We start from the raw sequence: 54,112 nt of genomic DNA on the forward strand, positions 1-54,112 counted from the left end.
ATTAAAATATATCAATATATTGTGTTTTTGATAATTGAAAAGCCATAGATATTGTTTTATAGTCGCATCCATACGGTATGCAGAAGAGACTCTTCTTCTGCGTTTAATAGGGAACCTGGTGCGTGAAGCCGCGCAGGAGTCATTAAGCCAGGGCTGCCCCCGCAACTGTGATTAGCGAGTTGTTTGCTGCCATCTAAGCCACTGAAGAGATTCGGGAAGGCGAAAGCAAATAATGACGACCTGAGAGCCAGGAGACCTGCCGTGAAATTTTTTCTTGTTAACGTTTGAGGCGGGGTGTCCTCGGCAGATGCAGTTGGTCCATGTTCAACATTGATTGTTCAATACTAATTGCTAGTCTGGCCTTTGAGCGGGTACATTTTTCATCGTCATGATGGTCTGGGTATTGCCCGGTTAAATGTGTCTGTTTCGGGACCCCTCGCTTCCTGTACTGGGAGCCATCAATGTCAAAATACGAATCCATGCAGGCCACGAAAAGGGATGGCCGCAAGGAACCTATCAATCTCGATAAAATTCATCGGGTGATTGATTGGGCATCACAAGGCCTGAATAATGTGTCGGTCTCCCAGGTGGAGCTACGTTCGCATATTCAGTTTTATGATGGCATCCGTACTGACGACATTCATGAAACCATTATCAAATCCGCAGCCGACCTGATTTCTGAAGAAACACCGGATTATCAGTACCTGGCGGCGCGTTTGTCGATTTTTCACCTGCGCAAAATCGCCTATGGCCAGTTTGAGCCACCGCATTTGTTTGACCATGTGACCAACTTGACCGCGCTGGGTAAATATGATCAGCACCTGTTGCAGGATTACAGCCGCGAAGAGTTCGACGTACTGAATGCCACGATTGACCACTGGCGCGATATGAACTTCTCCTATGCCGCGGTCAAGCAGCTGGAAGGCAAATACCTGGTCCAGAACCGCGTGACCAAAAAGATCTATGAGAGCCCGCAGTTCTTGTACATCCTGGTCGCCATGTGCCTGTTTGCCAACTACAAAGGCCAGGCGCGTCTGGATTACATCAAGCGTTTTTACGATGCCGTATCTACCTTTAAGATCTCGCTGCCTACGCCTATTATGTCTGGCGTGCGCACTCCGACCCGCCAGTTCAGCTCTTGCGTGCTGATTGAGTGCGGCGACAGCCTGGACAGCATCAACGCGACTACCAGCGCGATTGTGAAATATGTGTCACAACGTGCCGGTATCGGTGTCAATGCGGGCCGTATCCGCGCCCTGGGCAGTGAAATCCGTGGCGGCGAAGCGCAGCATACTGGCTGCCTGCCATTCTATAAATTGTTCCAGTCTGCGGTGAAGTCTTGTTCACAGGGCGGCGTACGCGGCGGCGCAGCGACCTTGTTCTACCCGATCTGGCACCTCGAAGTTGAATCATTGCTGGTGCTCAAAAACAACCGTGGCGTCGAAGAAAACCGTGTGCGTCACCTCGACTACGGCGTGCAACTGAACCGCCTGATGTACCAGCGCCTGATCAAGAGCCAGAACATCACCCTGTTCTCACCGCACGACACACCAGGGCTGTACGATGCATTCTTTGCTGACCAGGATGAATTCGAGCGCCTGTATACGCAATATGAAGCCGATGACAGCATCCGCAAACGCACGATACCAGCGGTCGACCTGTTCTCACTCATGATGCAGGAGCGTGCCGGTACTGGCCGTATTTACATCCAGAACGTGGACCATTGCAACACGCATAGCCCGTTTGACCCAGCGGTGGCGCCAGTGCGCCAGTCTAACCTGTGCATGGAAATCGCACTGCCGACCAATCCACTCAATGACATCAATGACACTGAAGGCGAAATCGCCCTGTGTACCTTGTCTGCGTTTAACTTGGGCGCGCTGGAATCTCTGGACGAGTTGGAAGGCCTGGCTGACCTGGTGGTACGCGCACTGGATGCCTTGCTGGAATACCAGGATTACCCGGTGAAAGCGGCCTTGAATGCGACTAACAAGCGCCGTTCACTGGGCGTGGGCGTCATCAACTACGCCTATTACCTAGCCAAAAATGGCACGAACTACACCAGCGACACTGCGCTAGGCCTGACCCACCGTACTTTCGAGGCGATTCAGTTCTACCTGTTGAAAGCTTCTGTGCAGTTGGCGCGCGAATTTGGCCCATGTGGTGCGTTTAATGAAACCACCTACGCCAAAGGTATTTTACCGATTGATAGCTACAAGTCTGACCTCGATGCCGTATGCAGCGAGCCACTGTTGCTGGATTGGGAGAGCCTGCGTCAAGAGATTCAAAAAGATGGCCTGCGCAACTCAACACTGACAGCGTTGATGCCATCAGAAACCTCCAGTCAGATTGCCAACGCGACTAATGGCATTGAGCCACCGCGCGGCCTGGTGTCTGTGAAGCAATCCAAAGACGGCATTCTGCGCCAGGTGGTGCCAGAGATCGACCGCCTGCGTGACCAGTACCAGTTGTTGTGGAAAATGCCGAATAACGAGGGTTATCTCAAGCTGGTGGGCATCATGCAGAAGTTTGTTGACCAGTCTATTTCTGCCAACACCAACTACGACCCAACCCGTTTTGAAGGTGGCCGTGTGCCGATGAAGCAATTGTTGAAAGACTTGTTACAAGTCTACAAACTGGGCATCAAAACGCTGTACTACCATAATACGCGCGATGGTGCGACTGAAGGCGGCACAGAGGCAGAAGACGACGGTTGTGCGAGCGGTGCTTGTAAAATTTAAGAAGTACATCCCATGCGCATCGCGCGTATGGGCTTGGGGTTGATTGAACAAAAAACAGAATAAGTGGGCGAGCGGGATGAAGTGTTATTCGCCCGCGCAGCCACTTATCACTCAGGGAACACGGCCATGGCCTATAGCATCTTCACCAAAATCGACAACGAACAGTTAAAAGAACCCATGTTCTTTGGTCAGCCCGTTAACGTGGCGCGTTATGACCAGCAGAAATACCCGGTGTTCGAGCGGCTGATCGAGAAGCAACTGTCTTTCTTCTGGCGTCCGGAAGAGGTCGATGTGTCGCAGGATCGCGCCGATTACCAAGGTTTGCCTGAGCACGAAAAGCACATTTTTATCAGCAATCTCAAATACCAGACTTTGCTCGATTCGATTCAGGGCCGTAGCCCTAACGTCGCGCTGTTACCACTGGTGTCCTTGCCCGAGATTGAAACCTGGATTGAAACCTGGGCGTTTTCCGAGACCATCCACTCGCGTTCGTATACCCATATCATCCGTAACATTGTCAATGACCCTTCCGTGATGTTTGACGACATCGTGCGCAATGAAAACATCACCGCGCGCGCCACCGATATTGCCCACTATTACGATGAGCTGATCCATCAGACCATGCTGTATTCACAGCTGGGCGAGGGCGAGCACATCATCAATGGCGAGCTCAAGTCAGTCAAACGGCGTGAGCTGAAAAAGCTGCTCTACCGCTGCCTGATGAGCGTCAATATCCTTGAAGCGATTCGTTTTTATGTCAGCTTTGCCTGCTCATTCGCTTTCGCCGAGCGCAAGGTGATGGAGGGCAATGCCAAAATCATCCGCCTGATTGCCCGTGATGAAGCCTTGCACCTCACCGGCACCCAGCATATGCTCAACATCATGCGCTCCGGTCAGGACGATTCGGAATTCGCTGAGATTGCGACTGAATTGCATCAAGAATGCTTCGAGATGTTTAAAACTGCCGCCGAGCAGGAAAAACAATGGGCAGAATACCTGTTTAAAGATGGCTCCATGATTGGCCTCAATAAAGACATCCTGTGCCAATACGTGGAATACATCACCAACAGCCGCATGGCGTCGGTCGGTTTGCCGCCAGCATTCCCCAATGCCAAAAACAACCCGATTCCGTGGATCAACACCTGGCTGGCCTCAGATACGGTGCAGGTCGCGCCACAAGAGGTGGAATTAAGCTCCTACCTCATTGGTCAAATTGATTCTGAAGTCTCAGCAGACGACCTGAATGGTTTTGAACTTTAAATGAAACAATGATTAGCGTACGCAGCCAGCACAGTCGCTTTAGCCTGCTCCCGCAAGAAACCCTGCTCGAAGGCCTTGAACGTACCGGCCACGAAGTAGAGTACCAATGCCGGAGTGGTTATTGTGGCGCCTGCCGCGTACGCATGCTCGATGGCCAAGTCGATTACGTTGAGCTGCCATTGGCCTTTATCGCCGCTGATGAAATCCTGCCATGCTGCTGCGTGCCCAAGTCTGATTTGTGGCTAGACTGCGAACTCAGGTTCGATTTGCAAAGCTCGCAATTGCAAGATGATATGTTCCCGGCACAGCAATCCTTGTTTGACGAAATCTTACCGTTTGCCGATACACCAGTGAAAAAGCTGCTGAGAAGAAGAGTGGTGAGAAACAACGTGCAGGCCAGCAACCTGCCATTGTTCTAATAAAAAAGGCGCTTGAAACCAAGCGCCTTTTTTTCAAACATGTAATTTACGCCGCAGCGTTAGGCCGCAACCATTGCATTTTCAAGTTCGGTGCACGCGCACTCGAATCCGCCACCAGGCTGCAACTCAAAATCTCGCAGCGCCAATACATCTGCCTAATTTTGGCGTCAGCCTCGTTACGCGACTTGCCAAAAATCTGCAAATTTTCCACCAGCACCCCATTCGCACTGCGAATGGTATACAAATATTTTCCAGACATATCCATCATTTTCAATGTCACCCCGATGATTTTTGATGCAAACGCATCATATTTATTATGATATATCGGTAACATATCAAAGTTTTTTAGGGTTGTATACATTGTAAAGATAGTATTTATATCGTTAATTCAATAATTTAAGCGGTTTTTTGCATAAAACACGTCTGAATTCGGTGCTAACTAGTTACATAAATCTTGTGACCTGTTTCTAAGTTAGAAATATGTCAAGGATATATGGTGTATTTATGTTGACTTTTATGTAAGACAAGATTCATTATCCTACTCCAATAAAATTAACAACTCTCGAGCAAGAAATGTCAAAAATAGACGCAATCAGGCTTAAAAATCTTAGATGTTTTGAAGATACGGGGTTTCTTGATCTCAAACCAATAACAATATTAGTTGGTAGAAATAGTGCTGGTAAAAGTACATTCGCCAGGATGTTTCCTCTTCTAAGGCAAAGCGCAGAGGAGGATAAGAGATCACCAATCCTATGGTTTGGAAAGTTGGTCGATTTTGGTTCATTTTCAACTGCTATAAAAAAAGGAACTGAAAATAAAGAGATATCTATTTCTTTTCGTTTTCAAACAGTTATTTCTTTAAGAACTCAGCCAGAGCCTGACTTGTTTGATGAAAGATCAAAGCAAAAATTACGAAAAAAATATAGTCGAGAAGGAGATACATCCGTTGAGCTTGAGTTAGTGCTTAAACAAAATGAGAGAACTGGAGTCACTTACGCGGCATTAATCGAAGTCACAATCTTTGAGAATAAATGTAGATTGGAATGTGATGAGAATGGAGGAGTGTCAAAATTACTAATTAATGAGCAAGATTTAACACCCACAGACTCATTTGGATGTAGCTTAAATCAAAGAAATATTTTGCCATCATTGCAGTATTTTCAAACCAGAAAGTTAAAGTTTGAAGGCGTAGAGCGTACTTTACGTATGCGAATTTCTCCATTTCTTGCCGGTATCAGGAGTCGAATTGAGGAAGGTGTTCATGGCAAAACAAATGAGGATACTATTCAAAGTTTAATCAATAGTATTCTTATAGGTACAAAAAGCGATATTCGAGCCTCTTTATTAAACTCTAGATTTTGTACTGCTACATCAAGAGAGAATTTTACTAAATTATTTAGACGGAAATCGTATTCTGACTCTTTTAATAATTTATTGTTTGCTCATGTATTTCCGAAAATTATTGAGAATGTTGATGATACTTTGGCAGAGATTGCCTCAAGCGTTAGATATGTTGAACCACTAAGAGCAACAGCTCAACGATATTATCGAAGCCAGGATTTGGCGGTGGATGAGATTGACTCTAAGGGAACAAATGTAGCGATGTATATTGATAGTCTTAGTGCCTCCGAACGCGAGAGACTAAATGAGTGGATGTCTAAGTACTTCGGAGTAGAAGTTTCTTCAAGAAGCGAGGGAGGCCATGTAACTTTGCTTTTGCAAACTCAGGAATCTAAAGGCACTGGTACAAATATTGCTGATTTGGGTGTTGGTTTTTCACAAATGTTACCGATTGTTCTACAGCTATGGCAAGCAACTCTTCCTCCTGCGTTTAGGAAAAGAGTAAAGCGTAGTGAGGAAAATACTTGTATTGTTATTGAGCAGCCAGAATTGCATCTACATCCTGCTTACCAAGCTCGTATTGCAGATGTGATGCTTGCATCAATCGTTGATTCAGGAAGTATTGTTCGATCTACTCAAATTATTGCAGAAACACATAGTCCTCATTTGATCAACCGGCTTGGTGAATTAATCAGTGAAGGAAAACTATCGCACAAGGATGTAAAAATCATCATTTTTCAAGATAGTTTTGAATCTGGTTCAGCTGAGGCAAGAACATCAGATTTTGATGAGAAAGGAATATTAAAAAATTGGCCTTTTGGTTTTTTTGAGGCCTAATATGTTCTTTGAAATCGATGATAGTCTTTCGCAAGTTGATTTCGCTGACCGAGCGAATATTCATGTTTTAGAGAAGATATTAGATGCTGGAATTGATGGGAATCACTTAATCAATGCCAGTAGACGCTTATATAAGCATTTGCTTAACATAGCTGGTTTATCCGATAGATACAAAGGATATTTACTGAACTTGCAAGGCTCAGCATCATATACTGGAGTATATAGCCAGTTTGGTGTAAGAGGGATTATAAAAAATGTAACCTCTAAACCAATATATGACCAAACAACTGGCGTTATAACATTGCCCTTTCGTTATATTAAAGATTTTAAGACTTTATTATTACCAACAGTGCTCTTGTGTGAGAATTTAATCGATTGCGATGTGTTGGATTTAGCGGCTGCTCATTACAGATTAAAAAATGGATATAACGGTACTGGAGTAAATATTGATAAGCGCTTAGGTGGAGGAGGTACGACTGGTGCCGTATTAAAGAGAATTATTACAGAGGCGGCACAATTATCTATCTGTATAGTAGATAGTGATAGATATTGCCCGACCTCTGCTATGGGATCAACCTACAAAGCTTGTAATGCTGAATTAAAGGCGGGGGTTTGGAATGCTAGACTTTACTCTACAAGTGGCCGAGAGCTCGAAAATGATATCCCTTTTAAAATATTACAAAACTCATTAGCAGAGGTTGATGATCTAAATGCAAATATACAAAAACTTTTTGAAAATAAGTCGTCAGTGAGGTTATGGAAATATCTTGATCTGAAGGATGGGGTTCACTCTGAGTGGGTTTTTAAGTTAAATAATCCTAGTTCTGATTTTTGGATTGTTGATGATCTTATTAAGCATGATGAATGTAATCCAGATTGTGTTGGTCCTAAAGCTTGTAAGAAAAAATCCGTAGATTGCCACAATGGAGTGATTTTTAACGGGATAGGTAAAACAATTCTTGATCATGTTAGCGCTTGGGGAGAAAAAAACTCTGGGCAGAAGTCTTTGGAAAGTGCTACAGGAGATAATTCTGATGACTGGTTTACATTAGGACGTCATGTCTTCTATCATTGTGTAGCTTCGAAAAAATATAGGTTTTAAATCTGTCGACCTGACTAGTCCTGTTGTACCTCGCATTCTCGTAACACACATAGCACTGGAGATGGTTTTAATATGTTGTTGCAAACATATCCACCTCTCTCCATACGTGCGCGCAATTGCTTATGGTGTAGTGGTGTTGGATATTTCTATTTAATATTTGTGTCTGCTTATTCCGGCGATGGGCAGATTACATGAGCTAATCGGACGAGCTTATTGGCAGGTGCACATGTCTGCTACATTTAATCTACAGTCTTGTACAAACGATTCTGCTGTATATAACTAAGTACCTGCTGCGGTATTTCAGTGATAACGATCTCATTATTGTGACTTAACTGCTCACGAATGCGCGTAGAGGAAATGTTAGGCGGCGTGGTTGGCAGAAAACTGATCAGCCCATTCGCTTGTGCGGCAAAGGCTTCTGGTGCAGCCGCGATATCTATGAACTTACCCTCATGCTCTGGATGCAAGAATAAGGTTTTTTCGCGGTCTGCACGGTGTACGACCAGTAGGTGGCTGTAGTCTAATAACTCTAACCAGCGGCGCCAGGTGGGTAGTTTTTGGTAACTGTCTTGGCCCATGATCAGGCAGAGTGCCTGGCTTGGAAAGCGGTGGCGCAATAAGTGCAGGGTTTCTATGGTGTACGAAGTGCCCTGGCGGTCTAGCTCGCAGGTATCGAGCACGAATTGCGGGCGGTCTTGTATCGCCAATTGCACCATCGCGGCGCGGTGTTGTGCGGTGACGGCGGGTGTTTCTTTATGCGGTGGAACAGCTGCGGGAATAAAGCGGATTTGTGTGCAGTGCAGGGTGTCGAGCACGGTTTGCGTCAGCGCTAAATGCCCGTTGTGGATAGGATTGAAAGTCCCGCCAAAAATGCCTATGAGTTCCATTTCAGCCATTCTTTGGGAGCATCGCGGCGTTGCGCGGTGCTCGAAAACTCGCTGTACTCATGTGTACTATCTTGTTTCCTGCGCTCCGTGAGCCTTGCGCTGCATCCCAAATAATGGCTGAAAGCGACATTAAGCGCGTACGTGGCCGTCACCTAGTACAACATATTTCAACGACGTTAATCCCTCTAAACCAACCGGGCCGCGTGCATGCAGTTTGTCGGTGGAAATGCCGATTTCTGCGCCAAAGCCATATTCAAAACCATCGGCAAAACGGGTAGAGGCGTTGACCATGACGCTGCTGGAATCGACCTCGCGCAGGAATTGGCGCGCTTTGGTGTAGTTCTCGGTGACAATCGCTTCGGTGTGCTGGCTGGAGTATTTGTTGATGTGCTCAATCGCTTCGTCGACGCCACTGACCACCTTGCACGAAATAATCGAAGCCAGGTATTCGGTGTAGTAGTCTTCTTCAGTCGCGGCAATGGCTTGTGGCACGATGGCACGTGTTTCTTCACAGCCGCGGATTTCCACGCCTTTGCTAATCAGCATCTCGGCCAGTTTAGGCAGAGCGGTTTTTGCAATGCTGCGTGCGACCAGTAATGATTCGGCCGTATTGCAGGTGCCCAGGCGCTGCGTTTTGGAATTCTCCAGAATGCGCACGGCTTTGTCTAAGTCTGCTTCGTCGTCCACATAGACATGGCAGTTGCCATCCAGGTGTTTGATGACTGGAATGCGTGCATCGTTGCTGATGCGCTCGATGAGGCCTTTGCCACCGCGTGGCACGATGACATCGACATATTGTTTCATGGTGATGAGTTCACCCACGGCCGCGCGGTCTGTGGTTTCAACCACCAGCACGGCGGCTTGTGGCAAACCTGCCTGTTGCAGGCCTTGATGCACGAGCTTGGCCAGCGCCTGGTTGCAATGGATGGCCTCAGAGCCACCACGCAGAATGCAGGCGTTGCCGGATTTGATGCATAAGCCAGCGGCATCAACCGTGACGTTAGGACGCGCTTCGTAAATAATGCCAATGACGCCCAATGGCACGCGCATCTGGCCGATCTGGATGCCGGAAGGACGGTATTTGAAGTTGCTCATTTCGCCAATCGGGTCTGGCAAGCTGGCGATTTGTTCCAGGCCTTCGGCCATGGTCGCCACTGACTTTTCGCTCAAGGCCAGGCGGTCCAGCATGGCGGCTTCCATGCCGTTGGCTTTGGCTGCTTCCAGGTCTTGCTGGTTGGCGGCCAGTAGCGCTTTTTCGTGCTGGCGGATCAGGGCGGCGATATTGCGCAGGGCCTGATTCTTGGTGTTGGTATCGGCTTTTGCCATCAAACGGGAAGCGGCACGTGCCTGCTCACCCAGTTGTTTCATGTAATGTTGAATGTCCATAACCATCATTCTATCTTAAAACCTTAACGAGACCGTGCTGCGGTCGATCTGGCGGATTTATTCGCTGCCATACGCGCAATGCCACTACATAAGCGGGAAAGCTCCAGCCATGCATCGCCATCACCAACGCCTTTTGCCATGCGGTCTATGTCAGATAATTTCTGCAAAGCAGCTTCGATATGTTTTTGCGGTAAAAATTCCAATGCGCGTTTAACCAGTGTCTGGCGGTCACCAAATAACCTGGCCTGGCTTAAGGCAGCCTGCACGGCCTGGCCGTTTTGCATGGCGAGCCGCACTTGCAATAGGGGGCGGAATAACCACACCAGCGGGTTCATCACAGCGACGGCAGTTTCGCCTTCTTCACGCAGGCCTTCAATAATGCGTAACACGCGGCTTTGGTCGCCTTGCAACATGGCTTCACCGAGTTGCGAGACATCAAAGCGTGCCACATTCAGCACACATTGCCGGATGGCATCTTCAGAGAGTGGGCCGGGTGGGTAGAGCAAGCCCAGCTTCTGGATTTCCTGGTGCGCAGCCAGTAAATTACCTTCGACCTGCTCGGCAATAAACCGGCGTGATGTTTCATCCGCTGTTTGCTGCTGCATGGCCAGGCGTTGCGCAATCCACTCTGGCAGTTGTGGCAGTGGCACCTGGTTGAGCACCAGCAATACGCCGTGTTGTAATAAGGCTTCATACCAGGCGCTGCTGGTCATGTCGCGATCAGGCGCGGGCAGGGTGATGATAATTGTGGTATCAGCAGCAGGTAATTCAGCCACTTGCTGCAAGGCCTTGGCACCTTCGACACCGGGTTTGCCGGTGGGGATGTTGATTTCGAGAATACGTTGCTCGGCAAACAGCGAGAAACTTTGCAAAAACTGGCTGACTTGCGCCCAGTTGAAATAACGCTCTACGGTAAAGCTGGCACGTTCTTGCGCCCCGTGCTGGCGGGCGGCCGCACGAATCTGGTCGATGGCTTCAGTGATGGAGAGTGGTTCGTCGCCTGCCAGCACAAACAAATGCTGTTTTGGCGGCAGGTGTTGAGCCAGTTGCGCTGCCTGGATACGCATGTTTATTGCGCTTTTTTCAGGGCAGACAAGCGGCGCATAATGCCGTTAAGCACGTCTGTTTGCATGCTGTCACTGAGCAGCTTTTGTTCAGCTTGTTTTGCCAGCAAGTTGGCATCGTTATAGGTATAGTCGCGACGGCCTTCCATGATGATAGGCAAGGTCCAGGTAGCGTCGCTGGCGAGTTTTGTGCGGTATTGCACGCGGTAGTAGAGTTCATACTCTCGCACCACACCGGTACCGCTCAAGGACAGAATGCGCTGTTCGTTTTCTTCTTTGAGCAACTCCAGTTGCAATTCGGCATCCTCCGCATCGGTGACGATTTTAATACCTTGTTCTATCAGTGCTTTTTTGAGTGCCGTATTAATCTGGGTAGTACCTTTGATTTGCACGGTTTTAAACGCAATTGGCGAAGGCTGGCGCAAATGAAAACCGCAAGCAGTGAGCATGACCGACAGGGTCAGCATGCTAAACCAGTAAGCCAGATGTCTATGCTTGAGTATGTGCAGCAACGTTCGCTCCTTGCGCTAGGCAACCACAATATTAATCAGTTTGTTAGGCACGACAATGATTTTTTTCACGCTGCCTTCATTGAGGAATTTTTGTACAAAGTCCTGATTAACGGCAGTTGCTTCAATTTGCTCTTTGGCCATGCTTTTAGGGATGCTGATGCTGCCGCGCAGTTTGCCGTTCACTTGCACGACGTATTCGACCTCGTCTTGTACCAGCGCTGCATTGGCTGGCTCAGGCCATTTTGCTGTGAGGATATCTGCACCCAGTTTCAGGCTTTGCCACATGACTTGCGTCACGTGTGGCGCAATCGGCGATAGCACGCGCAACAAGATGCTATAGCCTTCAAACGCTACGGCTTGCCAGTCTTTCTCGGCTTCTTTTTGCACTTTTTCCAGCGTGTTGAGGATTTTCATGCAGGCAGATGCCACGGTGTTGAATTGCAGTTTTGCCAGGTCAACATTGGCTTGCTTCAACACAGTGTGGATTTCACGTCTGTGGTTGGCAAGTTCACCTGTCAGTTTGTTTGGCAAGTCGGCTGGCTGGATTTGCGCTAAGGCATAGCCAAAGTTCCACACACGCTTCAAGAAGCGATGTGAGCCTTCAACGCCGCTATCTGACCATTCCAGCGTTTGTTCCGGTGGCGCGGCAAACATCATAAAAAAGCGTGCAGTATCGGCGCCGTATTGTTCGATCAGCGATTGCGGGTCGACGCCGTTGCGCTTGGACTTGGACATAGTGCCTATGCCTTGATAGTCAATGGCAGAGCCATCTTTAATCAATTTGGCACCGGTCACTTTACCGTTGGCGTCTTGTACCAGTTCGACTTCTTCTGGTGCAAAGTACTCAATGCCGCCTTTGGCTGTGCGGCGTGAGAAAATATGGTTAAGTACCATGCCTTGCGTCAGCAGGTTGGCAAACGGCTCGTCATAGTTGACCAGGCCGAGGTCACGCATGACCTTGCTCCAGAAACGTGAATACAGCAGGTGCAGAATCGCATGCTCAATGCCGCCAATATATTGGTCGACTGGCATCCAGTGGTTAGTCTGCGCGTCCACCATGGCATCATTGCTAAAGCCTGACGCATAACGCGCGTAATACCAGCTGGAGTCGACAAAGGTATCCATGGTGTCGGTTTCGCGCTTGGCTGGCTGGCCGCATTTAGGGCAAGCGCAGTTCAGGAAGTCTTCGCGTTTATTGAGTGGATTGCCTGAGCCATCCGGCACACAGTCTTCCGGAAGTTTGACCGGTAGCTGGTCATCCGGCACTGGTACATCGCCACAACTGTCGCAGTGCACGATTGGAATAGGGCAACCCCAGTAGCGCTGACGGGAGACACCCCAGTCGCGCAGGCGCCAGTTGGTTTGTTTGCCGCCCAGGTTCTTCTCGGCCAGGTCAGCGGCCACAGCATCCACGGCTTGGGTGTAACCCAGGTCATTGTATTTGCCTGAATGGATGCATACGCCTTTGGCTTTGTCGCCGTACCATTCTTGCCAGGCACTCAAATCAAAACTTTGGTCGACCACACTGATCACTTGTTTGATCGGCAGGCTATATTTTTTGGCAAAACCAAAATCACGCTCGTCATGCGCTGGCACAGCCATCACGGCGCCTTCGCCGTAGGTCATCAGCACATAATTACCAACCCACACCGGCACCTGTTCGCCGGTAATCGGGTGCGCAACGGTCAGGCCGGTGTCCATGCCTTCTTTTTCCATGGTGGCCATGTCGGCTTCCATGACGGAGCCTTGCTTGCATTTTTCAATGAAAGCTTGCAGCGCTGGATTGTTTTGCGCGGCATGTGTTGCTAATGGATGCTCGGCAGCGACGGCGCAGAAAGTCACGCCCATAATGGTGTCGGCACGGGTGGTGAATACCCACAGTTTGCCGTCGTCAATCAGCTGGTCATCATTATTTTTGATGTTGTGCGTAAAGGCAAAACGCACGCCTACGCTCTTGCCTATCCAGTTGGCTTGCATGGTTTTGACACGCTCTGGCCAGCCTGGCAGCTTGTCCAGGTCATCGAGCAATTGCTGGGCATAACCCGTGATGTGCAGGTAATAGCCGGGGATTTCACGTTTTTCAACAAGCGCACCAGTGCGCCAGCCGCGGCCATCAATCACTTGCTCGTTAGCCAGTACCGTCTGGTCGACCGGGTCCCAGTTCACCACCTGGGTTTTTTTGTAGGCAATGCCTTTTTCCAGCATACGCAGGAACAGCCACTGGTTCCATTTGTAATAATCTGGCTGGCAAGTGGCTAGTTCACGCTGCCAGTCAATGGCAAATCCCAGCGATTTCAACTGCTTGCGCATATAGGCAATGTTGTCGTAGGTCCACTGCGCAGGCGGTACGTTATTTTGAATTGCCGCATTTTCTGCTGGCAGGCCAAACGCATCCCAACCCATAGGCTGCAATACGTTAAAGCCTTTCATGTGGTGATAACGGCTTAAGACGTCACCAATGGTGTAGTTGCGCACATGCCCCATATGCAATTTGCCACTGGGGTAGGGGAACATCGACAAGCAGTAATATTTGGGCTTATTGCTATCCGCCTTGGCCTGAAAGCTCAGGTTGGACTCCCAATGTTGTTGTGCCTGTTGTTCGACTTCTTTGAATGGATACTGCTGTTGCATGTGCGTGGCTTGAAAGTAACTAAACGAAGCGACAATTATACCCGAGAACTGATAGGCATGTTTTGCGTTGGCAGGTGTTGCCAGTAGGATGCGAACTCTATTTGGCTGATATCAGCCATGGTCGATTAAAGTGGGTTGATATAAACCGATTGTGTGCCTGGTGAATACCTTGTAAATGGCATTATTATTTATATAAATATAATTTACGCAATAAAAACATGGGGATAACTTTTATCGTCGTGATGCTGGTATCAATATTGCAGCCCTTTCACCTGTTTTTATAACAACAGAAACAGAAGAGGGTGTGACACATGAAGAAAAAAAGTTTGTTGATGGCCACGGTACTGGCGTTAAATCCTGCCATGGAAGTGCTTGCCGAGGAAAAAGAACGGCAGGATGAAACACTGAATATTTCACCGGTGGTGGTGAAAGGGATTTTGCCTGACCGCCTAGAATCGGTGCCAGGTTCTTATTTCCTGGTTGATGAAAAAGCCCTGCAAGAACGGCGACCATTCTCGGTTCAGGAGGCATTAAGCAATGTGCCTGGGGTACATGTTGTGGGGGAGAACAGTTTTGGCCTGGGCGTTAATATCGGCGTGCGAGGCTTGGATCCGAGAAGAACGGCGCGCACCCTGCTGATGGAAGACGGCATGCCTTTGTTTCTTGCGCCCTATGGTGATCCGGCTGCGCATTACACCACGCCATTGGAGCGTGTGCAGCGCATCGAGGTCGTTAAAGGCTCAGGCCAGATTCTATATGGCCCGCAAACAGTGGGTGGCATGATTAATTTTGTGACACGCCCGGTACCCAGTGACGGCCAGGTGCATGGCAATGTCACCGCCACCTTAGGTAACAATGACTTTACCAGCCTCTATGGCAACATCGGAGCCGGTGATGAGCGCGGTGGTTTGATGATTGATGCCTTGCACAAAAAAGGTGATGGTATTCGTGACAATCATGATTTCGAGATTCAGGAATACACGGCAAAAGGGCAGTTGAATTTATCTGACCGGCATACCTTGATTGCCAAGGCCAGTTATTTCCGTGAGAGCTCGCATGTGACAGAAACTGGGTTGGGACTGGTGGAATACCGTGAAGATAAATATCAGGCGCCTACTGGCAAAAATGATGTATTTGAGCACGAGCGTACCACGTTTCAACTACAGCACCTGTTCCAGATCAACCATCAGTTAAAGCTATCTACACAAGCCTACTATGCAAAATCTGAGCGGGCTTCGTTCCGGCAGATTAATGATCCAGGAGGCCTTGGCGGACGCTCTGTGATGGATCGTTGTACAGGACTGGGTGTTGCGACCGAAGCCAATGCCGAACTTTGTGGTGGACGCTGGCGTCCGCGCGAGTTTGAATATTGGGGCATTGAGCCACGGCTGGATGTGCAGCATAGCCTGTTCGGCGTGGAAAGTAATGCAGTCCTTGGTTTCCGTTACCACCGTGAAGATATCCAGCGCAACCAGTTCCGTGGAGGGGATCCCCGTATCCAGAACCAGGAATACGCAGAGGCGTTTGGCGACCATCGCGAGCAGATTCATACCAATGTCGAGGCCAAATCCTATTACGCACAAAATACTTTTTATGTGGGCGAGTGGACGTTTACGCCAGGTTTACGTATAGAAGATTTGCGTATCAGGACCGATATTCTGCGCGCGGAAGGTGCAGTGCAAAATAATGCTGAGTCAAAAGATACCAATCACCAGAGCAAAGTGTTGCCAGGATTTGGTTTAACCTGGAATGGCATTGCAAAAACCACTTTGTTTGCCGGTGTGCACAAAGGGTTTGCGCCGCCGCGCCCTGATCGTGATATCCATGCGCCAGGAGGCGCCAATACCGCCGTGGTGGTCAATACCAAGCCGGAGGAAAGCACCAATTGGGAGTTGGGCGCGCGCTCTAACTATATCAAAGGCGTCACCTTTGAAACCACATTGTTCCATACGATTTTTGACGATATTGTGGTGGCGGGCCCAACCTCTGGTTCATTTATCAATGGCGGACAATCGCAACAAACCGGGGTGGAGCTGGCTGGGCGTATTAACTTTGGTCACATATATGACTCGGCACATAATATCTACCTGGCCGGGTCTTATACCAATCTGATCACGGCCAAGTTTAAGAAAACCAATGCGGCAGCAGATGTGTTTAGTGGTGATCGTTTACCGTATGCGCCAAAACACTTGGCATCACTGAGCCTCGGCTATGAGCATCCGGTCGGATTCGATGCACGCATTGGTGTTGATTATGTCAGCGAGCAGCAAGAGGATGTTTCTTATCGCGCAGGCCGTTCTGAGGCCGATGTGTTATCAGGCCGTACCGGGCGCATTCCGGCCTATGCGTTGCTGAATGCAACGGCAAATTACCGGCCTGTAGGCAGTCGTGTCTCGTATTTTGTCAGTGCCTATAACCTGGCTGATAAAGAGTACCTGACCAGCCGTGTGGATGGCATGGTGGCGGGGCGTCAACGCCAGGTCTTTGGTGGCATCCGTTACGATTTTTAGTCTGTTGTACCGTCAATAAAAAAGCCCGCATCATGCGGGCTTTTTGCTTTAGCGCAGTTATTTCAATGCGCTAAAAATGTCTTCTTTAATCGCATTCAACTCGCCCAGACCGTTGACCTTGACGTATTGTGGCGCACCGCTGACACCGGATTTTGCCCAGTCAGAATAGTAACCAATCAGTTGCTCAGTCTGGTCATGATAGACCTGCAAACGCTTCAGTACCACCTCTTCTTTGTCGTCATCACGCTGCACCAGTTCTTCACCGGTAACGTCGTCTTTGCCTGCTACTTTTGGTGCGTTGAATTTTACATGGTAAGTGCGGCCAGAAGCTGGGTGGCTACGGCGGCCGCTCATGCGCTCAACAATCGCTTCATCCGGCACGTCAATTTCCACTACGTAATCAATGGCGACGCCTGCGTTTTTCATCGCCTCGGCTTGTGGAATGGTGCGAGGGAATCCGTCAAACAGGAAACCATTGGCACAATCTGCATCTTTAATACGTTCTTTGACCAGGCCGATAATCACTTCATCTGGCACCAGGCCGCCTGCGTCCATGAATTTTTTGGCTTCCAGACCCAATTGAGTGCCTGCTTTGACTGCTGCGCGCAACATATCGCCAGTGGAAATTTGCGGAATATTGAATTTTTCTTTAATAAAGGTGGCTTGTGTCCCTTTACCGGCACCGGGGGCGCCCAGCAGAATCAAACGCATAACATGCTCCAAAAGTTTGGGTTTTAGTAAAAACAGAATTATATCAGGCTAAACTTTAAATCAGGTTAAGCCAGTGCTGCTTTGTACAAGTTGGCTCAGGTATTGGCTGCCAGGTAATTGCTGATGGCGACAAACTCGGCCACGCTCAGGTTCTCGGCACGTAGCTGCGAATCGATATTCAATGCGGTAAATCCATCATCATCCAGCAAGCCTTTGAGTGTATTGCGCAAGGTTTTGCGGCGTTGACCAAACGCCGCCGTGACCACTTTAGCGAATAAGGCTTCGTCACTGGCAGGATAGGGCAAGGTGTCATAAGGAATGCAGCGCACAAAAGCAGATTCGACTTTAGGTGCCGGGTCAAAGGCCTCGGGCGGCACGGTGACCATGTATTCCATCTGTAAGCGGTATTGCAGCATGACAGACAAACGGCCATATTCTGAGTTTGAAGGTTCGGCCACCATGCGCTCAACCACTTCTTTTTGCAGCATAAAGTGCATATCGATGATTTGCGCGGTGTTTTCCAGCAGCTTGAACAGGATAGGGCTGGAGATGTTGTACGGCAGATTGCCAACCACCCGGATGCGCTCGCCTATGTTTGCGAAGTCAAACTTCAATACATCTGAATTATGGATGGTGATTTTCTTCGGCGGGTAGAAGCCTTGCATCCACTGAATAATGTCGCGGTCGATTTCAACCACGTGCAAGTGATTCAGGTGCTTGATCAGGGGCTGCGTCATCGCGCCCAGGCCGGGGCCAATTTCGACCATCAGGTCATCCGCCTGCGGATGGATGGCGTTAATCAGGCTTTGGATAATGGCTTGGTCAATTAAAAAATTCTGACCAAATTTCTTCTTGGCGATGTGTTTCATGTATTTGAGGAGTGACGTGTTTGTGACAGCGTGATGGCTAACTGTATGGCACTTAGCATACTGCCGAGATCGGCTTTGCCGCTGCCTGCAATATCCAGTGCGGTACCGTGATCGACAGAGGTACGGATAATGGGTAGCCCCAGGGTCACATTGACCCCTTCGCCAAAGCTGGCGTGTTTGAGTACAGTGAGGCCCTGGTCATGGTACATGGCCAAGAACGCATCGGCTTGCGACAGATTTTTTTGTGAAAACATGGTGTCAGCCGGTAAGGCGCCGATGAGTTGCATGCCTTCGGCACGCAAGCTATCCAGCACCGGGTTGATGGTGTCTATTTCTTCCATGCCCAGATAACCATCTTCGCCGGCATGCGGGTTTAGCCCGGCAACAAAGATGCGCGGTTGCGCAATGCCGAATTTATGCACCAGGTCATGATGCAGAATGCGGATGGTGGTAGTGAGTGCTTCGGTGGTAATGGCAGCGCTGACCTGGGTAAGTGGTAGATGTGTGGTGGCGAGTGCAACGCGCATGCCGCCACCGACCAGCATCATCACCACTTGGGCCGTGCCGGTTTTTTCCGCCAGGTATTCGGTATGGCCAGTAAATGCAATGCCTGCATCATTGATGACGCCTTTGTGTACGGGGGCGGTGACCATGGCATCAAATTCACCGGATTGGCAACCTGCCAGCGCGCGGTCCAGCATGCTTAACACCGCTACACTGTTGGTCGGGTCGAGTGCACCAGCAACCACGGGTGCAGCCGTTTGCACCGGCAGTACATACAGGCTGCCATCGCCCGCATGCGGCGGCAACGTTTCGGTATATGTATGCAATGTTAAGGGCGTCGCTAATTGCGCTGCTCTTGCCTGTAGTGCGACGGGGTCTGCCAACACCACCAGTGCGGCAGGCATGGCTGTGTGGGCGAGTTTGACGCAGATGTCCAGCCCGATTCCGGCGGGTTCGCCAGCGGTAATGGCAATGCGCGGCAAGTGGCTCATGCGTTTAGAATTTGTCTTCTAAGCGCATTTCAACAAAGGCTTTGTCACGCAGTTCGTGGATCCAGTCGTTATAAGACTCTTCCGCTTTGCGCGCGCGGATTTCCTGGCGTGCTTTTAAACGTTTGGATTCTTTGGACATATCCTGTTTGCGGCGTTCCAGTACCTGAATGATGTGCCAGCCAAACTGGCTGCGGATAGGTGAGCTGACTTCGTTCACTGCCAGTTCGGCCATGGTTTTTTCAAACACAGGCACGGTGTCACCCGGACTGATCCAGCCCAGGTCGCCGCCACTGGAAGCACTGCCATCGTCTGAGTATTGGCGTGCCATGTCCTGGAACGGTGTACCATGGTCTATGCGCTCCTTGATGCCGTCAATTTTTTGCTTGGCTTCTTTGTCAGACAAAACTTCATTGGGCTTTAGCAGAATGTGGCGCACATGGGTTTGCTCAACAATCAGGGTGCTGGCACCTGCGCGTCTGTCATTCAGTTTAAGGATATGTACGCCGGTACCGCTGCGGATTGGACGTGAGACGCCACCCGCTTGCAATGTTTTAACCAGTTCCAGAAACTGGGCTGGCATTTGCTGACCGCTGCGCCAGCCTAAACTACCGCCATCCAGCGCGTTAGGCGCATCTGAAAAATTGGCAGAGGCTTTTTCAAAACTCATGCCTTCAGCCAGCGCTTTGGTAATTTGTTCCGTGCGTGCTCTGGCTTTTTGAATGTCTTCTGGCGAACTGTCTTCCGGCAGGCGAACCAGGATTTGCGAGATGTTGAACTCATCCAGATCGCCTTCTTTCTCTTGTGTCGTTAAATAGTTGTCAATTTCGGCTTCGGAAATATTCACCTTGTTGTCTACATCGCGCTCGCGCAGGCGGGCAAGAATAATGTCATTGCGGATGTCTTCACGAAATTTGTAGAACTGGGTACCGTCTTCCTCCAGTGCTTTTTTAAAGGCAGGCAAGGTCAGGTTGTTTTGTTCGGCAATCCGCTCAATTGTTTTGTCCAGTTGTGCATCTTCAACTTTAATGCCGGTTTGGGCGGCCAGTTGCAGTTGCAGGCTATCGACGATCAGGCGTTCCAGAATCTGCTTTTGCAGTACCTCATCAGGCGGTACTTCAACGCCTTTTTTAATCATTTGTGTCTTGACTGACTCCATACGGTTCAGCATTTCCCGTTCCGTAATGACGGATTGGTCGACTACCGCAATGATGCGATCCATTTTTTCAATCGGACGTTTTTCTGCGGCAAATAGTGTTGTTGATTGCGATGCGTACAGCGCAAACACCATCGTGGAGATAAGGAAATTAGATAAACGTTTCATCATTGCGCGTTCTGGTCTCTGTAAATTGCCGGGATATCATAGGTGCGCATATAGCTTGGAATATTGCGCTTGATCACATTTAACGGGTTGGCACCAATCGAGGTCAACCCACCGAGTTCGAGTTGGAAAAACATGGCATAGTTCGCGTTGGCAGTCGCTGTTTGTACACGTTGCATGACTGCGCGGGCCTGCCAGCAACCAGCATCATATTCTAATCCACCCAGGAATTGCACCGCGTTGCCATCGCGGATCGAGTAGTTAAGGCGGCTGATACCGTACCAACCAGCGCCTAATGGCCATTGGGCTGAAGTGTCGAATTGTTCGAGTGTATTGGCGGTGTATCGATAACCAAAGCTGAATGACTTACCTGGCTCTGGATTGTAGCGTAGCAAGTAGTTATTACGCTCCATGTTGCCGCGGTCCGGGTCATACTGCCAGAACGTGTCCAGGTTTAAGCGGCTCGAAAGACGCGCTGTAAATCCGGCGAGAATGTCTGATGATTTGCGGGAACTTGGGGTCGTGCTTGGCAGCGAGACTTGCAGATCATCAAAATAAAAACGCTGCCCCAACGTGGCGCTTAAACGTTCAATCCCGGTTTCGCTATCAATCAGGCGACTGGTCAGGGCCACTGTCATTTGATTGGCATTATTGATGCGGTCATCACCACTAAACTGGTTTTCATAGAAAATCGAGTTCTGGTTGAGGGTGTTGAGTGAAGTATCAAAAATCGGGATTTTGCTCTGGTCGCGATATGGAATGTACACATAGTAAGCGCGTGGCTCGAGGGTATGCGTATAGTTCGTGTCAAATAAACTGGTTTCACGGTCAAAATACAAACCTGAGTCCAGGCTGACGATAGGCAATGTGCGGTTCAACTGGTTGTATTCTTGCGAATATCCCAAGGGCACATTGTTACTCAGGCTGTATTGCGTTGTTTGAATCCCGACTTTAGGCGTGATGAAGCCATAAGCATTTTTCATCGGGTAAGAAATGGATGGGTAGAGGCTCAAACGACTACCTGAAGGCTTGTCAATCATGCCATCCATGGTCTGGAAATTGACGTATTGTGCGCCAGTTTGGGTTTTGAAACCTTTCCATTCATCGTTGTATGAAAATGTCAGCTGCGGCAACCGTTGGTAAACATAGGAGACGTCATCCAGGTTTTGATAACGCTGCACCGTGCCATTAAACGTCACATGCTCACTGTTATAGTTAACAAATGCACTTTGTTGCAAATTCACGCGTGAAGTGACCTGAATTCTGGTTGCCATCTCGGAGAAATAGGTGTTGTCTGAGACCTTTTCCAGGTTATAACCACCTGACCAATGGTCGCTGAAGCGTTGCAAGTGCGATAGCCTGGCGTAAAAACGCGTTTGATCCGTCAGGCTGTCTTTATCCAGGTACTCAAGGTTGTTGATGCCTGAGTAATCTTCATCCAGATAGCGAAATTCGCCCTGTAGTTGCACACCACGTTTACTGAGGAAGCGGGTGGCGATCGTCGCATCCATATCTGGCCGGATATTAATATAGTAGGGGGTGAGCAACTCGAAGCCGCTTCTGGAAGTGGTTCCCCACAGTGGTGCCAGTAAGCCACTTTTACGCTGGTTGTTATACGAGAAGCTCATCCACGGTGTATAAAGAATAGGCACGCCTTTGAACTCAACATATGCATTGGTGGCTTCGCCAGTCCGTGTGTAGTCATTGAGTTCAAGATTGTTGGTTTTGATATACCAGTCATCTACGTCAGCGGCACACGAGGTGTAGCTGGCTTTTTTCAGGCGTTTGATATTCTGGCCTTCAAACAATACTTGTTTTGCGGTGGCGCGAATATTATCAAAAGAGCTGGTTGTTTTTTGGGTGCTGTAAGACTGATTGTCTTCCAGGTATCTTTTAGGGTCACTGAGCAAAATCGCCTGGTCGCTCAATAGTGGACTGCTATCCTGGTTGCTAGGTGGCGGTTGGCTGCTTTTAAACTCAATAGTGACATCTCGCATTTCACCAATATTTTCGCTCATGCGCATACGCAACATCGGGCCCGTAATTTTGGTTTGCCCGGCTGTAATCACCGCGTTACCGTCCACTTGCAGTTCGTCATTCTGGATGTCGTAGCGGATATCATCCCCGGTGACTTGCTGGCCTTCTTTGCGGATCACCGCGTTGCCTATGGCGCGCATTTGGCGGTCCATGCGCAGTTGCAAGGTGTCGCCTTCAATTTCAATCGCACCGGGCAAGGTGGTGTTTTCCGCCACTACTATAAGTGGTGCTTCAGCCTGATCATCCGCGCGCGCATGCACAGGCGCCAGCGTGCCGATGGCGGTGAGCGCCAAAATCAGACGGATGCCGCGTTCCTGAAAAGTGGATGAGTGAGCTTGCAAATTATTCAAAGAGTGATCGTTTCGGTAAGGCCTGCTAATGGCCGACGTTTGTATGCACGCATCCCGGACCATACGGCCAGATGTCCCGTTTCAATTGGGCTATATTATTCATGAAAATGCTTAAAAAGTCATTTTTCACTTAAAATGACAGCCGCATTTTAACAGTAATGCCCGGTAGTATGGGCCGATTCATTATTTGGGAACATTTGTGGATAGAACACAGCAACTACAACAATGGCTACAGCAGGTGCTCGATCAGCCTTTTACACTCACTACGGCTTCGGCAGACGCCAGTTTCAGGCGTTATTTCCGCGTGCATTTGCCGACGCAAACCCTGATTGCCATGGATGCGCCACCGCCGCAGGAAGACTGTCGCCCGTTTGTGCGCGTGGCTGAGCAACTGTTGGCCGCCGGGCTCAATGTGCCCAAGATCGTGGCGCAAGACGTTACGCAAGGCTTTTTGTTGCTAAGCGATCTCGGTAACGACACCTATCTGTCGCAACTGAATCGTGACAACGCCAAGGCTTTATATGGCGATGCTTGCCAGGCCCTGATCAAGATGCAACTGGCAACACAGCCAGACGCGTTGCCAGCATATGATGCAGCCTTGCTGATGCGCGAATTGCAATTGTTCCCGGAGTGGTATGTGAGCAAGCATTTAGGTAAAACGCTGACGGCAGAGCAGCAGGCCGTGATGGATAAGACGTTTGGCTTGCTGATCGACAATATTTTGCAGCAACCGCAAGTGACGGTGCACAGGGATTATCACTCGCGCAACCTAATGGTGACCACGGATAATAACCCGGGAGTGCTGGACTTTCAGGATGCCGTCATCGGGGCCATTACCTACGACCTGGCGTCTTTGTTCAAAGATGCCTATATCCGCTGGGACGAAGAAGACCTGATGGACTGGGTAGTACGTTACTGGCAGTCTGCTAAAAAAGCTGGCTTACCAGTCATTGCCGATTTTGGCGAGTTTTATAAAGATTTTGAGTGGATGGGCGTGCAGCGCCATATCAAGGTGCTGGGTATTTTTGCCCGTTTGTATCATCGTGATGGTAAAGATGGCTATCTTAAGGATATGCCGCTAGTGATGCAGTATTTGCAGGCAGCGTGCGAACGCTATGTCGAACTGCGGCCATTTTTAAGGTTACTGTTGGCCCTGGAAAAGGCAGCGTAAATCATGCGGGCAATGATCCTGGCGGCAGGGCGTGGCGAACGGATGCGGCCACTGACCGACCATACGCCCAAACCGTTGCTGCTGGTCGGTGGCAAACCACTGATTGTGTGGCATATCGAGCGATTGGCGCGGGCCGGTTTTACCGAGTTAGTGATTAATCATGCACATTTGGGGCAGCAGATTGAAGCCGCATTGCGCGATGGTGCGCAATGGCAGGTGCATATCCGTTATAGCGCCGAGCCGCAGGCTCTGGAGACGGCAGGCGGCATTGCGAATGCCTTGCCTTTGTTGGGTGACGAGCCGTTCCTGGTGGTGAATGGAGACGTGTTTACCGATATTGATTATGCCAGCCTGCATTTGCCAGCTGGTAAATTGGCGCACCTGGTTATGGTGGATAATCCACCGCAGCATGCGAGTGGTGACTTTGGCCTGGAAAACGGACTGGTGATTGAGTCCGCCGGGCATCGTCTCACTTTTTCGGGCGTAGGTGTCTATCATCCTGAGCTATTCGATAGTGTGCCCCCTGGGCAGGCAGCCAAATTGGCGCCGTTGTTAAAAGCTGCGATGCAACAGCAACGCGTGACTGGACAACATCACCTGGGTTTGTGGCATGATATCGGCACAGCGGAGCGTTTAGAGCAGCTCGATCATTGGCTACAAATCAGGGGGAATAATGAAGCCACCTTATGAACATCGTACCGATAAAATTGCCCATCAGGCATTAATGTGGATAGAGCGATTGGGGCTAGGATTAGTGACCATCGCTACTTTTTTCTCGCTGGCGCACGAATTGGCGCGCATGTGGGACGCAGGTATGGTCGGTCTCGGTGATTTGCTGCAGCTGTTTTTATATCTGGAAGTGTTCTCCATGATTAACAGCTATTTTGGCACCGGTAAATTGCCCATGCGTTATCCGATTTATATCGCCATGGTGGCTTTGGCTCGCTATTTATTGCTGGATATGAAGGAAATGACAGAGACACATATGTTAGCGGTGTCTGCTGCCATTCTGATATTGGCGATTTCCGTATTGGTGATGCGCTTTGGGCATTCGCGTTATCCCTATGAGGATATTCCTGAGCAGAAACGCGACTTGCTTTAAAGCCATCAGGCGGCTGCAAGTTCCCCGTTTAACAGGGTGACCTGATTACGGCCTTGTGCTTTTGAGGTATATAAAGCCTGGTCAGCCCGTGTAATAAAGCTGTCAGCAGATTCCCCCGGATGGTAAGCGGTGACACCCATGGAAATGGTAATGTTGGAAATCAGCCGCTGGGTGACATTGTTTTTAATGGTGATGGCGGCGACCTGGCGACGAATATTCTCTGCAATTTCGTGTGCAATATCCATACTGGTGTGCGGCAGCAACAGCACAAATTCTTCACCACCGTAGCGGGCAGCGGTATATAAATTGCCAGACACGGTTTTTAATATCCTGGCCACGGCCTGAATGACTTTGTCGCCGAATAAATGTCCGTAGCTGTCATTTACTTTTTTAAAGAAATCAATATCGGCAATCATCAGGCATGTTTCTTCAGCGGGCCCGGTGTCCAGGCATTGATGCAATGCGCTATCAAATCCTTTACGGTTCATCAGTCCGGTCAGACCATCCGAGATCGCCTCTTGCTTGGCTTTCATAATCTCGTTTTTCAGGTCAGCGATTTCCTCCAGACTAGAGGTTAGTTGATGCTGTAAACCATGCATGGAGGTTTGCATTTGTTGGGTGTCAGACAGCAAAGAGCCTAATTGCGCCCCTAGCTGTGGATCCAGTTGTTGAATCTCATCAGACCAGGCGTCGAGTGATTTTCTAAACTGTGAGGTCTCTTGCCCGGCTTTTTCTGTGGAAGAGGTGATACTGGTCACCACCTGGTTGAAGCGCTCCACCAGCACCTTGGCACTATCGGCATCGGCACCGGCAATATGTTTGTTAAACAGGTGGGTAGTGCTCTTTTCGTTAAGTCTTTTCTCTTTCTCAATCAAGTCATTCACTTCTTCAATCAGGCGCACATGTTCGCCCGAGGAATATTCATACCAGACCGCGTAGCTGACCGGATGAAAAGCCGCATCCTGCATCGACATATGATGGATGGCTTGTCGCAGATATTCTGCACTTTTTTCTTTAGTAATTTCGTATTGCATCATGGCCTCTCGCGATGTTAAATTCAACGCAAAGAATCTTCTTATTGTTAAGTATTCAAACGTACTCAAGGGGAATAACGGCTGGCGGCGGGATTTTTTTAGGGCCGTTGTGAAATAAAGCTTAAAAATAGTGGATTGTGCTTAAAATAATGTATTGCTCATCCCTATTGTTCCCATGAAAAAAGAAGATCTGATGCAGTTGGTTACCCTCAAAATGCCTTATGGCAAATATCAGGGCAGGCTGATCGCCGACTTGCCTGGCCATTATCTGCACTGGTTTGCACGTGAGGGTTTTCCGCCAGGCGAACTAGGTCGCTTGTTGCACCTCATGCGTGAAATTGACCACAATGGCTTGTCATCGCTATTAACGCCGCTACGTGCCGAGGTGGCGAAACCTCATGATTAAGCATTGGCTGATGGTTTTTCTGTTGCCGTGCCTCATGCTGGCAGCATCGGCATTCGCGGAAGAATCCTGGCAATCCCCAGAGTATTTGCAGCAGGCATTCAATGAGGTGGCGCTGCATAGTGAATATGTTGCGGGCGAGCAAGTCGTGCGCAAATGGCAGCAGCCGGTCAAGGTATGGTTGGTGCATCATGCAGACCAGGCTGACAAACATACGAAACTTACGCGCTATCATTTACGCCATTTATCGCAAATTACCGGTCACCCGATCAGTTTTGCAGCTAGCGCAGCAGAAGCTAATATGACAGTGGTGTTTAGCCAGTCTGCCCTGTGGCATCAAGAAGTTGCACAAGTAAGTGGCAATAAAAGCAGGCCACCACCCGCCGATGCCATATGTATGTTCGGCCTCACCCTCGATGCACAAAATGCCATCAAGCGCGCCTGGGTGGTGATTCCTGTCGACCATGCGAATGAGCGTGGTTCGCTGGTATCTTGTATTGTGGAAGAGATCACGCAGGCCATGGGCTTGCCGAATGATTCCGACAAAGTGTATCCCTCGGTATTTAACGATAAAACGCCTGAGTCATTGCTCACTGGCCTCGATGCTTTATTGCTGAAGATGCTGTATTTGCCTGCGATCAAACCCGGCATGCGTGCCGGGCAGGTGCAGCCTATCCTTGCGCGGCAACTGCAGCAATGGCAGGATGATGGCACGCTGCAAAATGCCGAAAAAAATGTCAGGCAATCTGAGTTATATGAAATGATGGGCTTCTGACCGTATTTGGCCGGAACCATTCCAGCAATTGCCACCCAAATACGCTACAATTCCTCACTATTCAGAATGTGCCTTGAGTGTTCCCATGCAAGAATTTTCCCGTCGTCGCCAGCAACTGATCACCAGCATGCAAGCGGGTATCGCAGTAATTCCAACCGCACCCGAAGTGACGCGCAATCGCGACAGTCACTACCCTTACCGTTTTGACAGTTATTTTTATTACCTGACTGGTTTTAAAGAACCTGAAGCCGTGTTGGTGCTGATTGCCGGGCCATCGCCAAAAACGATTCTGTTTTGCCGTGATAAAGACATTGATCGCGAAATTTGGGACGGTTTTCGCTATGGCCCAGACGCGGCTAAAACCGAGTTTGGTTTTGATGAGGCGTATTCCATCACGCAATTAGATGAGCAGTTGCCTAAATTGATGGCAAATCAGCCAGAGTTGTTTTTCAGCCTGGGCAGTGATGCGGGCTGGGATGCGAAAGTCAGCGCTTGGCTGAATGCCGTCAAGGCGCAAGCCCGCACGGGCGTACAAGCGCCATCCAAGCTGGTTGACGTACGTCAAACGCTGGATGCCATGCGTCTGCTTAAATCGCCTTACGAAATTAATCTCATGCGTCGCTCTGCCAGTATTGCCGCCAGCGCACACAATCGCGCCATGCGGGCAGTGATCCCTGGCAAGTGGGAATATGAAATTGAAGCGGAATTTTTACATGCGTTTTATAGCCAGGGTGCACAGGCGCCAGCCTATACCAGCATTGTGGCAGGCGGGGCCAATGCCTGTACCTTGCATTACAACGCTAATAATGCCCAGCTAAACGTGGGCGATTTGCTGCTGATCGATGCCGGTTGCGAGCTGGATGGTTATGCCTCTGATATTACGCGTACTTTTCCGGTGAGCGGCCGTTTCAGTGGCCCACAAAAAGATTTGTATGAACTGGTACTGGCGTCACAAGCGGCGGCTATTGCCAGCGTGAGTCCGCAGCATCACTGGAATGCGCCGCATGAGGCGGCGCTGGATGTGCTGGTGGATGGCTTTATCCATTATGGTTTGTGCCAGGGCAGCCGTGATGCCGTGCTGGAAACTGGCAGTTACCGCCAGTTCTACATGCATCGTACCGGCCACTGGTTGGGGCTGGATGTACATGATGCCGGTGAATATAAAACAGCCAATGGTGACTGGGTCATGCTACAGCCCGGCAATATGCTGACGGTAGAGCCAGGCTGTTATGTGCGGCCGGCAGACAATGTACCTGAACATTTCTGGAATATCGGTATCCGCATTGAAGATGATGTGCTGGTGACCGACAAGGGGCATGACGTGATTACCTCAGCGGCAGTAAAGACGGTTGCCGACATTGAGGTGCTGATGCGTCAGCGCGCTGCAGCTGTTTAAAAAGTCATTGTTTAAGCTATTGAGTATATATTGAGATTGAGTCAAAGGCAGTCAGTGTGATGCAAACCATAGACCATCCGGTAGTGATAGGCGGCGGCCCGGTCGGGCTGGTGCTGGCGCTATCGTTGCAACAATCTGGTGTGCCGGTGACGGTGCTGGAGGCGCAGTCGCCAGGTGCCATGTATGGCGATGGCCGCGCGTTGGCATTGTCTTACGGCACGCGCCAGGTATTGGCGCAACTAGGCGTGTGGCCTTTACTGGAAACTGCTGTTACCGCGATTGAAACCATCCATGTTTCGCAACAGAAGGGTTTTGGCCGCACCGTGCTTAAGGCGCAAGAGCATGATTTGCCTGCCTTGGGGTATGTGGTTTCTTATGGCGCCTTGATGCAGGCGCTGGATGCGCGACTTGAGCAATCACCTGCCGGCATCACCATGCAATACCAGGTGCCGGTAACCGGCCTGAATGTTCATGCCAGCGCGACGGAAATTGAGTATCAGCCTGTTGATGGTGGCATACAGGTATTAGCGACGCCCTTGGCAGTGATTGCCGATGGTGGCCGCAGCCTGGAGGCCATTCCTGGCCTGGTGCGCGAAACCAAGCATTATGGACACGATGCGCTGGTTGGTCTGGTGCAAACCGAGCAGCCGCACCACAATATTGCCTACGAGCGGTTTACGCCACGCGGGCCAATGGCATTATTACCGAACGGGCAACAATTTTCGCTGGTGTGGACGGGCGAGCAGGCCTATCTGGATGAGATCGCCGCGCTGGATGACGCTGCTTTTCTACAAGCTCTGCATGAGGCATTTGGTGACCGCGTTGGAAGATTTTTGCATGCGGGTAAACGATTCAGGTTCCCACTCAAATTGAGTAAACTGGGTCAGACGTTCGCCGCGCATTGCGTGGTCATCGGTAACGCGGCACAAACCATGCACCCGGTGGCGGGGCAGGGGTTTAATGTCGGCATCCGCGATGCCGTGGCACTGGCTAAGAATGTGGCAGCGACGCAAGCCAATGAATGGGGCGCCGCACACCGCCTAGCGGAGTATCACCAGTCTCGCCAGCGCGATACTGGTCGTGGCTTGCAGTTCACCGATTTTCTGGTCAATGTATTTTCCAATGACCTGGTCGGGGTCGGTCTGTTAAGGGGGGCTGGACTTGGCGCACTCAGCTTGTTGCCGATGGCGCGGCGTTTCCTGGTCAACAAGATGAGTTATGGCAGCTGAACATCCTTTGATTAAAACCGATGTTGTGATTGTGGGTGCAGGCCTGGTTGGCCTGACCGCCGCGATTGCTCTGTCGCGTCTGGGTAAACAGGTGGTGTTGACCGATGCCAAACCGGCACAATCACTGCCTGAGGACTGGATTGCAGATATGGCGCATTGGGATGCCCGTATCTATGCACTCACCAATCAAACCGTAGACTGGTTGCGCGAGCTTGGCGTGTGGTCACGTCTGCCAGGCAGTCGTATTAATCCGATTGCAGCCATGCATTTATGGTCACCCACCCATAGTCATGCCACGCCTAGCTTGTGCCTGAATGCTGACGAAGCGCACTTGTCTGAGATGGGGTACATCGTTGAAAGCCAGGCCTTGATGCATGCTTGCTGGCAGGCATTAGCTGAGTCTGAGGTGACTGTGATCACCGACGCCCCGGCGCAGTCATTGCAACATTGCGGTCATATCGTGCGCTTATCCTTACCGCAGCATGAGATTGAGGCGTCATTGTTATTAGGCGCTGATGGTGCACGTTCATGGGTGCGGTCGCAATGTGACGTGGGTGTGCAGCAAGTGGATTTTGCACAAACGGCGTTGGTGACCAACTTTAAAGCCGAGCGGCCACATGGCAATATTGCCAGGCAGTGGTTCGGCGAACACGAGACCTTGGCTTTGTTGCCCATGCCGCAACAACAGGTATCACTGGTGTGGGCTTTGCCTCATGCGCTTGCCACGCAAAAACAGGTGTTGTCCGCAGAAGCATTAGCCGTGGAAGTGGCAGAGCGCAGTGGCAAAGTGCTTGGGCAGTTAACGCCTAGTGGCCCTGTGCTCGCTTTCCCGCTGATGCAGAACACCGCTGATACCATGGCGTTGCCGCAAGTCATGCTGTTAGGTGATGCCGCGCATCAGGTGCATCCGATGGCTGGGCAAGGCGTCAACCTGGGTTTTCAGGATGTACAAGCACTTTGTGCGCAGGTTGCCCAATTGCCAGCGATCCGGCCATTAGGCGACGCACGTTTTTTACGGCATGTCATGCGTACACGGCAGCCGGATATTTTGAAGATGCATGCACTGACACGCGGCCTGGATGGCTTGTTTGCACGTCCGCAAGCCGTGTGGACACACGCCGCCCTGCTAGGCTTACGTGGGGTGGAAAACAGTGCTATGCTTAAACGTTTTTTAATTCGCGCAGCGACTCAGGGCTGATATGGCAGTGAGCCATTGCGCATGTTTGAGAAAGAGTATGTCATGAAAAAATCTATCGGCCAGTGTGTGATGGGTGGCTTGATTGCCTTGGCCACACTATGGTCTTTTAACGGCGTTGCAGACGAAGCCAGCCTGAAGAAACTGGTAGAGGGTGCTTATCCAAAATTCAAGGTCGACAGTGTAACCAAAACGCCATACCCAGGTCTGTATGAAGTATTTATGGGGGGGCAAATTATTTATACCGATGACAAATTCAGTTTCCTGATTGCCGAAGGTCGCCTGGTTGATCCAAAAACCAAAAAAGACATTACCGGTGAGCGCATGGATGAATTGACTAAAATTGACTTCAACAGCTTGCCGCTGGATCAGGCGATTAAAGTGGTTAAAGGCAATGGTAGCCGCAAACTGGTGGTGTTTTCAGATGTGGACTGCCCATTCTGTAAACGTCTGGAGCAGAAAGAGCTCAGCAATATTAACGACGTGACCATTTACACTTTCTTGTATCCGATTGAGCAATTGCACCCGGATGCGGCTAATAAATCACGCAGTATCTGGTGTGCCAGCAATCGGGTGAAAGCCTGGCAGGACTGGATTTTCAATAACAAATTGCCAACTTCTACAGCTAAATGTGACGTGCCGCTGGAAAAAGTCGGCGAATTGGCGCATAAAGTGGGGGTTAACAGCACGCCGACCCTGTTCTTTGAAAATGGCAAGCGCATGTTAGGTGCGCAGCCTGCTGATGAAATTGAGAAGTCGTTACAGGCAGCAAAAAAGTAGTGTGGATGCGTGAATAAAAAAGGGGCTATTGAATAGCCCCTTTTTTTGAGCGCTGGATTTATCCAGCGCCGCTGACCACCTTGCCCATTTTGAAAATAGGCATATACATGGCGACGACCAGGCCACCGATCAATACACCAAGCACTACCATAATCACGGGTTCCATCAGGCTGGAAATGGCTGCCACGGCGTCATCCACTTCACCTTCGTAAAAGTCAGCGACTTTGGTCAGCATGCCATCTAAAGAGCCGGATTCCTCACCAATGGCGGTCATCTGAATGACCATATTAGGGAATACATTGGCATTCTGCATCGATACAGTGAGGCTGGTGCCGGTACTGACTTCGCTTTGGATCTTCTTGGTGGCATCAAAATACACTTTGTTGCCAGAAGCCCCAGCAACGGAGTCCAGCGCCTCTACCAATGGCACACCCGCCGCAAACATGGTCGATAGTGTACGGGCAAAGCGCGCAATAGTGGCTTTACGGATCAACTCACCGAAAATGGGCAACCGCAGCATGAGACGGTCCATGGTCGCTTGCAGTTTCTCGGAGCGCTTCCATGTGTAGAAGAAGAACCATAAGCCGCCGCCAATCGAGCCAAAGACTGCCCACCACCATTTAACAAAGAAGTCGGATAAGTTGATCACTACGACCGTTGGGCCCGGTAAATCTGCCCCAAAACTGCTGAACAGGTCTTTAAATGCAGGCACTACGAAAATCATAATCACGGCGGTGATCACAAACGCGACGACGATAATCGACGCTGGATACACCAATGCGGATTTGATTTTGCTTTTAATGGCGAGAATTTTTTCTTTATAGGTCGCCAATCGCTCAAGTAAAGAGTCCAGAATACCTGCCTGCTCACCGGCGCCTACCAGGTTACAGAACAGTTGATCAAAATGCAGCGGGTATTTGCGGAAAGCCGCGCTCAAACTGCTGCCGGTTTCAACATCGGACTTAATATCGCCTAGCAATTTTGACACAGCCGGATTATGGTGCCCCTTGCCGACAATATCAAAAGCTTGCAGCAAAGGCACACCGGCTTTCATCATGGTGGCGAGCTGGCGGGTAAACAAGGTGACATCTTTGTCTGTGACCTTGCCTTTGGTGGCCAGGGCGCTTTGCTTTTTGACCTTGATGATCGTAATGCCCTGGCGACGCAACGTGGCATTGACCACGGCTTCACCATTGGCGCGCATCTCGCCTTTAACCAGCTTGCCTTTGCGGTCTTTGCCTTCCCATTGATATACGGATTGTTTGATATTGCCAGTCGCCATAGTGTTTTCTTAAAATTGGTTGATTGACTCACCGGAGTTATTCATTGGTGACCGCTTCCACTTCTTCAATCGAGGTTAGGCCCTGTTTTACTTTAAGTAAGCCTGATTCGCGTAAATCTTTCACACCGTCCTTTTTCGCTTGCGCGGCAATATCCAGCGCATTGCCGTTGGACATAATGATCTGCGCCATGGCTTCAGTGATAGGCATTACCTGGTAAATGCCGACACGGCCTTTGTAGCCATTATTGCAGTGTTCACAGCCGCCTTCTTTCGCGCCATATAATTGCCAGTCACCTTCCAGCATGGCTTCGGTAAAGCCCACTTTGAGCAGTGCCTCTTGTGGCACGCTTAAGGGTACTTTGCAGTGCTTGCATAAACGCCTGGCCAGGCGCTGTGCTGTAATTAACGTCACGGCAGAAGCAATATTGAAGGGGGCGACGCCCATATTCAATAATCGAGATAAAGTGGTTGGCGCATCATTGGTATGCAGGGTAGACAATACCATATGGCCGGTAGACGCTGCCTTGATTGCCATGTCTGCAGTTTCCAGGTCACGAATTTCACCAATCATGATGATGTCCGGGTCCTGACGTAAAAAGGATTTTAGTGCCGCAGCAAAGGTCAGGCCTTGTTTATCATTCACGTTGACTTGGTTAATGCCCGCTAAAGGAATTTCTGCCGGGTCTTCAGCGGTAGAAATATTGACGCCAGGGTCATTCAGTAGGTTTAAACACGTATACAGTGAGACGGTTTTACCCGAGCCGGTCGGCCCGGTGACCAATACCAGGCCATAGGGGCGGTGAATAGCCTTGAGTAGCGAGGCTTGCTGTTCTGCTTCATAGCCCAGGGCTTCAATGCCTAGTGTCGCGCTGGTTGGGTCCAGGATCCGCATCACAATCTTTTCACCGTGAATCAATGGCAAGGTGCTGACGCGGAAATCAATGGCACGGGTTTTGGTGATAATTAACTTCATGCGCCCATCTTGCGGGACTCTCTTTTCGGAAATATCCAGATTGGAGATGACCTTGATGCGCGAGGCCAGTTTTTCCTTGATTGCCAATGGCGGCTGCGACATATCCCTTAACACACCGTCCACCCTGAAGCGGATACGGTAAAACTTTTCATAAGGCTCAAAGTGCAAGTCGGATGCCCCCATGTTAATGGCATCCAGCAATATTTTTTGCAAGAACTTGACCACAGGCGCATCGTCGACTTCTTGTATGACTTCTGCTTCCTGTTCTTCGCCAGCTTCCTCCATCCCCAGGTCAAAATCGTCACTGCCGGCATTGAGGTTAGACATGCTGGTGTCTTTGGATTCGACAATTTTATCGATCCATTTGCCCAGCTTGTCATCTTCCACCACGATAGGGAACAGCGTAGCGCCCATCTGAAACTGGATAGTATCCAGCGAGTGCAGATTGGTCGGGTCGGAGATCGCAATATAGGCAACATTGCTTTTTTGTTGCAGCAGCAATACCCGATGCGACTGCATGAGTTTGATGTCTATGGTTTTGTCTGGCAGTGAATCCTGGTCCAGTGCATCCAGGTCTAGAAAGGGAAAGCCAAAAGCATTCGAGGCTGTTTGCGCAATATCTTTAGCCGAAATCTTTTTTTGCGCCAAGGTTGCCGCCAGAAAACTGACTTTTTGTGCAGAGGACTTTTCTTGCAATGCGGCGGCATCATCTTCGTTCATCAGCGAAGATTGCACCAGCATGCGCGCCATGCCTCCCAGTTTTCTTGAACTTTCCAGTGTTGCCATAGATGTCTTTAAACGTGTCTTCTAAACAGTGAAATAGGGCTGTTAATGTACTGATACCACTATACTTTTTACTTTAGTATACGTGGAGGATCACAGATTCAAATCGTAGAAAAGACGGGCTCTCATGCAGCATTTATACAAATTTTAATTGTATTTTTTAGCTTTCGTTAAAAGATACNNAACTTATAAATCCTTAAGGCGTTTGGGTTCAGGTTTTTTGTAGCCGTCTTTAAGTAAAGCAAAGCTTGTTAATTGCGACTGGAGTACTTGAGACAAACTTTTGGGGCGCCTCCCTGTTAAGTAAAAAAGTAAGGAAGTAAAATGGCAACAGGTACCGTAAAGTGGTTTAACGACTCTAAGGGCTTTGGATTCATTACTCCCGATGACGGCGGTGACGATTTGTTCGCGCACTTCTCCGCAATCGTTGAATCTGGTTATAAAAGCTTGAAAGAAGGTCAACGTGTATCCTTTGATGTGACTGAAGGTCCCAAAGGGAAACAGGCCTCAAACATACAAAAAGCATAATTTTGTTTTAGGGGTAAAAAATACAAAACGGCTCGCAATTGCGAGCCGTTTTTTTATATTCAAATCGAGGCCAGTGGCCAGGACTTATGCCATCTGTTTGATGATTTCGTCACCAAATTCAGCGCTACCGACCTGGGTTGCACCTTCCATCTGGCTACTGAAGTCGCCAGTCACGCGTTTGCTGGCAATCGCTTTGGCCACGCCATTCAATACCAGGTCTGCAGCTTCTACCCAGCCCATATGGCGTAACATCATTTCGGCTGACAAAATCAGTGAGCTTGGATTGGCCAGGTTTTTACCGGCGATTTTAGGCGCCGTACCATGCGTAGCTTCAAACATGGCAATAGTGTCGCTCAGGTTGGCGCCAGGCGCGATGCCGATGCCGCCGACTTGTGCTGCCAGCGCATCACTCATATAGTCGCCATTGAGGTTCAAGGCTGCCACGACATCGTAATCTTCAGGATGCAACAGGATTTCCTGCAGGAATGCATCGGCGATACAGTCTTTAATGATGATGCCGTTTGGCAGTTTGCACCATGGACCACCGTCAATCAGTTCTGCACCAAACTCTTCTTTGGCCAATTGATAACCCCAGTCACGGAAGCCACCTTCGGTGAACTTCATGATGTTGCCTTTGTGGGTAATCGTGACTGATTTACGGTTGTTATCAATCGCGTATTGAATCGCCTTGCGGATTAGGCGTTTGCTGCCGTCGATGGATACTGGTTTGATGCCGATGGAAGAGGCTTCAGGGAAGCGGATTTTCTTGCGCACACCCATATCACTCAAGAAGTTGATGACTTTTTTCACTTCTTCGGTGCCTGCTGCCCACTCGATGCCAGCGTAAATGTCTTCAGTGTTTTCGCGGAAAATCACCATGTCGGTTTTTTCCGGGTGTTTGACCGGGCTAGGAACGCCTGTGAAGTATTGAATCGGGCGCAGGCAGACGTATAAGTCCAGTTCCTGACGCAAAGTCACGTTCAATGAGCGAATGCCGCCGCCAACTGGTGTAGTCAATGGGCCCTTAATTGAGATGACGTACTCTTTTAATGCTGCCATGGTTTCGTCAGATAACCAGGTGTCTTTGTCGTATATGGTCGTGGATTTTTCACCGGCATAGACTTCCATCCAGGAGATCTTGCGCTTACCGCCGTAGGCTTTTTCAACCGCGCTATCTACCACTTTGATCATGGGTGGTGTGATGTCGATACCAATGCCATCGCCTTCGATAAACGGGATAATAGGTTGGTCGGGAACATTTAGGGTATTATCGGCATTGACAATGATTTTGCTGCCAGTGGCTGGCACCTTGAATTTAGACATAGCGCTTTCCATGTTATTACTGTTTAACAAACCTTTTAACGTCGTGTGTCAGTTCACTGCGCATGAAAAACACGCGACGCTCAAAGACTATATTCCGATTCCCAACGTATATGCAGCCGGGCGGTTAGATACTGACTCCGAAGGATTGCTTATTTTAACCGATGATGGTGGATTGCAACATCGTTTAAGTCATCCAAAACACAAACAGATCAAAACCTATTGGGCACAAGTAGAAGGTGCTCCTACACAAGCAGATTTGATGCCATTGCAACAGGGTGTTGATCTTGGTGATTTTGTCACGCAGCCTGCGCAGGTGAAAATCATCGCTGAACCTGACCATTTATGGCAGCGCGAGCCGCCGATTCGCGAGCGGAAAAACATTCCCACCACCTGGCTGGAGCTTAAAATCAGTGAAGGCAAGAACCGCCAGGTGCGACGAATGACCGCGCACGTAGGGTTTCCGACCTTGCGCTTGATTCGTTATGCGATTGGACCGTACACCTTGGACGGAATCTTGCTTGGGCAATATCAGGAAGTTAGTTTAGTAAGGTAAATCATGAAACCGGTGGTGATATTCAGGCACGCTTGCTGCGAGGGTGCTGGTTATTTGGGCACTTTTTTGGCGCAACATGCTATTCCGTGGTGCGAAGTACGGATTGATAAAGGCGAGGCCGTGCCTGCCTCTGTCGATGATTACAGTGGCATTGTACTCATGGGTGGCCCCATGAGCGTGAACGATGATTTGCCGTGGATTCCGCCATTGTTGCAACTCATTCAACAGGCCGTGCAGGCCGATGTGCCCTTACTCGGCCATTGCCTGGGCGGCCAGCTTATCAGCAAGGCACTGGGTGGTGTGGTCAGCAAAAATCCGGTCAAGGAGATTGGCTGGGGAGATGTGCAAGTGGCAGATCATACCGTGGCGCGCGATTGGTTTGGTGACTTGCAAGGCTTTAACAGTTTTCACTGGCATGGTGAAACCTTCACAGTGCCTGAGGGGGCTACGCATGTATTGTCCAGTGCTTATTGCGCTAACCAGGCTTACGTGATGGGTAAGCATATCGGTTTGCAATGTCATATCGAAATGACACCGAGCATGGTTAAGATATGGACCGAGCAATGGAAAAGCGATATTGCCAGCGCGGCAAGCAGCCCCGCTGTGCAGTCTGCCGATACCATGCTGGCCGGGGTGGAAGCTGATTGCGAAGTATTGCATCGCGTGGCGGATAAGGTGTACAGCCGCTGGATCCAGGGTCTAGCAGCCTAATAAGCTAGTTGTTTGACGGGATTCGATTAAGGCTCAGCCTGTCCTGGCTGGGCCTTTTCTAATTTGTGCATGGCGTAACGCCGCTGTTTAAAGCGGTTGTACTGCCATAAGTACTGTTCGGGGCATTGTGCCACCTGGCGCTCAATTGCCTGGTTGAGCAGGGCAGGCGTGCTGATATCCTCTACCTGTGTCAGGTGAATATTAAATCCTTTTCCGTCGGGCAGTCGCTCACCAAACGCCATGATAATGACAGCGTCTGCCTTGCTGGCCAGTTTGCTGGCTAGCCCCATGGTGTAGGCTGGTTTACCAAAAAAATCTGCCCATTCGCCTTCGCCCTGCCTGGGGATCTGATCCGGCAAAATGCCGATGGCCTGGCCAGATTTCAATGCCTGTAGCAGCTTTTTCACGCCGCTGGCATTGGCCGGGGCCATCTCCACTTTGCCTTTTTGCCTGCCTTTTACAACCAACTCACTCAACCATTGCAATTTTGGAGGCCGGTAAAGCACGGTGATGGGCGCACGCTCGCCATAATAAATGGACGTGATTTCAAAACAGCCCAGGTGCGGTGTGAGGAAAATCAGGCCTTTGCCTTGTGCTTGCGCCTCAGTGATATGTTGCCAGCCATGCACTTGCTGTATCAGTGGCAACAGCTTTGCCGTGGGGTTGCCCCAGATAAAGAATGTTTCCAGAATCGCCTTGCCTGCTTCGATGCGACTGGTTTTGACTAATTGTTTTGCATGCGCTTCGCTAGCAGCCAAACCGCTTTGCTTAATATTTTCCAGCGCAATACGATTGCTTTTGTGGTCAGAAAGATAAGATACCCAGCCGAAGAATGCCCCCAGTCTATGTACCCAGGACAGTGGCAGGCGGGCGATGGTTTTGCAGAAAAACAGCAACATGAGGCTAATTTATAAACGCATTCTGTTAAAATTTGAGATTAGCTCTTATGTTAACAAAATGTGGTTTAAAAACCCGCATTGGCGTCAATTATTTCAGCACAATTAATTTTGGAACATTCCCTGAATCATTATCAAGATCCTGTCTACGAAGCGGCCCTGCAGCGTCATGGGCTGGATACGTTTGAAGCCTGGTGGACACGTGATATCGCCTGGTTTGAGGCGCCTAATCAGCGGCGTGGTGGCTGGAGTGGTGTCGGCAAGCTGGTATTGCCGCAGGAAAATCTGCCTGCACTGACCTTGTTTGTGAAAAAGCAGCAGAATCATGGTCGCCGCACCTTATGCCATCCGTTTGCTGGTGAGCCGACTTTCCGCCGTGAATACCATCGCTTGCAGTCGCTGGCAAAGGCGGGCATTCCTGCGCCCAAAGTGCTGATGTATGCCGAATCGCCGCAGGCTGGCAATCAGCGCGCCATTCTGGTCACAGAGAACCTGCATGGTTTTGTCGATCTGGAGCAATTGTTACCAAGCATGCTGAATCAACCCCAGCATGCGCGTAGGCAGCTGTTACGCGCAGTTGCCAGGCAGATTCGCCGCTTTCACGACCTGGGCTGGGTGCATCGCGCTTTGTATCCCAAGCATATTTTTGTACGGCCAGATGACGTCGCGCCTGATGTGGCACTGATTGACCTGGAAAAAGCCAGGCAAAGCCTAGGCGCCTGGCGTCGTGCGCGTTTCGACCTGGCGGCATTACACCGGCATACCGCAGAGCTGAGTGATCGCGATCGCCTCTATTTTTTAAAGCATTATTTGTATGGCGAGACATATACGCGGCCGTTAGGCTGGTGTGATCGCCAGTTACTCAAATGGATAACCAAGCGTAGCAAGCGTTAACGGATAAGCATGTCTATGGCACACACATTACCAAGATTCAGCATCGGGCTGGTGAATTACAAAACGCTGGATTTGACCCGTACCTGTTTGAATTTTATCAAAAGCCATTTCGATAGCGGGGCGCTGGATGCCAATGCCGTCGACGTCTGGGTGGTGGATAATGATTCTGCGGATGAAAGTACAGCATACTTGCGCAGCCTGGACTGGATCCATTTAATTGAGCGCCCATCACCAGGCAAAGAGCAAGGGTTTGCTGCGCACGGTGAAGGCCTGGATTTGATTCTGGCTGCGATCAATACGGATTACCTGTTTTTGATGCATACCGATACCTTTATTTACGAGCCGAAAATTTTTCTTGACTGTTTGCAGCGCATGCAGCGACAGCCTAATATTGCCGCGATTGGCTGTTTGCATCAGTTAAACCGCGGCCATGTACGTTTGTTCTGGCGTGCATTCACTGGCTTTTTCAAGTACCACAGCCGTCGTATCAAGCAGCAGCTAGGCCTGCCTGCACGCCAGGCCCGGCCTTACATTGAGCCGTATATCAAGAGCTTTTTTGCCTTGTGGAATGTGGGTTTGATGAAAAAGCTAGGATACCGTTTTTATATGGAGCAACAGATTCCTGGCTATGTATTGCAGGATAAGCTGGTTGCGCAAGGCTATGTCATTGAGCGCATGTCAGCGGCACGTTTGTTTCGTTACCTTGACCATGTCGAGGCAGGAACGGTTGGGCTTGTGAGCGGGTATACTGCGCAAAACCGCCGTTTGCAGCGCAAACAAGCCATGCTTAAACAATTACAGTCACAGCAGGAAACAACAAAATGACCATGACTGATGGGCTATTACCAATTGAAATGGGAAATGGATTTTCCCTGGATATGCAGCAAGCCAAAGATATTGGCAGTTTGCTGGCTGAGGAGTATGCGCAAGCGCAGCCGTTTCCGCATGCGGTAATCGACAATATTTTTCCTGCCGCATTTACACAGTTATTGCTGGATCACTTTCCGCAAGACCCCAAGGCGCATGACAAGGTGTATGAAAAAGGCTATGGCGGTACACATAAACGTCAAATTTCACCCTATGACTGCGATGAAACCTTGCGCGCGGCGTTTGCCTTATTTAACTCTGCCGCCATGTTGCAGTTTATTGAAACCCTGACCGGTTTTAAAGGTCTGTTGCCAGACCCCTATTTCGCGGGCGGTGGCTTGCACGAAACGTCTGCTGGCGGCTTGCTCGGCATCCATGCTGACTTTCAGGTCAATGAAGGCCTGCAACTGTATCGTCGCGTCAATATGCTGGTGTATTTAAACCAGGACTGGAAGCCGGAGTATGGTGGCAACCTGGAACTGTGGGACCGGCAAATGCAGGCCAGGCAGCAAACGGTGGCACCTTTATTTAACCGTTGCGTGATTTTTAATACCGATGCTGACAGTTTTCATGGGCATCCTGATCCATTGACGACGCCGGAAGGTATTACGCGTCGGTCGATCGCACTGTATTACTACCAGGCTTTGCCTATCCCGAATGAACAGGGAGATTCTCGCCATACCTTGTATGTGGCCAGGCCGCATGATGATGCAGAGACAAAATCGCAAGTGAAAAAAATGATGAAAAAACGCGATAAACGGGCGAAAAAGTTATTCGCCGGGCAAGCTAGCTGGCTGCAGCAAATTGCGCAATGGTGGAAATCCCGCTAATGGTGGCAATGCATGACGCGATCATCGCGCCTGCCATGTGTGATGTTGTTGATAGCGCCACGGGCGCTATCCTGCTGTCTGACCAGTCTGCATTGACCGGGCTGGTCGCTGTGCGTGTTTTGCCGCAGCGGCGCTGGGTATTTCGCGCGCAATGGTCTGGCAAGGCGGTGTTCGCCAAAGTATTCCTCGGTGCGCAGGCAGAAAAATATGCCTCACGCGATGCGCAAGGCGTGCGTTGGCTCACGCAAGCAGGGTTGGCAACGCCTGCCTTGTTGTGGCAAGGACATTCCGCAGACCAGCGTGCCAGTATCTTGATCTACGCCGCTATCGCGCCCGCAGATAATGCCGATGTGTTATACCAGACGTTGCCCCCTGAACAAGGCTTGCTGTTACTCAACAAATTGGTACAAACCCTGGCCGCACAGCATGCGGCTGGTTTGGTGCAAACGGATTTGCATCTTAAAAATTTTCTACTGTCGGATAATAAAGTATGGTCGCTGGACGGTGATGGCATTCAGAAACATACCTTGAATCAGCGCCAGGCTTATCGGCAACTGGCTGAGTTGATCTCAAAGGTGCAGGTGCTGGATCAGCATGCCTGGGTGGCGCCCTTGCTGGCAGCGTATGATCAGGCGCGCGGGTGGCAAGCTACTTTGTTGTCTTCCACATTACTGACCTTGGCCAAGCAAATGAAGGCGCAAGAGGTTGAGCGCTATGTCACGCGTAAAATTTTCCGTACTTGCAGCGATGTCGCCTGGCAGCAAACCAGCCAGAGTGCGCAGGCGGTGAGTACGGCAGGCGGCTTGCATGCAACAGATTTGCCTGCACTTGAGGTGGCCATGCATGTTGGAAAAGTGCTGAAGCCAGGCAATACCTGTACGGTGGTGCATACGCATTTGCAAGACCAGGCGGTGGTGATCAAACGGTATAACATCAAGGACTGGCTACATGGCCTGAGCCGCGCCTGGCGACCCAGTCGTGCGGCAGCATCGTGGCGTAACGCGCATCGTCTGCAATATTATGGCATGCTGACGCCACAGCCATTGTTGATGTATGAGCAGCGCTACTGCGGCATGCGTGGCCGCGCTTATTTTGTGTCTGCTTACAGCCCGTGGCCGGATGCACTTACCTTTTTCCAGCGGTCTACCGATTGCGATATGCGTGAGCGGGTTATTCGCCAGCTAGTGACGCTGTGTTATCAATGGTATTTGCTCAAGGTTTCTCATGGCGATCTGAAAGCCAGTAACCTGAAAGTCACCGATCAAGGCGAGATTGTGGTCATCGACCTCGATAGCATGCAGCAACATCGCCGTACGCAGATGGCTTTACGTGCACATGTCAAAGATATCCGCCGTCTGCTGCAAAATTGGAAACAGGATACTTCCCTGTATAATGCACTGCTTAAGTCGTTTAGCCTGATTTATCAGGACCATACGCCACTCAGGCTGGCGGGCATTTCCCTTTAGTTATTTCCATTAAATCATTACGCGAGTTTCTGCATGATTGTTTTAGGTTTATCCGGTGCCTTGGGGCATGACGCTTCTGCTGCCATTCTGGTGGACGGCAAGATTGTCGCTGCGGCGGAAGAAGAACGTTTTATCCGTGACAAGCACGCTAAAAATCACTGGCCTTACGAGGCGACACAATTTTGCCTGAAACAGGCAGGTATTACGCCGGATCAGGTGGATATTGTCGCTTTCCCTTACGGTGAAATTCCATTGACCTCGGCTGCGCGCTGGCATTATGCCAAGCGTTACTGGTATGCGCCTGATCGTGCGCTGGATGCGATTTTTAACGGTAACCGTCGTTTCCGTCGCAACCGTGACAAATCGCTCAAGCTGATGGCCGAACTGGGCCTGACTAAAGCCAAATATGTGCCGGTGGAGCACCATTTGGCACATGCTTCCAGTGCTTATCACCTGAGTGGGTTTAAAGAAAAAACGGCGATTGTCGGCATTGATGGCAAAGGCGAGTATGCGACTACCTTTTTCGGCTATGGCGAAAACGGCAAGATCCATAAAATTAAAGAATTCTATGACCCGGATTCACTGGGTGGCCTGTATGGCGCCATTACTGAATTTTTGGGCTTTGAAATGCTGGATGGCGAATTTAAAGTCATGGGCATGGCGCCGTATGGCGATCCGACGAAGTATGATTTGAGTCGCCTGGCCAAATTTGAAAACGGTGAACTCATCATTAACACCGAATATGTTAATGTGGTGGGCTTGCGCCGTTATAAAGAGACCGATGCCGATGGTAAATCCAAAGGCTATTACTTTACGCCCAAGCTCATCGAATGGCTGGGCCCCAAGCGTAAAGGCGACGAGATCGATGATCCGTATATCCATTACGCGGCCAGCGTGCAGAAGCTGCTGGAAGACTTGGCATTGCAGATGATTGAGTATTATCTGGGCGATATCATCCGCGAAACCGGCAAGATTGTGATGGCTGGTGGTGTGGCGCTGAACGTAAAACTGAATCAACGTATTATTGCCTTGCCGCACGTGAAAGAGTTGTTTGTGCAACCGGCTTCTGGCGATAATGGCACTAGCCTGGGCGCAGCAACTTATGCTGCACATTTAGCAGGTGAAACCATCCATAAAATGGAGCATGCCTACCTGGGCCCGGCGTTCACCAACGAAGAGTGTATCGCCGCCTGTGAGGCGCACCCGGCCAAGCCTGTTTTTACCCGTGTAGAAGATGGCCCGCGCAAGGCGGCTGAATTGCTGGCAGCAGGTAATCCACTGGCGTGGTTCCAGGGCCGTATGGAGTTTGGCCCGCGCTCATTAGGCTGTCGCAGTATCCTGGGTGACCCGAGTTTTCCGGGTGTGGCTGACCGTATCAATGCGCAGATCAAATACCGTGAGCGCTGGCGGCCATTCTGCCCCAGTATGCTGGATCGTATTGCAGTCGATATTCTGCAAACAGAGCATCCAGCGCCATACATGACATTCACTTTTGATGTGAATCCAGCCTGGAAAGCACGTATTCCGGAAGTGGTGCATGAAGATGGTACGGCGCGTGCGCAGATTGTGACCAAGGAAACCAACCCGCGCTATTACGCGTTGATTGAGCACCTGGAGCAATTGCGTGGGAATGGCGTTGTGCTTAATACTTCGCTTAATCGCCGTGGCGAACCCATGATTTGCAGTCCGACCGATGCCTTGAATATGTTCTATGGCTGCGATCTTGAGTATTTGATGCTGGAAGATATTCTGGTCACCAAATCTATCTGAAGGCTGGTTTGAAGCGCGTGCGCTTCAAACTGGTTCTCCCAAACGGTTTATATTGTTTTAAGTCATTGAATCGTCTAAAAAAACAATCAAATTTGGTAATTCAGTTTGACGTCTTGCACCAGTTTGGCGATAATCGCAGGTAGGGAACCTGTTTGGATTCATATATATTACGACCCTAAACTGTGACTAAATAGCAAGTTCAAAGCAGTTCATCAGGATAGTTCATCAGGTAGTTAAAACACAGTTGAGCGATAGTCAATGAAACAATCTCACATTGAAGTAACAGAACGCATCATCGAGCGCAGCCGTCCGACCCGCAAGGCGTATTTGCAGCGTATTGATGATTACCTGAACCGTGAAAAAGGCCCGGATCGTCTGGGCTGTGCCAACGTGGCGCACGCGTTTGCGGCGATGCCACAAAACGACAAGTTCAAGATTTATGCCGAGAAACCAACGCATATTGGTATCGTCACGGCTTACAACGAAATGCTGTCTGCGCATCAGCCTTACGTGGACTATCCGGATATTATCCGTGATGAAGCCCGTAAATTGGGTGCAACCGTGCAGGTGGCAGGTGGTGTGCCAGCCATGTGTGATGGCATTACCCAGGGCGAACCAGGCATGGAACTGAGCCTGTTCAGCCGCGACACCATTGCCATGAGTACTGCGGTTGCTTTGTCTCATGATGTATTTGATGCTTCTTTGTTGCTCGGTGTCTGTGACAAGATTGTGCCTGGCCTGTTGATCGGCGCGCTGCATTTTGGCCATTTGCCATGTGTGTTCGTGCCCGCTGGCCCGATGAGCACCGGTATCGATAACACCTCAAAATCCAAAGTCCGCGAGAAATACGCACAAGGCTTGTGTGACCGCGAAGAGTTGCTGGCGAGCGAGTCTGCGGCGTATCACGGTGCAGGTACCTGTACGTTCTACGGCACCGCCAACAGTAACCAGATGTTGCTGGAAGCGATGGGCTTGCACGTGCCTGGCGCGGCTTTTATCCATCCACACGATGGTATGCGCGAAGATTTGACGCGCGAAGCGGTACGCCTGGTAATACAAAATACCAAAAAAGAAAAATTCGTGCCGATTGGCCGCCTGGTTGACGAACATGTGATTGTGAATGCCATGGTGGCCTTGCTGGCAACTGGTGGTTCAACTAACCATTTGATCCACTGGGTAGCCGTTGCACGTGCCGCCGGGATTATCATTGACTGGACCGACTTCCACTACCTGGCCAAGGCCACGCCTTTGCTGGCCAGTGTTTACCCGAACGGCAAAGCCGATGTCAACGAATTCCAGACCGCTGGTGGCCCTGGTTTCGTGATTCGCGAGCTGATCGAAGGTGGTTACATGTATCCTGATGTGTACACCGTCAGCGGTGGTGGCATGCGTGACTACGGTAAAAAACCGGAGAAAACAGCGGATAAACTGGTGTGGACCGACTACCCGGCTGAAAGCGGCGATGAAACCATTGTGCGTACCGCTGCACACCCATTTAATGAGTCTGGCGGCTTGCGCTTGCTCAAGGGTAACCTGGGCCGCAGCGTGATTAAAATTTCTGCAGTGCCTGAAGACCGTCATATTATTGAAGCGCCAGCCATTGTATTTGATGCACAGGAAGAGTTGCTGTCAGCGTTTGACCGTGGTGAGCTGGAAAGAGACTTTATTGCGGTGGTTCGCTTCCAGGGCCCTAAAGCGAATGGGATGCCAGAACTGCATAAACTGACACCGCCACTGGCTGTGCTGCAAAACAAAGGCTTCCGTGTCGCGATTGTGACTGACGGCCGTATGAGTGGCGCGTCTGGCAAGATTCCAGCGGCGATTCACCTGAGCCCAGAGGCGAGTGCCGGTGGTGCGATTTCCAAAATTCGCAATGGCGACATTATTCGCCTCAACGGAACGGTTGGCCAGTTGAACGTGCTGGTGGATGAAGACACTTGGGCCGAGCGCGAAGCTGAAGAGTTGAGCGATGCCAAGCGTCATCACAATGCGCACGGTTTGGGTCGTGAGTTGTTTGGTGGTATGCGTAGAAATGTGCTGTCAGCCGAAGAGGGCGCGGTCACCTGGTTGTAAATTAAAATTGCGTTGCAGTTCGCTTGCCGTACTATTCGTACTGTCTGCGCTTCTGCGCCTAGTCTTACTTAGCACTTTTAATTCACTGTTAAGCAGGCAATTGAAAAAAGTTTATTTATTTAGATAAAGATTGAGAACATGAGCACATTAGAGTTAGCTAATCATGGCCCGGTGATTCCGGTCATTGTCATCAACAAAGTGGAAGATGCCGTACCAATGGCAGAAGCTTTGTTGGAGGGCGGCGTTAAAGTATTGGAAGTGACTTTGCGTTCACCTGTCGCCCTGCAAGCCATGGAACAAATCGCCAAACACGTGCCTGACGCGATTTTGGGTTCCGGTACCGTGCGTAACCTGAAAGATGCACAAGCTTCTAAAGATGTCGGTTGCCAATTTGCAGTAAGCCCAGGCTATACCACTGAGTTAGGCCAATTTGCCCGTAAAATTGGCTTGCCATTACTGCCAGGCGTGTCTACAGGCTCTGAAATCATGATGGCGAATGCCGATGATTACTACTTCCTGAAGCTGTTCCCAGCCGTGGCTGTGGGCGGTATCAACCTGCTCAAAGGCTTTGCTGGCCCATTTGCTGACGTGAAATTCTGCCCAACGGGTGGCGTGAGCGTTGAAAGCGCACCTAACTTTCTGGCGTTGCCTAACGTGGTTGTGTGTGGCGGTACCTGGTTGACACCAGCGGATGCGGTGGCGAACAAGGACTGGGCGCACATCACCAAACTGGCGAAAGAAGCTGCAGCGATTGTGGCGGCTAAATAAGCAAGTCACCGACGCAAATCGTCTATAATGAAGGCTTGTAGCAATACAAGCCTTTTTTATTATCCAGCCTATGTCCCAACGCCCAGACCTTTCCATCTATAAAACCATCGTGCTTGACTGCGATGGCGTTGTTCTCAACAGCAACCAGACCAAAGTTGATGCTTATTACAATACGGCCAAACGCATGGGCGGTAGCGATGAGCAAGCGCAAGCCTTTGTCGATTACCATATCAAACTGGGCAGTATCCCGCGCAATGACAAGATCCGTTATTACATTACCGAGATCATTAAGCAAGCGCTGACACCTGAGTTGTTCCAGGCGTTTATGGATACCTTTACCGAGATTCTTGATGAGACCTTAATGCAGTGCGAAGTCGCGCCAGCGTTAATGGATTTAAAGCAAAAGACGGCACAGGCCAAGTGGATGCTGATGTCAGGCGGGGATCAGGAAGAGCTCAGAAGTATTTTCCCGCGGCGTGGACTGGATGCTTTGTTTGAACTTGGCATTTACGGCGGTCCTACTAAAAAGAACGAGCATCTGGCACAGATGATTGCCGATGGCAGCATAGCGTTCCCCGCTTTGTTTATTGGTGATAGCCGTTTTGATCACCAGGCATCGACAGGTGCCGGGCTGGATTTTATTTTTGTTGCCGATTGGACCGATATGCCGGATTGGAAAGCTTACTGTAAGGAACATCAGGTCATGGTATGTCATCATCTCGAGTTGCGCCCGCACGAGGCATTTGTCTAATTTCGCCATGTTTACGCGATGAAAGTTTACGCGATGAAACCATCCAACAATGCCATTTTTCGGCTTTTCTTATTACTCACTACCTTGCATATGTTGTGGGTGACCTGGGGATTTCTCTCTGAAGGTGTCGCCGCAGCAACCAGTCTGTCGTGGATTTTCCATTTATCTGCCTGGGGATTTTATGCGTTTCTGTATAGCTTGATCGTTGTATTGCCGGCCTGGCTGGCGAGCTTATTTCTTAGAGCTTACCCGCGATTATTGGCTGCGCTGGCGATTGTTCTGAGCAGTGCCGGTCTCATGTTTATCAAATCAGATCTGATGATTTATGATTTGTATCGCTTTCACTTTAATGGATTTATCTGGAACTTGATGACGACCAAAGGTGGCCTTGCTTCGTTGGGCACCAGTGATGGTACTTATGTCTCGATTGCTGGTTCAGTCTTGCTTGTGGCGGTGATTCAAACCATTTTCTGGATCATCAGTGTACGTTATACACAATTCAAGCTTGCCAGAATCTCTGCGATTGTCATCTGGATATTGGCCCCCATCTTATTTGTGATTCAGGGGCTGATTTATGGCATTAGCGATGTGAAAAACATCGGTGCCGTTTTAGACACGGCGGAGGTGTATCCTTTTTATCGGCAGGTGTTGATGCGCTCGTTGGCCGCACGGTATGGGATGGATATTGAGCGACGCCATAATCATCGCTTGTCCGTGGATACGGCAAGGCTGCATTACCCATTGCAAGCCATTAATTATCAGTCGGTAAATCATCCACCGAATATTGTGATCTTCGCTGCGGAATCCCTGCGTTGGGACAGGCTAACGCCTGAAATCATGCCTAATAGTTGGCAACTTGGTCAGCAGGGTAGCTTATTCACGCAGCATTACTCCAGTGGCAATGGTACACGGGAAGGGCTGTTTGGCATGTTTTACGGCTTATATGGCTCTTATTGGTCCAGCTTCTTGCACGCTCAGCAATCGCCCTTGCTGATGGATAGATTGCAGTCCCTGGGCTATCAGTTTGATTTGCGCACCAGTGCAAAATTCTCTTACCCGGAGTTTAATAAAACCTTATTCGCTAAGTTTTCGTTGGCAGATTTGCATGAAGCAGATGAAAGCATGAGCCCATGGCAGCGGGATGAGTGGAATGCAAGCCAGCAAATTGCTTTTCTCAAACAGCGAGACCATAGCAAACCGTTCATGAGCTTCTTCTTTTTTGAGTCTACTCATGCCCGGTATGACTTCCCTGACCAGGCGGTCGTTGCTTCGCCTTATTTGGGTGATGTGAATTATTGGGGGATGTCACGTGCCTCTTTGCAGCCAAGGATAGGCGAGTTCAAAAATCGCTACTCTAATGCGGCGCATTGGATAGATATGCAAATCGGGCGTGTACTGGAGGAGTTGCGTACGCAGGGATTGTTGGAGAATACGATTATCATTATTACTGGTGATCATGGCGAAGAGTTTCTTGAGAAAGGCAACTGGGGTCATAACTCCACCTTTGTTGAAGAGCAAACGCACGTGCCTATGGTCGTGTGGATGCCTGGTCGTACGCATGCCGAGATCGCTCATGTGAGCAGTCATCTGGATATTTCACCTACGCTACTGCAAGCCCTGGGAGCCCCTGTTGATGCCAACAGCTACTCATTGGGCCGTAATCTTTACGATACGCAACAGCGCGATTTTATCGTCGTGAGCGACTGGCGAACCATCGGTGTGTTGACGAATGACATGAAGTATCGAATTGCCTACCAGCAAAACGGGATGAAGCATTACGTGCCGACGGGGCGCAATGATGAAGTGCTGGATGCCGAACAACAGGCTGCCCTGACCGCTGAGCATCAGCCGCAATTGTTGCAGGCGATTAAAAATTGTTCACGTTTTATGGCAAGCTTTAAAGACTGATGACCATGAAACAAGAGGTAGATTTTGCTGCTGGCAATCAGGTTCCACCAGATATTCTGGCGCGGCCTGATCTGTTTGAGTACCTCATGCACATTGACGGACAGGTCTTCAGAGCCGTTGCGACCAGGCAGACGGTCAAGGTTAAGTTCGGGCAGCGCTACTATTTTATCAAGCGCCACAACGGCGTGGGCTGGTTGGAGATTTTAAAAAACTGGATGACCTTTAAACGTCCGGTGGTCAGTGCGCGTAATGAAGTCGAGGCGATTCAAGCGCTGACAGATCTTAATATTCCAACGACACCTTATGTCGCCCATGGCGTGCAAGGTTGTTTACCCGCGAGCCTGCGCTCTTTTGTGATGACCGAGGATCTTGGGGATATCGTCACTCTGGAAGATTTGGCGCTGATCTGGCAGACACAAGCTCCGCGCTTGCAATACAAGCGGACGCTGATTCGTCGTGTGGCAGAAATCGCCGGCAGGTTGCATGCACATGGCATTTATCACCGGGATTTTTATATCTGCCATTTCTGCTTCAAACGTGAAGAAGGCGGGCAATTACCGCCACCGCTCTATGTACTAGACCTGCATCGGGTTGAAATACATCAGCCACCTTCTGCACGCATGCAAATCAAGGATCTGGCAGCTTTGTATTTTTCAGCCATGGATGTAGGTTTAAACCGAGGTGACTGGCTAACTTTTTTAAGGTATTACTACGCAGCGTGGCCAGCCTTGAATTGGAGAGTGCAGATACGGGGTGCGATCTGGCAACAGGTCAGTGCAAGGGCGGCCAGGTTATATGCCAAGTATCAACGCAAGGTGCGCAGTGGCGTAGCCATGTAGCTTAGTAGCTAAGCGCCTCAAGTACCGAGGCGCTAGTGTTAAATTGTACCGTGCAGCTTGGTATAAATCATGCCCGCCAGTTCGAAGTCTTCGTGATAGTCGATATCAACCACCATATGGTTAGTTTCAAATAAATACGGGTTGACGCCGATATGATAGTGAAAGCGGTTAACGGTTTCACGCTTGAGAATAAACAGGCTCCACAATACTGAATACAGCTTGGGCAGGTCTTGCGATACTTTATGCCAGTAGCCAAAGCCATAGTTGACAGGATTGCCCTTGGCGTCGAGTAAATGGCCTTTAAACGGCTTGACTGCAACTAGCGAGTCATAATCATCACGCACGGTCTTCCAGGCTTCCAGCGCCTCTTTAAACTGATTAAACAGCGGTGAAGTCACTTGTATCCACATGATGTCATCATCGCCAGGCAGCGGGTCGGTCAATGCCTTAACTAGGTCTGGCTGGTAAATTTTGTTGCCGGTGAGTGAGTCATCGCGCTGCATGAAGTGAAAGCCATACTTGTCGCATAATGGTTTCACCAGCTCTGCGCTCTCAGAGGATACATAGACATTTTCTGGCGACTCAAAGGTCAGGATTTGTTTGGCTTTAATGTCAAACAGTGAGTCGTCCTGGTAAAACGGACGGATATTTTTATGTGGAATACGCGTTGAGCAGGTCTGAAGTGGAATAATAATTTTCATAATAAGATCATTTCTTAGAAGATGTATGTTCTTCTATCTGCTGCAAAGCCTCGGTAAAAGAAATTTTTGGAATAATGTGCGCAGGTAATGCGCTTTGCTGCGACAGATTATATAACTTAACACCGGTTTTTTCACTGGCTTGGCGCGCCAGTTCAAAGCAGCCACGGATATGTGGCTCGTAATAGCGTAAAAAGTCAGGGGCAGGGTTGTTTTTGTCAGCATAGAAATGCGTTTTACCCGTCCCGCCTAAATCCATGCCCACAATATAAATCGCACTGTAACCAAGGCCAAACGCCAGTTGTACCGCCCAGGTGGCCACTGTTTTGCCAGCAAAAACGCCTTTTTTCAGGTTGTGGCTGAAGCCAATGGCGCGGCAGTAAGGCAGTAGGTCCGCGGCAAGAGCGATCTCCGTATCCTGTTGAAAGCGTTGCAGGCATTGCTTGATACTCTCACGTGCCACGCCGTATTGTCTGGTCGCAGACTCGATCAAGTAAATATTGCCTTGCTGTAATAACTCAGGTGCGCGTTCGGCAATGATACTTAAGCCTTCAAAGCTGAAGAAGCAGTGCGCACCGGAGCGTATTGAGTCGACAACACATTGCCACTGGCGTTTAAATACGCGGTGATCGACAATAATGCTGTGGGTAGGCGTGAGCCCCGCCTCGAGAAACTTCTTGATGGCACAATTCAGGCTGATCGTTGGGTAAGGCGCAATTTTCTGTAAATCAATATCAGCTAAAGAAGGGCCTGAGGCCACAATCCAGCAAGGCCCATGTAATGTGTGGCTGAGTGTGTGTGCAAAAGGAATCGTCGCCAATGGCTGTTTTTTCCATAGCACAGTACATGCCGTTTCACTACGCAGCAGGTCGAAATCAGGGTGGCAATTGTATTGATGCTTGAAACACGATCCGAGCAGCAATCGCCTGAAGCCACAATGCAGTTTATGTAACACCTTCATAGGCATGCACTATTTTTGATCCAGCCATTGTCTGAACGGTGAGAAACCGTGTATCAATACAATATACAAGGCAATCATGCTGAGTGAAAAGTTTCTGAACTCATCTTTTGTTGTGAAGTTAAGAAACAATAGCAGGTTGGGGATGAAAATGCCTAATGTATAGTGTTTAAGCATGTCGTCCATCTGTTGCCAGCCTGCTCTGATCCAATAAACCAGCCACGGCAACACCAATACATTTTGGATGGTTGGCGAAAATAGGCCAAGGGTATAGAAATCACTCAATTTAAAGTAGTTGACCGGGTTGAGCCAGAACTTGGCGTTATCCAGTAAATGAAAGTGCAGGGCCGTATCTGTATTGCCTGTGTACGGTGCAATGATCCATTCGCGGATCAGGAAGCAGGCAATAAACTGCAAGGCAAAATAGGCCACGCGTTTTTGCATGGGGTAATCTTTGCCATGTAGAAAGAAGAAGCCAAAGGCTGCGACAAAGGCCGTCTCCTTATTAAAAGCGGTCAGCATTAACAGGACAGAGGCCAGTAACTTTCTATTCGTTAAGAAATAAAATGTACTGACAGTAATGCCCAGTAATTCAAAAAAATCATAAAAATAGCCCCCACGCTTGAAGGTGAGGGGATACATCAGGCTAAACAGGACCACAGCCAATATAGACGCAGAATAGTTTGAAGAGAAGTGCAGGAATATTTTGCGCAGATAGATTAATGTGATTAAAAAGCTCAGCAAGGTGAGCCCGTACATCAGGTGATAGTCAAGCGCAACACGAGGCGTCCATTGCTCAGCAGGGATGTCGTGGAAAAAATGGTTTTTAAGTTTGTCTGAAGAGATAATACGATGAAACAGTTGCTCCTGTTTTTCCGCCGGTAAATGTTGCACGGCCATATCCGCCAGGCGCGGTACAGCCGAACGGTAGACATAGGGTTGATAGGCGCTACCATCAATTACGCCAACCAGCGAAGCATAACGGGAGTCGTCACGAAATCCCCATTTAATGAAAAAACTGTTACAAACGTTAGCGGTACAAGCGAACAATATCACCCATACAATGCTGAAACGGAGTAAATGTTTAAAGTTTGATTGCCAATAAGGCGTGATCAGCGGCCTGTTTTTAAAGATCTGATGGATCATATGCGATGAGGGTGGTTAATTTTATTATTACGTTCTAAAG

The 54,112-nt window shown here is 49.7% G+C and carries 47 protein-coding genes and 1 riboswitch; of the genes, 28 read left to right on the forward strand and 19 right to left on the reverse strand.

From position 1 onward, the window contains the following. The first annotated feature begins 56 nt into the window (after positions 1-56). Positions 57-278, forward strand: a riboswitch (cobalamin riboswitch). A gap of 183 nt (positions 279-461) precedes the next feature. From nrdA to yfaE, 3 genes are all read left to right on the forward strand, one after another. Next, the gene (nrdA, locus tag B3355_RS12035) at positions 462-2,741 is read left to right on the forward strand and encodes a class 1a ribonucleoside-diphosphate reductase subunit alpha (RefSeq protein WP_019882842.1); all 2,280 of its coding nucleotides are present in this window, start codon (positions 462-464) and stop codon (positions 2,739-2,741) included. Between the two features lie 126 nt (positions 2,742-2,867). Then, entirely contained in the window at positions 2,868-4,001 is a 1,134-nt protein-coding gene (gene nrdB / locus B3355_RS12040) for a class Ia ribonucleoside-diphosphate reductase subunit beta (RefSeq protein WP_292784248.1), read from the forward strand. Positions 4,002-4,009: 8 nt separating this feature from the next. Continuing rightward, complete coding sequence (gene yfaE / locus B3355_RS12045; RefSeq protein ID WP_292784251.1) at positions 4,010-4,420, forward strand: class I ribonucleotide reductase maintenance protein YfaE; 411 nt, start codon at positions 4,010-4,012, stop codon at positions 4,418-4,420. A 46-nt stretch (positions 4,421-4,466) separates the two neighbouring features. Here the strand turns inward: yfaE and B3355_RS12050 are convergent, their stop codons facing one another. Next, on the reverse strand, positions 4,467-4,679 hold the full coding sequence (locus B3355_RS12050; protein ID WP_235273118.1) for a hypothetical protein: 213 nt from the start codon (positions 4,677-4,679) through the stop codon (positions 4,467-4,469). A gap of 314 nt (positions 4,680-4,993) precedes the next feature. On the opposite strand from B3355_RS12050, the gene B3355_RS12055 reads away from it, so the two are divergent. Then, the gene (locus B3355_RS12055) at positions 4,994-6,598 is read left to right on the forward strand and encodes an AAA family ATPase (protein WP_292784255.1); all 1,605 of its coding nucleotides are present in this window, start codon (positions 4,994-4,996) and stop codon (positions 6,596-6,598) included. A 1-nt stretch (position 6,599) separates the two neighbouring features. Beyond that, positions 6,600-7,700, forward strand: coding sequence for a hypothetical protein (locus B3355_RS12060; protein ID WP_292784258.1), 1,101 nt, complete (start codon positions 6,600-6,602; stop codon positions 7,698-7,700). Positions 7,701-7,939: 239 nt separating this feature from the next. Here the strand turns inward: B3355_RS12060 and nadD are convergent, their stop codons facing one another. The 5 genes from nadD to leuS all read right to left on the reverse strand — a co-directional run bounded on the left by nadD (position 7,940) and on the right by leuS (position 14,180). Continuing rightward, positions 7,940-8,587, reverse strand: coding sequence for a nicotinate-nucleotide adenylyltransferase (gene nadD, locus B3355_RS12065; RefSeq protein ID WP_292784261.1), 648 nt, complete (start codon positions 8,585-8,587; stop codon positions 7,940-7,942). Positions 8,588-8,716: 129 nt separating this feature from the next. Next, positions 8,717-9,973, reverse strand: coding sequence for a glutamate-5-semialdehyde dehydrogenase (locus B3355_RS12070; RefSeq protein WP_292784264.1), 1,257 nt, complete (start codon positions 9,971-9,973; stop codon positions 8,717-8,719). A gap of 23 nt (positions 9,974-9,996) precedes the next feature. After that, a complete protein-coding gene (gene holA / locus B3355_RS12075; RefSeq protein ID WP_292784267.1) occupies positions 9,997-11,040 on the reverse strand; it encodes a DNA polymerase III subunit delta in 1,044 nt (347 codons plus the stop codon). A 2-nt stretch (positions 11,041-11,042) separates the two neighbouring features. Then, entirely contained in the window at positions 11,043-11,549 is a 507-nt protein-coding gene (gene lptE, locus B3355_RS12080; RefSeq protein ID WP_292784270.1) for an LPS assembly lipoprotein LptE, read from the reverse strand. Between the two features lie 15 nt (positions 11,550-11,564). After that, a complete protein-coding gene (gene leuS / locus B3355_RS12085; RefSeq protein WP_292784272.1) occupies positions 11,565-14,180 on the reverse strand; it encodes a leucine--tRNA ligase in 2,616 nt (871 codons plus the stop codon). A gap of 311 nt (positions 14,181-14,491) precedes the next feature. Between leuS and B3355_RS12090 the strand changes: the two genes are divergently transcribed. Further along, on the forward strand, positions 14,492-16,690 hold the full coding sequence (locus B3355_RS12090) for a TonB-dependent receptor family protein (RefSeq protein WP_292784274.1): 2,199 nt from the start codon (positions 14,492-14,494) through the stop codon (positions 16,688-16,690). 57 nt (positions 16,691-16,747) lie between these two features. On the opposite strand, the gene adk is transcribed toward B3355_RS12090, so the two are convergent. The 5 genes from adk to B3355_RS12115 all read right to left on the reverse strand — a co-directional run bounded on the left by adk (position 16,748) and on the right by B3355_RS12115 (position 22,970). After that, a complete protein-coding gene (adk, locus tag B3355_RS12095; RefSeq protein ID WP_019882827.1) occupies positions 16,748-17,401 on the reverse strand; it encodes an adenylate kinase in 654 nt (217 codons plus the stop codon). 95 nt (positions 17,402-17,496) lie between these two features. After that, complete coding sequence (gene rsmA / locus B3355_RS12100) at positions 17,497-18,270, reverse strand: 16S rRNA (adenine(1518)-N(6)/adenine(1519)-N(6))-dimethyltransferase RsmA (protein ID WP_292784278.1); 774 nt, start codon at positions 18,268-18,270, stop codon at positions 17,497-17,499. Further along, positions 18,267-19,265 carry a 4-hydroxythreonine-4-phosphate dehydrogenase PdxA gene (pdxA, locus tag B3355_RS12105; protein WP_292784281.1) on the reverse strand — a complete coding sequence of 333 codons (999 nt, stop codon included), beginning with the start codon at positions 19,263-19,265 and terminating at the stop codon, positions 18,267-18,269. The genes rsmA and pdxA overlap by 4 nt, the downstream gene beginning before the upstream one ends. Before the next feature lie 4 nt (positions 19,266-19,269). Beyond that, positions 19,270-20,589 carry a peptidylprolyl isomerase gene (locus B3355_RS12110; RefSeq protein WP_414683424.1) on the reverse strand — a complete coding sequence of 440 codons (1,320 nt, stop codon included), beginning with the start codon at positions 20,587-20,589 and terminating at the stop codon, positions 19,270-19,272. After that, positions 20,586-22,970, reverse strand: coding sequence for an LPS-assembly protein LptD (locus B3355_RS12115; protein ID WP_292784284.1), 2,385 nt, complete (start codon positions 22,968-22,970; stop codon positions 20,586-20,588). The genes B3355_RS12110 and B3355_RS12115 overlap by 4 nt, the downstream gene beginning before the upstream one ends. A gap of 199 nt (positions 22,971-23,169) precedes the next feature. Between B3355_RS12115 and B3355_RS12120 the strand changes: the two genes are divergently transcribed. From B3355_RS12120 to B3355_RS12130, 3 genes are read left to right on the forward strand one after another with little or no spacing between them, the layout of a single operon-like run. Beyond that, positions 23,170-24,141: an aminoglycoside phosphotransferase family protein gene (locus B3355_RS12120; protein ID WP_292784287.1), complete on the forward strand. Its 972-nt coding sequence runs from the start codon at positions 23,170-23,172 to the stop codon at positions 24,139-24,141. Positions 24,142-24,144: 3 nt separating this feature from the next. Further along, complete coding sequence (gene murU, locus B3355_RS12125; protein WP_292784290.1) at positions 24,145-24,831, forward strand: N-acetylmuramate alpha-1-phosphate uridylyltransferase MurU; 687 nt, start codon at positions 24,145-24,147, stop codon at positions 24,829-24,831. Further along, positions 24,815-25,243, forward strand: a complete 429-nt coding sequence (locus tag B3355_RS12130) for a phosphate-starvation-inducible protein PsiE (protein WP_019882820.1) — start codon at positions 24,815-24,817, stop codon at positions 25,241-25,243. The genes murU and B3355_RS12130 overlap by 17 nt, the downstream gene beginning before the upstream one ends. 5 nt (positions 25,244-25,248) lie before the next feature. Here the strand turns inward: B3355_RS12130 and B3355_RS12135 are convergent, their stop codons facing one another. After that, positions 25,249-26,280 (reverse strand): GGDEF domain-containing protein, encoded by a 1,032-nt coding sequence (locus tag B3355_RS12135; RefSeq protein WP_019882819.1) that lies wholly within the window; start codon positions 26,278-26,280, stop codon positions 25,249-25,251. 172 nt (positions 26,281-26,452) lie between these two features. Between B3355_RS12135 and B3355_RS12140 the strand changes: the two genes are divergently transcribed. The 6 genes from B3355_RS12140 to B3355_RS12165 all read left to right on the forward strand — a co-directional run bounded on the left by B3355_RS12140 (position 26,453) and on the right by B3355_RS12165 (position 32,055). After that, positions 26,453-26,683 (forward strand): DUF3820 family protein, encoded by a 231-nt coding sequence (locus tag B3355_RS12140; protein ID WP_047517250.1) that lies wholly within the window; start codon positions 26,453-26,455, stop codon positions 26,681-26,683. Beyond that, positions 26,676-27,455 (forward strand): DUF2927 domain-containing protein, encoded by a 780-nt coding sequence (locus B3355_RS12145; protein ID WP_292784299.1) that lies wholly within the window; start codon positions 26,676-26,678, stop codon positions 27,453-27,455. Before B3355_RS12140 ends, B3355_RS12145 begins: the two co-directional genes overlap by 8 nt. A gap of 85 nt (positions 27,456-27,540) precedes the next feature. Next, on the forward strand, positions 27,541-28,851 hold the full coding sequence (locus B3355_RS12150; RefSeq protein WP_292784302.1) for an aminopeptidase P N-terminal domain-containing protein: 1,311 nt from the start codon (positions 27,541-27,543) through the stop codon (positions 28,849-28,851). Between the two features lie 59 nt (positions 28,852-28,910). Next, positions 28,911-30,080, forward strand: a complete 1,170-nt coding sequence (locus B3355_RS12155) for an FAD-dependent monooxygenase (RefSeq protein WP_292784384.1) — start codon at positions 28,911-28,913, stop codon at positions 30,078-30,080. Next, positions 30,070-31,278 carry an FAD-dependent monooxygenase gene (locus B3355_RS12160; protein ID WP_292784305.1) on the forward strand — a complete coding sequence of 403 codons (1,209 nt, stop codon included), beginning with the start codon at positions 30,070-30,072 and terminating at the stop codon, positions 31,276-31,278. Before B3355_RS12155 ends, B3355_RS12160 begins: the two co-directional genes overlap by 11 nt. A 69-nt stretch (positions 31,279-31,347) precedes the next feature. Then, positions 31,348-32,055, forward strand: coding sequence for a DsbC family protein (locus B3355_RS12165; RefSeq protein ID WP_369798341.1), 708 nt, complete (start codon positions 31,348-31,350; stop codon positions 32,053-32,055). Between the two features lie 58 nt (positions 32,056-32,113). On the opposite strand, the gene B3355_RS12170 is transcribed toward B3355_RS12165, so the two are convergent. Both B3355_RS12170 and pilB read right to left on the reverse strand, forming a co-directional pair. Next, positions 32,114-33,337, reverse strand: a complete 1,224-nt coding sequence (locus B3355_RS12170; RefSeq protein ID WP_292784309.1) for a type II secretion system F family protein — start codon at positions 33,335-33,337, stop codon at positions 32,114-32,116. Between the two features lie 37 nt (positions 33,338-33,374). Next, positions 33,375-35,096, reverse strand: a complete 1,722-nt coding sequence (gene pilB, locus B3355_RS12175) for a type IV-A pilus assembly ATPase PilB (RefSeq protein WP_292784312.1) — start codon at positions 35,094-35,096, stop codon at positions 33,375-33,377. A gap of 321 nt (positions 35,097-35,417) precedes the next feature. On the opposite strand from pilB, the gene B3355_RS12180 reads away from it, so the two are divergent. Then, positions 35,418-35,621 carry a cold-shock protein gene (locus B3355_RS12180; protein ID WP_013441419.1) on the forward strand — a complete coding sequence of 68 codons (204 nt, stop codon included), beginning with the start codon at positions 35,418-35,420 and terminating at the stop codon, positions 35,619-35,621. 84 nt (positions 35,622-35,705) lie between these two features. On the opposite strand, the gene icd is transcribed toward B3355_RS12180, so the two are convergent. Further along, entirely contained in the window at positions 35,706-36,944 is a 1,239-nt protein-coding gene (gene icd / locus B3355_RS12185; protein WP_414683425.1) for an NADP-dependent isocitrate dehydrogenase, read from the reverse strand. Between the two features lie 10 nt (positions 36,945-36,954). On the opposite strand from icd, the gene B3355_RS12190 reads away from it, so the two are divergent. Further along, positions 36,955-37,497 carry an rRNA large subunit pseudouridine synthase E gene (locus B3355_RS12190; protein ID WP_047517279.1) on the forward strand — a complete coding sequence of 181 codons (543 nt, stop codon included), beginning with the start codon at positions 36,955-36,957 and terminating at the stop codon, positions 37,495-37,497. A gap of 3 nt (positions 37,498-37,500) precedes the next feature. Beyond that, complete coding sequence (locus tag B3355_RS12195) at positions 37,501-38,208, forward strand: type 1 glutamine amidotransferase (protein ID WP_292784339.1); 708 nt, start codon at positions 37,501-37,503, stop codon at positions 38,206-38,208. Positions 38,209-38,234: 26 nt separating this feature from the next. Here B3355_RS12195 and B3355_RS12200 read toward each other — a convergent pair whose 3' ends face one another. Continuing rightward, positions 38,235-39,107 carry a lysophospholipid acyltransferase family protein gene (locus tag B3355_RS12200; RefSeq protein ID WP_292784342.1) on the reverse strand — a complete coding sequence of 291 codons (873 nt, stop codon included), beginning with the start codon at positions 39,105-39,107 and terminating at the stop codon, positions 38,235-38,237. 108 nt (positions 39,108-39,215) lie between these two features. On the opposite strand from B3355_RS12200, the gene B3355_RS12205 reads away from it, so the two are divergent. The 10 genes from B3355_RS12205 (at position 39,216) to rfaP (ending at position 51,270) form a co-directional block, all read left to right on the forward strand. Beyond that, complete coding sequence (locus B3355_RS12205; protein WP_292784345.1) at positions 39,216-39,998, forward strand: lipopolysaccharide kinase InaA family protein; 783 nt, start codon at positions 39,216-39,218, stop codon at positions 39,996-39,998. 15 nt (positions 39,999-40,013) lie between these two features. Next, positions 40,014-40,823: a glycosyltransferase gene (locus tag B3355_RS12210; RefSeq protein WP_292784348.1), complete on the forward strand. Its 810-nt coding sequence runs from the start codon at positions 40,014-40,016 to the stop codon at positions 40,821-40,823. After that, positions 40,820-41,695 carry a 2OG-Fe(II) oxygenase gene (locus tag B3355_RS12215; RefSeq protein WP_292784351.1) on the forward strand — a complete coding sequence of 292 codons (876 nt, stop codon included), beginning with the start codon at positions 40,820-40,822 and terminating at the stop codon, positions 41,693-41,695. Before B3355_RS12210 ends, B3355_RS12215 begins: the two co-directional genes overlap by 4 nt. Next, positions 41,695-43,161 (forward strand): lipopolysaccharide kinase InaA family protein, encoded by a 1,467-nt coding sequence (locus tag B3355_RS12220; RefSeq protein WP_292784354.1) that lies wholly within the window; start codon positions 41,695-41,697, stop codon positions 43,159-43,161. Before B3355_RS12215 ends, B3355_RS12220 begins: the two co-directional genes overlap by 1 nt. Positions 43,162-43,194: 33 nt before the next feature. Continuing rightward, positions 43,195-44,931 (forward strand): carbamoyltransferase family protein, encoded by a 1,737-nt coding sequence (locus tag B3355_RS12225; RefSeq protein WP_292784357.1) that lies wholly within the window; start codon positions 43,195-43,197, stop codon positions 44,929-44,931. A gap of 258 nt (positions 44,932-45,189) precedes the next feature. Then, positions 45,190-47,004 carry a phosphogluconate dehydratase gene (gene edd / locus B3355_RS12230; protein WP_019882800.1) on the forward strand — a complete coding sequence of 605 codons (1,815 nt, stop codon included), beginning with the start codon at positions 45,190-45,192 and terminating at the stop codon, positions 47,002-47,004. A 138-nt stretch (positions 47,005-47,142) separates the two neighbouring features. After that, positions 47,143-47,772 (forward strand): bifunctional 4-hydroxy-2-oxoglutarate aldolase/2-dehydro-3-deoxy-phosphogluconate aldolase, encoded by a 630-nt coding sequence (gene eda / locus B3355_RS12235; protein ID WP_292784360.1) that lies wholly within the window; start codon positions 47,143-47,145, stop codon positions 47,770-47,772. Positions 47,773-47,842: 70 nt separating this feature from the next. Further along, positions 47,843-48,523: an HAD family hydrolase gene (locus tag B3355_RS12240; protein ID WP_047517299.1), complete on the forward strand. Its 681-nt coding sequence runs from the start codon at positions 47,843-47,845 to the stop codon at positions 48,521-48,523. A 33-nt stretch (positions 48,524-48,556) separates the two neighbouring features. After that, positions 48,557-50,431 carry a sulfatase-like hydrolase/transferase gene (locus B3355_RS12245; protein WP_292784366.1) on the forward strand — a complete coding sequence of 625 codons (1,875 nt, stop codon included), beginning with the start codon at positions 48,557-48,559 and terminating at the stop codon, positions 50,429-50,431. A 5-nt stretch (positions 50,432-50,436) separates the two neighbouring features. Beyond that, positions 50,437-51,270, forward strand: coding sequence for a lipopolysaccharide core heptose(I) kinase RfaP (gene rfaP / locus B3355_RS12250; protein ID WP_292784369.1), 834 nt, complete (start codon positions 50,437-50,439; stop codon positions 51,268-51,270). Between the two features lie 38 nt (positions 51,271-51,308). On the opposite strand, the gene B3355_RS12255 is transcribed toward rfaP, so the two are convergent. From B3355_RS12255 to B3355_RS12265, 3 genes are read right to left on the reverse strand one after another with little or no spacing between them, the layout of a single operon-like run. Then, entirely contained in the window at positions 51,309-51,971 is a 663-nt protein-coding gene (locus tag B3355_RS12255; protein WP_292784372.1) for a CMP-N-acetylneuraminic acid synthetase, read from the reverse strand. Between the two features lie 7 nt (positions 51,972-51,978). Further along, a complete protein-coding gene (locus B3355_RS12260; protein ID WP_292784375.1) occupies positions 51,979-52,929 on the reverse strand; it encodes a 6-hydroxymethylpterin diphosphokinase MptE-like protein in 951 nt (316 codons plus the stop codon). A gap of 9 nt (positions 52,930-52,938) precedes the next feature. Next, positions 52,939-53,982, reverse strand: a complete 1,044-nt coding sequence (locus B3355_RS12265) for a hypothetical protein (protein ID WP_292784378.1) — start codon at positions 53,980-53,982, stop codon at positions 52,939-52,941. Positions 53,983-54,112: the final 130 nt, after the last annotated feature.

It is taken from the genome of Methylophilus sp. UBA6697 (assembly GCF_002454655.1).
GTDB lineage: Bacteria > Pseudomonadota > Gammaproteobacteria > Burkholderiales > Methylophilaceae > Methylophilus.

Bases quoted from the DNA above. Each gene is read 5' to 3' on its own strand.
- nrdA (WP_019882842.1), top strand. From the start codon at position 462: ATGTCAAAATACGAATCCATGCAGGCCACGAAAAGGGATGGCCGCAAG.
- nrdB (WP_292784248.1), top strand. From the start codon at position 2,868: ATGGCCTATAGCATCTTCACCAAAATCGACAACGAACAGTTAAAAGAA.
- yfaE (WP_292784251.1), top strand. From the start codon at position 4,010: ATGATTAGCGTACGCAGCCAGCACAGTCGCTTTAGCCTGCTCCCGCAA.
- B3355_RS12050 (WP_235273118.1), bottom strand. From the start codon at position 4,679: ATGTCTGGAAAATATTTGTATACCATTCGCAGTGCGAATGGGGTGCTG.
- B3355_RS12055 (WP_292784255.1), top strand. From the start codon at position 4,994: ATGTCAAAAATAGACGCAATCAGGCTTAAAAATCTTAGATGTTTTGAA.
- B3355_RS12060 (WP_292784258.1), top strand. From the start codon at position 6,600: ATGTTCTTTGAAATCGATGATAGTCTTTCGCAAGTTGATTTCGCTGAC.
- nadD (WP_292784261.1), bottom strand. From the start codon at position 8,587: ATGGAACTCATAGGCATTTTTGGCGGGACTTTCAATCCTATCCACAAC.
- B3355_RS12070 (WP_292784264.1), bottom strand. From the start codon at position 9,973: ATGGACATTCAACATTACATGAAACAACTGGGTGAGCAGGCACGTGCC.
- holA (WP_292784267.1), bottom strand. From the start codon at position 11,040: ATGCGTATCCAGGCAGCGCAACTGGCTCAACACCTGCCGCCAAAACAG.
- leuS (WP_292784272.1), bottom strand. From the start codon at position 14,180: ATGCAACAGCAGTATCCATTCAAAGAAGTCGAACAACAGGCACAACAA.
- B3355_RS12090 (WP_292784274.1), top strand. From the start codon at position 14,492: ATGAAGAAAAAAAGTTTGTTGATGGCCACGGTACTGGCGTTAAATCCT.
- adk (WP_019882827.1), bottom strand. From the start codon at position 17,401: ATGCGTTTGATTCTGCTGGGCGCCCCCGGTGCCGGTAAAGGGACACAA.
- rsmA (WP_292784278.1), bottom strand. From the start codon at position 18,270: ATGAAACACATCGCCAAGAAGAAATTTGGTCAGAATTTTTTAATTGAC.
- pdxA (WP_292784281.1), bottom strand. From the start codon at position 19,265: ATGAGCCACTTGCCGCGCATTGCCATTACCGCTGGCGAACCCGCCGGA.
- B3355_RS12110 (WP_414683424.1), bottom strand. From the start codon at position 20,589: ATGATGAAACGTTTATCTAATTTCCTTATCTCCACGATGGTGTTTGCG.
- murU (WP_292784290.1), top strand. From the start codon at position 24,145: ATGCGGGCAATGATCCTGGCGGCAGGGCGTGGCGAACGGATGCGGCCA.
- B3355_RS12130 (WP_019882820.1), top strand. From the start codon at position 24,815: ATGAAGCCACCTTATGAACATCGTACCGATAAAATTGCCCATCAGGCA.
- B3355_RS12135 (WP_019882819.1), bottom strand. From the start codon at position 26,280: ATGATGCAATACGAAATTACTAAAGAAAAAAGTGCAGAATATCTGCGA.
- B3355_RS12140 (WP_047517250.1), top strand. From the start codon at position 26,453: ATGAAAAAAGAAGATCTGATGCAGTTGGTTACCCTCAAAATGCCTTAT.
- B3355_RS12145 (WP_292784299.1), top strand. From the start codon at position 26,676: ATGATTAAGCATTGGCTGATGGTTTTTCTGTTGCCGTGCCTCATGCTG.
- B3355_RS12150 (WP_292784302.1), top strand. From the start codon at position 27,541: ATGCAAGAATTTTCCCGTCGTCGCCAGCAACTGATCACCAGCATGCAA.
- B3355_RS12155 (WP_292784384.1), top strand. From the start codon at position 28,911: ATGCAAACCATAGACCATCCGGTAGTGATAGGCGGCGGCCCGGTCGGG.
- B3355_RS12160 (WP_292784305.1), top strand. From the start codon at position 30,070: ATGGCAGCTGAACATCCTTTGATTAAAACCGATGTTGTGATTGTGGGT.
- B3355_RS12165 (WP_369798341.1), top strand. From the start codon at position 31,348: ATGGGTGGCTTGATTGCCTTGGCCACACTATGGTCTTTTAACGGCGTT.
- B3355_RS12170 (WP_292784309.1), bottom strand. From the start codon at position 33,337: ATGGCGACTGGCAATATCAAACAATCCGTATATCAATGGGAAGGCAAA.
- pilB (WP_292784312.1), bottom strand. From the start codon at position 35,096: ATGGCAACACTGGAAAGTTCAAGAAAACTGGGAGGCATGGCGCGCATG.
- B3355_RS12180 (WP_013441419.1), top strand. From the start codon at position 35,418: ATGGCAACAGGTACCGTAAAGTGGTTTAACGACTCTAAGGGCTTTGGA.
- icd (WP_414683425.1), bottom strand. From the start codon at position 36,944: ATGTCTAAATTCAAGGTGCCAGCCACTGGCAGCAAAATCATTGTCAAT.
- B3355_RS12190 (WP_047517279.1), top strand. From the start codon at position 36,955: ATGTTATTACTGTTTAACAAACCTTTTAACGTCGTGTGTCAGTTCACT.
- B3355_RS12195 (WP_292784339.1), top strand. From the start codon at position 37,501: ATGAAACCGGTGGTGATATTCAGGCACGCTTGCTGCGAGGGTGCTGGT.
- B3355_RS12200 (WP_292784342.1), bottom strand. From the start codon at position 39,107: ATGTTGCTGTTTTTCTGCAAAACCATCGCCCGCCTGCCACTGTCCTGG.
- B3355_RS12210 (WP_292784348.1), top strand. From the start codon at position 40,014: ATGGCACACACATTACCAAGATTCAGCATCGGGCTGGTGAATTACAAA.
- B3355_RS12215 (WP_292784351.1), top strand. From the start codon at position 40,820: ATGACCATGACTGATGGGCTATTACCAATTGAAATGGGAAATGGATTT.
- B3355_RS12220 (WP_292784354.1), top strand. From the start codon at position 41,695: ATGGTGGCAATGCATGACGCGATCATCGCGCCTGCCATGTGTGATGTT.
- B3355_RS12225 (WP_292784357.1), top strand. From the start codon at position 43,195: ATGATTGTTTTAGGTTTATCCGGTGCCTTGGGGCATGACGCTTCTGCT.
- edd (WP_019882800.1), top strand. From the start codon at position 45,190: ATGAAACAATCTCACATTGAAGTAACAGAACGCATCATCGAGCGCAGC.
- eda (WP_292784360.1), top strand. From the start codon at position 47,143: ATGAGCACATTAGAGTTAGCTAATCATGGCCCGGTGATTCCGGTCATT.
- B3355_RS12240 (WP_047517299.1), top strand. From the start codon at position 47,843: ATGTCCCAACGCCCAGACCTTTCCATCTATAAAACCATCGTGCTTGAC.
- B3355_RS12245 (WP_292784366.1), top strand. From the start codon at position 48,557: ATGAAACCATCCAACAATGCCATTTTTCGGCTTTTCTTATTACTCACT.
- rfaP (WP_292784369.1), top strand. From the start codon at position 50,437: ATGAAACAAGAGGTAGATTTTGCTGCTGGCAATCAGGTTCCACCAGAT.
- B3355_RS12255 (WP_292784372.1), bottom strand. From the start codon at position 51,971: ATGAAAATTATTATTCCACTTCAGACCTGCTCAACGCGTATTCCACAT.
- B3355_RS12260 (WP_292784375.1), bottom strand. From the start codon at position 52,929: ATGAAGGTGTTACATAAACTGCATTGTGGCTTCAGGCGATTGCTGCTC.